Origin of the sequence: Mesorhizobium sp. NPDC059025 (genome assembly GCF_042739655.1) — a bacterium.
Taxonomy (GTDB): domain Bacteria; phylum Pseudomonadota; class Alphaproteobacteria; order Rhizobiales; family Rhizobiaceae; genus Mesorhizobium.
The window spans coordinates 1-57,105 of record NZ_JBHYIM010000020.1 but is presented as its reverse complement, the minus strand read 5'-3'; the positions used below and the strand labels follow the sequence as shown (position 1 = coordinate 57,105).

General features: G+C 61.4%; 59 protein-coding genes (1 of these 59 only partly in view). 45 read left to right on the top strand and 14 right to left on the bottom strand.

Translation table 11 applies throughout. The annotated features are described in order from the left end of the window. The 4 genes from ACFWYE_RS29360 to ACFWYE_RS29345 all read right to left on the bottom strand — a co-directional run. Positions 1-275: the start of an ABC transporter permease gene (locus ACFWYE_RS29360; protein WP_129413561.1), read on the bottom strand. The gene continues 526 nt to the left of window position 1, outside the view; the window shows 275 of its 801 coding nt (coding positions 1-275); it begins with the start codon at positions 273-275; its stop codon lies beyond the left edge, outside the window. Further along, on the bottom strand, positions 268-1,188 hold the full coding sequence (locus tag ACFWYE_RS29355) for an ABC transporter permease (RefSeq protein WP_379115555.1): 921 nt from the start codon (positions 1,186-1,188) through the stop codon (positions 268-270). Before ACFWYE_RS29355 ends, ACFWYE_RS29360 begins: the two co-directional genes overlap by 8 nt. Then, positions 1,188-2,285, bottom strand: coding sequence for an ABC transporter ATP-binding protein (locus ACFWYE_RS29350; protein ID WP_379115554.1), 1,098 nt, complete (start codon positions 2,283-2,285; stop codon positions 1,188-1,190). Before ACFWYE_RS29350 ends, ACFWYE_RS29355 begins: the two co-directional genes overlap by 1 nt. A 135-nt stretch (positions 2,286-2,420) precedes the next feature. After that, entirely contained in the window at positions 2,421-4,100 is a 1,680-nt protein-coding gene (locus ACFWYE_RS29345) for an amidohydrolase (RefSeq protein WP_379115553.1), read from the bottom strand. A gap of 258 nt (positions 4,101-4,358) precedes the next feature. Between ACFWYE_RS29345 and ACFWYE_RS29340 the strand changes: the two genes are divergently transcribed. The 4 genes from ACFWYE_RS29340 to ACFWYE_RS29325 all read left to right on the top strand — a co-directional run bounded on the left by ACFWYE_RS29340 (position 4,359) and on the right by ACFWYE_RS29325 (position 8,003). Further along, positions 4,359-5,012, top strand: coding sequence for a TetR/AcrR family transcriptional regulator (locus tag ACFWYE_RS29340; RefSeq protein ID WP_379115552.1), 654 nt, complete (start codon positions 4,359-4,361; stop codon positions 5,010-5,012). A 21-nt stretch (positions 5,013-5,033) separates the two neighbouring features. Beyond that, positions 5,034-6,065: a histone deacetylase family protein gene (locus ACFWYE_RS29335; protein WP_379115551.1), complete on the top strand. Its 1,032-nt coding sequence runs from the start codon at positions 5,034-5,036 to the stop codon at positions 6,063-6,065. A 463-nt stretch (positions 6,066-6,528) separates the two neighbouring features. After that, entirely contained in the window at positions 6,529-7,239 is a 711-nt protein-coding gene (locus ACFWYE_RS29330) for a LuxR C-terminal-related transcriptional regulator (RefSeq protein WP_379067024.1), read from the top strand. Next, complete coding sequence (locus tag ACFWYE_RS29325; protein WP_379115550.1) at positions 7,236-8,003, top strand: response regulator transcription factor; 768 nt, start codon at positions 7,236-7,238, stop codon at positions 8,001-8,003. Before ACFWYE_RS29330 ends, ACFWYE_RS29325 begins: the two co-directional genes overlap by 4 nt. 7 nt (positions 8,004-8,010) lie before the next feature. On the opposite strand, the gene ACFWYE_RS29320 is transcribed toward ACFWYE_RS29325, so the two are convergent. The 6 genes from ACFWYE_RS29320 to motA are packed head-to-tail and all read right to left on the bottom strand — an operon-like array spanning position 8,011 to position 12,855. Further along, positions 8,011-8,442, bottom strand: a complete 432-nt coding sequence (locus ACFWYE_RS29320; RefSeq protein WP_379115549.1) for a hypothetical protein — start codon at positions 8,440-8,442, stop codon at positions 8,011-8,013. Next, the gene (gene flhB / locus ACFWYE_RS29315; protein WP_379115548.1) at positions 8,439-9,521 is read right to left on the bottom strand and encodes a flagellar biosynthesis protein FlhB; all 1,083 of its coding nucleotides are present in this window, start codon (positions 9,519-9,521) and stop codon (positions 8,439-8,441) included. Before flhB ends, ACFWYE_RS29320 begins: the two co-directional genes overlap by 4 nt. A 25-nt stretch (positions 9,522-9,546) precedes the next feature. Further along, positions 9,547-10,566 carry a flagellar motor switch protein FliG gene (locus ACFWYE_RS29310; protein ID WP_379115547.1) on the bottom strand — a complete coding sequence of 340 codons (1,020 nt, stop codon included), beginning with the start codon at positions 10,564-10,566 and terminating at the stop codon, positions 9,547-9,549. A gap of 37 nt (positions 10,567-10,603) precedes the next feature. Next, positions 10,604-10,990, bottom strand: a complete 387-nt coding sequence (gene fliN / locus ACFWYE_RS29305) for a flagellar motor switch protein FliN (protein WP_379067015.1) — start codon at positions 10,988-10,990, stop codon at positions 10,604-10,606. 25 nt (positions 10,991-11,015) lie between these two features. Beyond that, on the bottom strand, positions 11,016-11,945 hold the full coding sequence (locus ACFWYE_RS29300; protein WP_379115546.1) for a FliM/FliN family flagellar motor switch protein: 930 nt from the start codon (positions 11,943-11,945) through the stop codon (positions 11,016-11,018). 34 nt (positions 11,946-11,979) lie between these two features. Further along, on the bottom strand, positions 11,980-12,855 hold the full coding sequence (gene motA, locus ACFWYE_RS29295) for a flagellar motor stator protein MotA (RefSeq protein WP_129413549.1): 876 nt from the start codon (positions 12,853-12,855) through the stop codon (positions 11,980-11,982). 162 nt (positions 12,856-13,017) lie between these two features. On the opposite strand from motA, the gene ACFWYE_RS29290 reads away from it, so the two are divergent. The 14 genes from ACFWYE_RS29290 (at position 13,018) to fliP (ending at position 24,114) form a co-directional block, all read left to right on the top strand. Further along, complete coding sequence (locus ACFWYE_RS29290) at positions 13,018-14,835, top strand: DUF1217 domain-containing protein (RefSeq protein WP_379115545.1); 1,818 nt, start codon at positions 13,018-13,020, stop codon at positions 14,833-14,835. 7 nt (positions 14,836-14,842) lie between these two features. Beyond that, positions 14,843-15,565, top strand: coding sequence for a flagellar basal-body rod protein FlgF (flgF, locus tag ACFWYE_RS29285; protein ID WP_379067009.1), 723 nt, complete (start codon positions 14,843-14,845; stop codon positions 15,563-15,565). 6 nt (positions 15,566-15,571) lie between these two features. After that, the gene (gene fliI, locus ACFWYE_RS29280; RefSeq protein WP_379115544.1) at positions 15,572-16,975 is read left to right on the top strand and encodes a flagellar protein export ATPase FliI; all 1,404 of its coding nucleotides are present in this window, start codon (positions 15,572-15,574) and stop codon (positions 16,973-16,975) included. 157 nt (positions 16,976-17,132) lie between these two features. Further along, positions 17,133-17,807 carry a hypothetical protein gene (locus ACFWYE_RS29275; protein WP_379067005.1) on the top strand — a complete coding sequence of 225 codons (675 nt, stop codon included), beginning with the start codon at positions 17,133-17,135 and terminating at the stop codon, positions 17,805-17,807. 82 nt (positions 17,808-17,889) lie between these two features. After that, positions 17,890-18,267 carry a flagellar basal body rod protein FlgB gene (flgB, locus tag ACFWYE_RS29270; RefSeq protein ID WP_379067003.1) on the top strand — a complete coding sequence of 126 codons (378 nt, stop codon included), beginning with the start codon at positions 17,890-17,892 and terminating at the stop codon, positions 18,265-18,267. Between the two features lie 4 nt (positions 18,268-18,271). Further along, positions 18,272-18,691, top strand: a complete 420-nt coding sequence (gene flgC / locus ACFWYE_RS29265; RefSeq protein WP_144379177.1) for a flagellar basal body rod protein FlgC — start codon at positions 18,272-18,274, stop codon at positions 18,689-18,691. Beyond that, positions 18,688-19,014: a flagellar hook-basal body complex protein FliE gene (locus tag ACFWYE_RS29260; protein WP_129413542.1), complete on the top strand. Its 327-nt coding sequence runs from the start codon at positions 18,688-18,690 to the stop codon at positions 19,012-19,014. Before flgC ends, ACFWYE_RS29260 begins: the two co-directional genes overlap by 4 nt. Positions 19,015-19,024: 10 nt before the next feature. Further along, on the top strand, positions 19,025-19,813 hold the full coding sequence (gene flgG / locus ACFWYE_RS29255; protein ID WP_379115543.1) for a flagellar basal-body rod protein FlgG: 789 nt from the start codon (positions 19,025-19,027) through the stop codon (positions 19,811-19,813). 5 nt (positions 19,814-19,818) lie between these two features. Further along, on the top strand, positions 19,819-20,292 hold the full coding sequence (flgA, locus tag ACFWYE_RS29250) for a flagellar basal body P-ring formation chaperone FlgA (RefSeq protein WP_379115542.1): 474 nt from the start codon (positions 19,819-19,821) through the stop codon (positions 20,290-20,292). Further along, positions 20,289-21,539 (top strand): flagellar basal body P-ring protein FlgI, encoded by a 1,251-nt coding sequence (locus ACFWYE_RS29245; RefSeq protein WP_379072905.1) that lies wholly within the window; start codon positions 20,289-20,291, stop codon positions 21,537-21,539. The genes flgA and ACFWYE_RS29245 overlap by 4 nt, the downstream gene beginning before the upstream one ends. Before the next feature lie 8 nt (positions 21,540-21,547). Beyond that, complete coding sequence (locus ACFWYE_RS29240) at positions 21,548-22,183, top strand: MotE family protein (RefSeq protein WP_379115541.1); 636 nt, start codon at positions 21,548-21,550, stop codon at positions 22,181-22,183. After that, positions 22,180-22,884: a flagellar basal body L-ring protein FlgH gene (gene flgH / locus ACFWYE_RS29235; protein WP_379115540.1), complete on the top strand. Its 705-nt coding sequence runs from the start codon at positions 22,180-22,182 to the stop codon at positions 22,882-22,884. The genes ACFWYE_RS29240 and flgH overlap by 4 nt, the downstream gene beginning before the upstream one ends. A gap of 13 nt (positions 22,885-22,897) precedes the next feature. Further along, positions 22,898-23,386: a flagellar basal body-associated protein FliL gene (gene fliL, locus ACFWYE_RS29230; RefSeq protein ID WP_379066995.1), complete on the top strand. Its 489-nt coding sequence runs from the start codon at positions 22,898-22,900 to the stop codon at positions 23,384-23,386. Further along, positions 23,383-24,114, top strand: a complete 732-nt coding sequence (gene fliP / locus ACFWYE_RS29225; RefSeq protein ID WP_379115539.1) for a flagellar type III secretion system pore protein FliP — start codon at positions 23,383-23,385, stop codon at positions 24,112-24,114. Before fliL ends, fliP begins: the two co-directional genes overlap by 4 nt. 263 nt (positions 24,115-24,377) lie before the next feature. Here fliP and ACFWYE_RS29220 read toward each other — a convergent pair whose 3' ends face one another. Further along, complete coding sequence (locus ACFWYE_RS29220; RefSeq protein WP_379115538.1) at positions 24,378-26,000, bottom strand: hypothetical protein; 1,623 nt, start codon at positions 25,998-26,000, stop codon at positions 24,378-24,380. Between the two features lie 302 nt (positions 26,001-26,302). Here ACFWYE_RS29220 and ACFWYE_RS29215 point away from each other — a divergent pair, with 302 nt between their 5' ends. The 17 genes from ACFWYE_RS29215 (at position 26,303) to ACFWYE_RS29135 (ending at position 43,535) form a co-directional block, all read left to right on the top strand. Then, positions 26,303-27,232, top strand: coding sequence for a flagellin (locus tag ACFWYE_RS29215; RefSeq protein WP_379115537.1), 930 nt, complete (start codon positions 26,303-26,305; stop codon positions 27,230-27,232). Between the two features lie 237 nt (positions 27,233-27,469). Then, positions 27,470-28,384, top strand: a complete 915-nt coding sequence (locus ACFWYE_RS29210; protein WP_379115536.1) for a flagellin — start codon at positions 27,470-27,472, stop codon at positions 28,382-28,384. A 119-nt stretch (positions 28,385-28,503) separates the two neighbouring features. Then, entirely contained in the window at positions 28,504-30,141 is a 1,638-nt protein-coding gene (gene fliF / locus ACFWYE_RS29205; protein ID WP_379115535.1) for a flagellar basal-body MS-ring/collar protein FliF, read from the top strand. Then, a complete protein-coding gene (locus ACFWYE_RS29200; RefSeq protein ID WP_379115534.1) occupies positions 30,141-30,767 on the top strand; it encodes a hypothetical protein in 627 nt (208 codons plus the stop codon). Before fliF ends, ACFWYE_RS29200 begins: the two co-directional genes overlap by 1 nt. Continuing rightward, positions 30,764-32,062, top strand: a complete 1,299-nt coding sequence (locus ACFWYE_RS29195) for a MotB family protein (protein ID WP_379115533.1) — start codon at positions 30,764-30,766, stop codon at positions 32,060-32,062. Before ACFWYE_RS29200 ends, ACFWYE_RS29195 begins: the two co-directional genes overlap by 4 nt. Continuing rightward, a complete protein-coding gene (locus tag ACFWYE_RS29190; RefSeq protein ID WP_379115532.1) occupies positions 32,059-33,462 on the top strand; it encodes a chemotaxis protein MotC in 1,404 nt (467 codons plus the stop codon). Before ACFWYE_RS29195 ends, ACFWYE_RS29190 begins: the two co-directional genes overlap by 4 nt. Further along, positions 33,459-34,784 (top strand): flagellar hook-length control protein FliK, encoded by a 1,326-nt coding sequence (locus tag ACFWYE_RS29185; protein ID WP_379115531.1) that lies wholly within the window; start codon positions 33,459-33,461, stop codon positions 34,782-34,784. Before ACFWYE_RS29190 ends, ACFWYE_RS29185 begins: the two co-directional genes overlap by 4 nt. Then, complete coding sequence (locus ACFWYE_RS29180; protein WP_379115530.1) at positions 34,714-35,307, top strand: transglycosylase SLT domain-containing protein; 594 nt, start codon at positions 34,714-34,716, stop codon at positions 35,305-35,307. The genes ACFWYE_RS29185 and ACFWYE_RS29180 overlap by 71 nt, the downstream gene beginning before the upstream one ends. 221 nt (positions 35,308-35,528) lie before the next feature. Beyond that, entirely contained in the window at positions 35,529-36,197 is a 669-nt protein-coding gene (locus ACFWYE_RS29175) for a response regulator transcription factor (protein WP_129413524.1), read from the top strand. Positions 36,198-36,279: 82 nt separating this feature from the next. Beyond that, on the top strand, positions 36,280-37,536 hold the full coding sequence (locus ACFWYE_RS29170; protein ID WP_379115529.1) for a flagellar hook protein FlgE: 1,257 nt from the start codon (positions 36,280-36,282) through the stop codon (positions 37,534-37,536). 67 nt (positions 37,537-37,603) lie between these two features. After that, entirely contained in the window at positions 37,604-39,061 is a 1,458-nt protein-coding gene (gene flgK / locus ACFWYE_RS29165; protein WP_379115528.1) for a flagellar hook-associated protein FlgK, read from the top strand. 3 nt (positions 39,062-39,064) lie between these two features. Next, positions 39,065-40,114 (top strand): flagellar hook-associated family protein, encoded by a 1,050-nt coding sequence (locus ACFWYE_RS29160; RefSeq protein WP_379115527.1) that lies wholly within the window; start codon positions 39,065-39,067, stop codon positions 40,112-40,114. Positions 40,115-40,132: 18 nt separating this feature from the next. Then, a complete protein-coding gene (gene flaF / locus ACFWYE_RS29155) occupies positions 40,133-40,480 on the top strand; it encodes a flagellar biosynthesis regulator FlaF (protein WP_129413520.1) in 348 nt (115 codons plus the stop codon). Beyond that, positions 40,477-40,929 carry a flagellar biosynthesis repressor FlbT gene (gene flbT / locus ACFWYE_RS29150; protein WP_379115526.1) on the top strand — a complete coding sequence of 151 codons (453 nt, stop codon included), beginning with the start codon at positions 40,477-40,479 and terminating at the stop codon, positions 40,927-40,929. The genes flaF and flbT overlap by 4 nt, the downstream gene beginning before the upstream one ends. A 2-nt stretch (positions 40,930-40,931) precedes the next feature. Then, positions 40,932-41,351, top strand: coding sequence for a flagellar hook assembly protein FlgD (gene flgD, locus ACFWYE_RS29145; RefSeq protein ID WP_379066972.1), 420 nt, complete (start codon positions 40,932-40,934; stop codon positions 41,349-41,351). A 10-nt stretch (positions 41,352-41,361) separates the two neighbouring features. Further along, positions 41,362-41,628: a flagellar biosynthesis protein FliQ gene (gene fliQ / locus ACFWYE_RS29140; RefSeq protein ID WP_024925799.1), complete on the top strand. Its 267-nt coding sequence runs from the start codon at positions 41,362-41,364 to the stop codon at positions 41,626-41,628. Positions 41,629-41,870: 242 nt separating this feature from the next. Continuing rightward, entirely contained in the window at positions 41,871-43,535 is a 1,665-nt protein-coding gene (locus tag ACFWYE_RS29135) for an MFS transporter (RefSeq protein WP_379115525.1), read from the top strand. 27 nt (positions 43,536-43,562) lie between these two features. On the opposite strand, the gene ACFWYE_RS29130 is transcribed toward ACFWYE_RS29135, so the two are convergent. Further along, positions 43,563-45,275, bottom strand: coding sequence for a chloride channel protein (locus ACFWYE_RS29130; protein WP_379115569.1), 1,713 nt, complete (start codon positions 45,273-45,275; stop codon positions 43,563-43,565). 281 nt (positions 45,276-45,556) lie between these two features. On the opposite strand from ACFWYE_RS29130, the gene flhA reads away from it, so the two are divergent. The 6 genes from flhA to ACFWYE_RS29100 all read left to right on the top strand — a co-directional run bounded on the left by flhA (position 45,557) and on the right by ACFWYE_RS29100 (position 50,411). Continuing rightward, the gene (flhA, locus tag ACFWYE_RS29125) at positions 45,557-47,644 is read left to right on the top strand and encodes a flagellar biosynthesis protein FlhA (protein WP_379066968.1); all 2,088 of its coding nucleotides are present in this window, start codon (positions 45,557-45,559) and stop codon (positions 47,642-47,644) included. A gap of 2 nt (positions 47,645-47,646) precedes the next feature. Further along, entirely contained in the window at positions 47,647-48,405 is a 759-nt protein-coding gene (gene fliR, locus ACFWYE_RS29120; protein ID WP_379066966.1) for a flagellar biosynthetic protein FliR, read from the top strand. Between the two features lie 3 nt (positions 48,406-48,408). Further along, on the top strand, positions 48,409-48,795 hold the full coding sequence (locus ACFWYE_RS29115; RefSeq protein ID WP_379066964.1) for a hypothetical protein: 387 nt from the start codon (positions 48,409-48,411) through the stop codon (positions 48,793-48,795). Between the two features lie 101 nt (positions 48,796-48,896). Next, positions 48,897-49,442 (top strand): rod-binding protein, encoded by a 546-nt coding sequence (locus tag ACFWYE_RS29110; protein ID WP_129413514.1) that lies wholly within the window; start codon positions 48,897-48,899, stop codon positions 49,440-49,442. 8 nt (positions 49,443-49,450) lie between these two features. Further along, positions 49,451-49,858 carry a hypothetical protein gene (locus ACFWYE_RS29105; RefSeq protein WP_129413513.1) on the top strand — a complete coding sequence of 136 codons (408 nt, stop codon included), beginning with the start codon at positions 49,451-49,453 and terminating at the stop codon, positions 49,856-49,858. A gap of 7 nt (positions 49,859-49,865) precedes the next feature. Next, on the top strand, positions 49,866-50,411 hold the full coding sequence (locus tag ACFWYE_RS29100) for a hypothetical protein (protein WP_129413512.1): 546 nt from the start codon (positions 49,866-49,868) through the stop codon (positions 50,409-50,411). Between the two features lie 124 nt (positions 50,412-50,535). Here ACFWYE_RS29100 and ACFWYE_RS29095 read toward each other — a convergent pair whose 3' ends face one another. After that, positions 50,536-51,426: a LysR family transcriptional regulator gene (locus tag ACFWYE_RS29095; protein ID WP_379066961.1), complete on the bottom strand. Its 891-nt coding sequence runs from the start codon at positions 51,424-51,426 to the stop codon at positions 50,536-50,538. A gap of 156 nt (positions 51,427-51,582) precedes the next feature. On the opposite strand from ACFWYE_RS29095, the gene ACFWYE_RS29090 reads away from it, so the two are divergent. After that, on the top strand, positions 51,583-52,743 hold the full coding sequence (locus ACFWYE_RS29090; RefSeq protein WP_379115524.1) for a C39 family peptidase: 1,161 nt from the start codon (positions 51,583-51,585) through the stop codon (positions 52,741-52,743). A gap of 13 nt (positions 52,744-52,756) precedes the next feature. On the opposite strand, the gene ACFWYE_RS29085 is transcribed toward ACFWYE_RS29090, so the two are convergent. Then, positions 52,757-53,689, bottom strand: a complete 933-nt coding sequence (locus ACFWYE_RS29085) for a LysR family transcriptional regulator (RefSeq protein WP_379066957.1) — start codon at positions 53,687-53,689, stop codon at positions 52,757-52,759. Between the two features lie 126 nt (positions 53,690-53,815). Here ACFWYE_RS29085 and ACFWYE_RS29080 point away from each other — a divergent pair, with 126 nt between their 5' ends. From ACFWYE_RS29080 to ACFWYE_RS29070, 3 genes are all read left to right on the top strand, one after another. After that, positions 53,816-55,213, top strand: a complete 1,398-nt coding sequence (locus tag ACFWYE_RS29080) for a VOC family protein (protein ID WP_379115523.1) — start codon at positions 53,816-53,818, stop codon at positions 55,211-55,213. A 2-nt stretch (positions 55,214-55,215) separates the two neighbouring features. Continuing rightward, positions 55,216-56,634, top strand: a complete 1,419-nt coding sequence (locus tag ACFWYE_RS29075) for an FAD-binding oxidoreductase (protein ID WP_379115568.1) — start codon at positions 55,216-55,218, stop codon at positions 56,632-56,634. Between the two features lie 39 nt (positions 56,635-56,673). Beyond that, positions 56,674-57,105: aldehyde dehydrogenase family protein (locus ACFWYE_RS29070; RefSeq protein WP_379115522.1), on the top strand; the 432-nt coding region annotated here is incomplete at its 3' end.

The following is a 57,105-nucleotide window of genomic DNA, read 5'->3' as shown; positions in this document are numbered from 1 at the left end:
GTCGTCGCGAGTGCCGCCATCGTGGCCGCGATCGTGGCCAGCGTCGCCGCGATCGCTGCGATCTGGAAGGAGCGCAGTGTGGCGTCGATGACCTGCGCATTCTGCGAGGCGGACTGGAACCATTTCAGCGAGAAGCCGCCCCACTCCGACGTCGATGGCGCCTCGTTGAAGGCATAGACGACCAGCACGATGATCGGCATGTAGAGCGCGACGAAGCAAACGGCGGCGATCGTCGTGAAGCCTGGCTGATGACGGATCGAGAAGCTTTTAGCCATGCCGCGCCTCCTGCGAACCGGCGTTGCGCACATAGACAAGCAACGCCACCATGACGATGAGCATGACGGTGATCGACAGCGCCGAGCCGAGCGGCCAGTTGCGGCCCTGGCCGAACTGCAGCTCAATCAGGTTGGACAGCATCATGTTCTTGCCGCCGCCAAGCACGCTGGGCGTCACATAGGCGCCGATGGCCGGGATGAAGACCAGGATCGAGCCGGCGATGACACCAGGCTTGACCAGCGGGAAGATAATGCGGCGCAGCACCTGCCAGCGCGAGGCGTAGAGATCATAGCCGGCCTCGACCAGTCGGAAGTCGAGCTTTTCCATCGAGGCATAGACCGGCAGCACCATCAGCGGCAGGTAGACATAGGCCATGCCGATCAGGATCGCGACGTCGGTGTACAGGATCTGGATCGGCGCGGAGACGATGCCGAGCTTCATCAGCACTGTATTGACGATGCCTTCGTTGCGGATGATCTGCAGCACCGCGAAGGTGCGGATGAGCAGGTTCGTCCAGAACGGAATGGTGATCAGGAACAGCCACAGGTCGCGCGTCTTTTCGCTGCGCGTCGCCATGAAGTAGGCGGTCGGAAAGCCAATCGCCAGGGTGATGATCGTCGTGACGATCGCAAGTTTCACCGAGCGCCAGAAGATGCTCATATGGGCACTGGCGAGCGACAGCGTGTCGTCGAAGATGTCGCGCTCGAACAGCACCGAGACCCAGGCCTCGGGCGAGAACTGCCACTTCACGTCGCCATAAGAACCGGGCGTCAGGAAGGAATAGACGAGCACGATCGCCAGCGGACCGACCGCGGCGAAGAAGATGGTGAGCATGGCGGGCGCGGAGAGATACCAGCGGTTGCGAATGTCGCGCCGGTCGGCCGCCCTGGCGATTTCCTCGGCGGTGGCCATCAGTCCCTCAACACCTGTGCAGCGTCATCGCTGATCGCGATTCCAGCCTTGTCACCCGTTTCAAAACCGCAGTCCGCGTTGCGCGCATTCTGCTGGCGCACGATGAAGAGGTCATTGCCGCCGTCGAGCCGCACGTGGATATGCGTGTCGGTGCCGAAATAGACGACGTTCTCGACCGTGCCCGAGAGCTCCGCCTTGCCCTTGACCAGCTTGGCGTGTTCGGGTCGAACAACCACCGTGGCTTCTCCCTTCGGCTGGAAACCGTCGGCGACGCTGGCAGTGATGGTGGCGCCCGATTTCAGCGTCGCGCGTGCCTTGCCATTCTCGACACCGGCGATGGAGGCGGTCAGGAAATTCGTCTCGCCGATGAAGTCGGCGACGAAACGGTCGGCCGGCTTGTCATAGATGTCCCATGGGCTGCCTACCTGCAGGATCTTGCCTGACGACATCACCGCGATGCGGTCGGACATGGTCAGCGCTTCTTCCTGGTCGTGCGTGACGAAGATGAAGGTGATGCCGGTCTGGTTCTGCAGCCGCTTCAATTCGATCTGCATCTCCTTGCGCAGCTTGTAGTCGAGCGCCGACAGCGGCTCGTCGAGCAGGAGCACTTTCGGCTGCGGCGCCAGAGCGCGAGCCAGCGCAACGCGCTGTTGCTGGCCACCGGAAATCTGGCTGGTGCGCCGCGAGGCCAGATGCTCCATGCGCACCAGCTTCAACATCTCGGCGACACGGGCCTTGATCTCGGTCTTGGGCTTGCGCAGCATCTCCAGACCGAAGCCGATGTTCTCGGCCACCGTCATGTGCGGAAACAGCGCATAGCTCTGGAAAACCGTGTTGACCGGTCGCTTGAACGGCGGCAGCAACGCGATATCGTCACCGTAGAGCAGGATCTCGCCCGCACTCGGATAGTCGAAGCCAGCGATCAGCCGGAGCAGTGTCGTCTTCCCGCAGCCGGACGGTCCCAGCAGCGTGAAGAACTCGTTCTCCCGGATCGAAACCGAGACCGTGTCCAATGCGGCAACCGCCGCGTCCCCAGTACCGAAGACCTTCCGCACACCGCGGACTTCGATCGCGTTCTTACCCGGTTGTTCCGGCACTCAAGCCCCTCTTTTTTTCTTGGCCCGTCCTCGAAAACAGGCCTTTTCTTCTGGTTTAGATTGTCACCACAAGCCGCCACGCTTGGCAACAATCGGATCGAATATCAGTTCATCGGGCGAAACGAATGTTCACCATCAGGACTGATAGGTAACCTTGCCACCGCAGATGGTCGTGACAGGGCGCACCTCATGCAGCCGTCGCAGTTCAATCGCCTCAACATCCTGCGACAGCACGACGAGATCGGCCATGAACCCTGGCTTCAGCTTGCCCTTGCGCTGCTCCATGAACTCGGCATACGCACCTTCCACCGTATAGGCCGCAAGCGACTCTCTCAGCGATAAGCTCTGGTCGGGATCGCCCTCCGCCCATGGCTTGCGCAGCACTGCCGCCTGGACACCACGGATCGGATTGATCGGCGAGACCGGCCAGTCGGACGCAAAGACGACGTGTGCGCCCGCATCCTTCAGGGTGCGCCAGGCATAGCTCAGGGGCCAACGCTCCTTGCCGATACGCGACACGGTCGGCTCCAGCGGAAAATCCATCGCACCAGGCGGATGCGGAGGCTGCATCGAGGCAATCACCCCAAGTTCGGCAAATCGCGGAACATCGGAAGCCGCGACCACCTCGATATGCTCGATGCGGTGGCGGCTCTCGCGCTTGCCATTGGCTTTCGCTGCCGCCTCGTAGCCGTTGAGCACAGCCTGCACGGCGCCGTCACCAATGGAATGCACCGCGATCTGCAGGCCGCGCGCATCGATGGCAACCGCAAGAGCCTTGAACTCCTCCGGCGTGAACAGCGGCTCGCCAACCCAGTCCGGGCGATCGGCATAAGGCTCGATCATCACGGCCGTCCACGAGTCCAGCACACCATCGTAGAAAACCTTGACGATGCCTGACGAAAGCCATTCGCTGTCGTAGCGTTCGGCCATCGCCGAGGCCTTCTCCAGAATGTCGAGCTTCATGAAATTCTTGAAGTGGAAGGGTATCTGCACGCGGCAGGAAAGCCCTTCCTCGGCTTCGATCTCGGCCAGCAGTTCTAGCTGGTAGAGATTGCCATCCATGTTCTGGATCGACGTGATGCCATGCTGGGCACACCACGCCAGGCCGCGCCGCATGATATCGCGGTCGGCGGCTCGCTGCTCAGGCGTCGGTGCGGGATCCGGCTCGCCGCCGGTCGACAGGCCGAGCCGCACGCGCTCCTCGCCGGCCAATGCCAGCACAGGCCCAAACGCCTCCCCTTCCCGCAATTCGCCTTCGGCCAGCCCGTCTTCGCCCATGACGATCTCATTGCCCGGACCAAGCGCCCGGCCATGCAGAATTCCGGCGGCTTCGAGCGCCCTGGTGTTGGCCCACATCGTATGATGGTCGGGAGCGGCCATGCAGAACGGTCGGTCAGGAAGGATCGCATCGAGATGATGCCGTGTCACCCGCTCCTCGCCGAGGATGGTGTAGTCGGCGCTCTGCGCGACCAGCATCGGCGCATCCGGCCGGGACGCGGCATAGGCAAGGACTGCCTCCTTGAGCGCGTCGAAGCCGTGAACGCCGGCAAGCTGCAGATGCGCCAGCTCGGCCGCACCAGAGAAGAGATGCATATGTGCTTCGATGAAGCCGGGAAGCACCGAACCGCCCTTGGCATCGATGATTTTGGTGGCAGGGCCCTTCAGGGCTTCGACAACAGAACGGCTTCCGACTGCGAGGATGGACCCGTTCTTGACGGCAACGGCTTCTGCGACGGGACTGTCGTCATCCATGGTCAGCACACGGCCGTTTACGACGATCAGATCGGCTTGATGAACCGCACCAGTGACAGACATCGCGACTCCGCACTTTTGACTGACCAAGACCGCCTCGACTCTGCACTTCACACATGACCATCCCGCAGGGACGGCGTGATCGGACAGAAATTGATGCCAGTCCGCCGCCTCCGGAATTCCCCTTAGTTTCCCTAAAGACAGCGTGGAGAAAAAATGCGACTATTTATTCGCGTTTGTCAATATGTGGATTCTGCGATGCCTTGTGGACAGCACCCCACGCGTATGCTGAGAGCGGATGGGAAACGAGGAATTCAAGCGGTGAAGCGCGAGCTCAAACGCAAAACCAGGATAGCGCTGGAGCCGCGCAAGCAACCGAGGCAGGAACGGTCGAGCAAGGTCGTCGACCGGATTCTCGATGCCGCCCTGATACTGACGCGGGAGCAGGGAACAGGGACACCGACAACGCTCGCCATCGCGCAGCGCGCAGGCCTGTCTGTCGGCTCGGTCTATCAATATTACCCCAACAAGGAAGCCATTCTTCTCGACCTCGCCCGGCGTTGGCTGGGGGCATTCCCCGAAGTGATCGAAAAGCGCACCAAAGTTCCGCGCCCGACGACCCGCGATGCGTTTCAGCGTGAAGTGCGGGAACTCTTCATCGACACATCGAGACTCTATCTCGAAAATGCCAGTCTGATGCCGGTCATCGAAGCCATTACGGGCAACCCGGATCTGAGACCGATCCAGAACGAATATGACGAGCAGATTATCGCACTCTATGCGGCCTGGCTGCGCCATGTGAATCCGGCCCTGCAGGAAGAGGTCGCCAACCGGCTAGGCGTTGTGATGATGGAGGTCGGGCACGTCTGCCGCCTTGTCGGTCTCAAGAAAGATCGCAGGACCTTTGATCTGCTTGAGGACGACGTCGAGACCATGTGGATCGCTCTCGTCACCCCTTATCTCGACCTCAACTAACCATTCCAGGGAAGGAACTTCATGAAGACTGTCTATTCGCCGCTTCATGCCGGCCATGCCGGCACGATGGAGCTGATGTCGGGAGCGATCGTACCCGGCTTCGAAAAGCCGTCGCGCGCCGAAATCATCAAGGCGCGCGTCGAAATCGAAAAGCTCGGCCCGATCATGGCGCCGGAGCTACATGATCTCGCCGCAGCCAAGCGCATCCACAAGGCCGACTACATCGACTTCCTGCCGACGGTCTATCCAGAATGGGAAAAACTTGGCCGCTCCGGTTCGGCCATTCCCTACACCTGGCCGACCCGCGGGCTGCGTGGCGATGTCGTGCCCGATACCATCGACGCCAGGCTGGGTTATTATTCCTTCGATGCCGGCGCGCCTTTCGTCAAAGGTACATGGGAAGCGATCAAGTCGTCCTATGATGTCGCCCTCACCGCCGCCAAACTGGTCAAGAATGGCGAACCAGCGGCCTTCGCGCTTTGCCGTCCGCCTGGACACCACGCCGGCGCCGGCTTCATGGGCGGCTACTGCTACATCAACAACGCTGCTGTCGCCGCACAGTGGTTCCTCGACCAGGGCGCAAGGCGCGTCGCGATCCTCGACGTCGACTATCACCACGGCAACGGCACGCAGGAGATTTTCTACTCCCGGGCCGACGTGCAGGTGCTGAACCTGCACGGCGATCCGATGGTCGAATATCCCTACTTCCTCGGCCATGCCGACGAGCACGGAGAAGGTGCCGGCGAAGGTTACAACGTCAACTACCCTCTCCCCTTCGGAACAAGCTGGGAAGCCTGGAATGCCGCTCTGGATGATGCCTGCTCAAAACTCACGGCTTACGGTCCAGACGTCGTCGTCGTTTCGCTCGGCGTCGACACCTTCGAGAAGGATCCGATCAGCCAGTTCAAACTCAAGAGCAGCGACTATCCCAAGATCGGCGCCCGGATAGCCAGGCTGAACCTGCCCACGCTGTTCGTCATGGAAGGCGGCTATGCCGTCGACGAAATCGGCGTGAACGCGGTCGGCGTTCTGACCGGTTTCGAGGGACGTTAAGACCTCCTTCGCCTCGCCGGCAGGGGCAATTCCAGGAAAGTGTGTGACGGTTTTCCGTGCGGAATTGCGTAGGAACAACGGGTGGGGCGTTTCCGTGAAAAACGGAAACGCTCTACGGCTGGCAAGGTATTTTTCGAGCCTCGAAATGCAGCAAATGCAAGGCCTGAGTCGGGTTTGCGAGTCCCCTGAATCGTAATCTGTCAATTCCTGTTTGAAGTCAGATTCATCAACCGCTAAATTAAACCCGAATCAGCCGTTCCACGGGGGCACGGCAAACCTTCTAAAGTCCTGTTGTACCGGAGTTTTCCGGCGCAAGACGCGATGGGTTTCGCGTTCCCTGCCGGATTCGGCCGATAGGCGCCGTTGTGCGCCAAGAGTGTGTTTTAGGTGAATGTGACGCGTACCCGCGTCCGGCGCTGCTGAACCAGCACCGGGCATAAGAAGTGATTCTGGCCTGAAGACTATGACAGCCTTTGCAGCGCCTATAGCTTCCGACATGATCGGAACACGTCTGGCCACTCGCGCGGACCTGACAGGGTTTCTCACCCAACTCTCCGACGAGATCGGTGCCGATAGCTACATGCTGGTGGCGATCATCCATGACGAGGAACGCAACGATGCCCGTATCGTCGCGTCCAACTGGTTGTATGACGCGATCGAATTGATCGGCAAACACCTGATCGCCGCGCTGGCTCATGGTCCCCTCACCTCCCCCCCAGGCAATCGGCCGCGCGCACTCGTTGCATCTCATGCAGAGACCGCGGCGGGGCTGCTCAGCGGCGAGGAAGCCAAGCTGCTCGATGTGCTGGGGCATGCGGAACTCTATTCGCTACGCCTCGACATCGGCCGGCAGCGCCTTTTCCTGCTGTTTTCCGCGTCCGAGGCCGGCTCCATTCAGCAGGATGTCCTCAACCGGGCTCAACTGAAGTGCTGCTACGCACTTTCGCAAGTGCCACAGCTTCTCGCCACCGCAGCGTTGCAGGACCCACTTTCGGACCGTGAGCGCGAATGCCTGTTCTGGGTTTCGGAAGGCAAGACGACCGAGGAGGTTGCTGTCATCCTCGGCGTCTCCGCCAACACGGTCAACAGTTACATCACCCACGCCATCCAGAAGTTCTCCGCTTCCAACCGGGCAATGGCAATTGCGACCGCGATCAGGAGCGGCATCATTTGACACACGCTCGCGCACACGAGATCAGCGAGGATCCATTCTTCGCACATCGCAATCCGTTCGGCGCTGCCGCGGCGAACTCCGACCTCTTCACCGTCACCATTCCTGATGCCGTGCGGCGCTGTCGCTGGATCGCCATGGACATCAATGCCAGCGCATTCGGACTGTATTTCGTCTCGCCATCGGCTGACCGGCCGCGGTTGGTGCCGTGTTTCGATTCCGACTATCCAGGCATGGCCGGAGCAGCGCGCAACATCTCCACAGCGGCCGGCGAAGACATCATTCAGCATGTGCGCCATTCCACCGGTCCGCGATTCTGGTCGACCGAAAACGACTTGAGCCCCGAAGCCGCGAGCACTTTCCCCTGGATCGAACGCACCGCTGCTCTCGTTCCCGACACGACCGGAATAGCCTTCCCGGTTCACGCAGAGCGCGGCCAGAGCGGCTTGGTGGTTTTCTTCGGCGCAAACGTCACGCCTCGGCTAGGCGATACCATCTACGACATCCACTCTCGCTGCTTCACCTTGTTCGATGCCGTGTCCCGGATCCGACCTGGAGACACCGGCCGGGCAAAAGCCATGTCGAAACGCGAACTGGAATGCCTGAAGCTCACCGCCAATGGCTATACCAGCGAGGAAATCGCACGGCTTTTGAAACTGTCGGTCCACACCGCCAACCAGTATCTCACCCAGTCGGCGCAAAAACTGGATGCGGTGAACCGTACGCAGGCCGTTGCGAAGGCCCTACGTTTGGGCCTTATCGACTGAACCTGTCTTATCCTATCGGCTCGGGACGCCGGATACGGGCGCCTTCCAGCATGGCCTCCAGCAACTCGGTGTTGCGGGTAGGATCTTCGTCCGGTTTCTCGAACGAGATATAGTTCAAGACCACCGAAGCTTCGTTTTCCGTCAGCGTGAGCTGGAAATAGACCGTCACGCCGCGCGGCCTCAGTTCGAGGTCGAGCACGATGCGCGGCGAACCGCTCCAGTCAACATGTGCCTCGCCGCCATTGCCAAGCCGCAGGGTGCCCGGCACGAAGAACAGTTCGGATGCTGAATCCACCAGGTCCGACAGGCAGGCGAAATGCTCGAGCCGGATGAAGGCGATGTAGTCGGCGACATCGATGAGCCTGAGTTCGGCCACCACCTGTTCGATGGCACGGGCTACGATGACTTCGCGCGAAAGTGTGTGCGGCTGTCGATTCATGAGGTCCGTCGGCGCTCTGCCTTTTTCGAGTAAACGATGCGTACCAGCTCGGCCACTGCTTGGTAAAATTGTGACGGGATGACGCTATCAACCGAAACTTGCTTGTACATGGAGCGAGCAAGCGCGACGTCCTCGAAAACGGGAATATTGTGCTCGCGCGCGATTTCGCGAATACGCAACGCCACCAGGTCCTGTCCCTTGGCAAGAACCACCGGCGCCGCATCCTGATCGCGGACATAGCGCAGTGCGATCGAGAAATGGGTTGGGTTGGCAATCACGAGTGTGGCGTTGGGCACCGCAGTCATCATGCGCCGCCTTGCCCTGTCGCGCGCCAGAGAGCGCAACCGCGACTTGACGATCGGGTCACCTTCCGACTGCTTCAGCTCGTCCTTCACTTCCTGCTTGCTCATCCTCAGGTCGCGTCGCCAATGGAACCGCGACCAGACAAAGTCGGCGGCGGCGATGACCGTCATGACGAAAACGATTGCCACAAGGATCTGGATGGCGATCGAGCGTATGACCAGGCCGAACTCGACGGGACCGGTGATCATGCCGTTGAGCAGCCTGCGATGATCCTGCGACAGGGTGAAAATGAGTACCGCGACGACGAAGCCGAGCTTGGCCAGCGATTTCAGGAACTCGACGAAACCCTGCAGGCCGAACAGCCGCTTCCAGCCCTGGGCGAGCGAAATGCGTGACCATTGCGGCCGGATCCGCTCGCCGACGAACTGTGGAACATTTTGGAATACCGAGGCAGCGACGCCTGCAATCACCAGCAGCACCAGCAGTGCGACCACCGCGCGGCCGATTTCGACCATCACCATTCCATAAAGATGGATCACGTCGGTCTCGGTATCGATCGACCAGGATTCCGGCCTCTCGAGAAACGATGCCAGGAAGACGCTGAGGTTTACCGTGGCCTCGCGAGCGTAAAAGACCGCGAAGACCAGGATGGCCACAAAGGAGGTTAACAGCGCCGCCTCTTTGGAGTGAGGCAGCTTGCCCTTCTCCATCGTGTCGCGGATCTTCTTCTCTGTCGGTTCCTCTGTTTTGGAATCCTTGTCGTCGGCTTCCGCCATGCCGCGCCCGCCGGACTAGCGCTGGTCAGGCTGCATCGGCAGCGCTCTGCGCCGCCGGCAGTTCGAACGCGCCTTCTCGTGCAAGGCGCACCGTCGAAGCCGCAACATTCTTGCGTGCCGCCATGATGTCGGCCAGCGGAACGCCTTCCGACCCCTGGCTGAGTTCCGCTTCGATCATGCGGCGCGAGCGCTGGCCGATCGAGGACAGTACGGCTTCGGTGAGCACCGGCGTGGCGCCACGCAGGGCGAGCGTGACCACCTCGCTCGACAAGCCGTCGAAAACCAGAACGCGTGCTTTCTGCGTAAGCAGGGGCAGATCGTCGAAGTTGAAGATACGCGCGCGTACGCCGTCGAGATCGGGCGTGCCGGCCGCCTCCAGATCCTGCATCGTCTCGTCGAGCTGGGTCTTGTCCATTTCATTGAGCAGGCTGGCAACGCGGATCTGGCCTGCCGTCGTATCCTTCGATGATGTTTCGGCCAACACACGTGCACGAAGCTGGCTCTCAACGATCTTCGTTGCCGTTTCCGGGATCACGGTCATCGTCACCATGCGCCGCAGGATCTCGCTGCGCAGTTGTTTGTCCAGTGTGAGCAGCACTGCCGACGCCGGCTGAGGTGCCAGCATTGAAAGGACCGCCGCTGAAGTCTGCGGATGTTCTCCAGCAAGGAAGCTGCCCAACCGCTGCGGTTCCAGCCTCTCCAGTTGCGGCCATATCGACGGGGGGCCGGCCGGCTCCGCTTCCGCCTTCTTGCCACTCATGATGGCGTCGACTTCCTCAGGCGACAGCGACTCGTTCAGAATCGTGTCCATCTTGTCCGCGGAATCGAGCAAGCCTGCCCCTTCCGTGAATTCCGCCTCGAATTCTGCGACGACGCGTTCCAGGTCGGCTTGCGGAATGGTTCGCAGCAGGCGCGCCGCCTCGATCAGCGCCTTGAGTTCTTCCTGCTTGAAGAACTTCAGCAGCTTGCTCGCTGAAGGCTTTCCCATCGCAACCAGGATTGCGGCGGCCTTCTGTGCACGGGTCAGCGTCAGCGGCGTGCTCATCCCCTCATCCTCGCTGCTTGCCTGCCAGGTCGCATGGTCAACCGTTCTTTTTGGCCGCGACGATTTCGGTCAGGCGAATGCCAAACCGCGACGGATCGTTTTCAAGGACCGTGATTTCACCGCGCGCAATGCGACGACCGTTGACGACAACGTCGACCGGTTCGCCGATGCGACGGTTCAGCGCCACCGTCGATCCCTTCTGCAAGCCCATCAGGTCGGATACCTGCATCTCGGCGCTGCCAAGCACGATCTGGACGTCAACCGGGATGTTGAGGATGACACCAGGATTGGTGGCGGTTGCGTCGCGTGCCGGCGTGCCGGCACGCTGCTCTTCCTCCTGCAGCACACCGCGCAATTCCTCGATCGCACGGTTGAGCTGATCGTCCGAGGCTTCGAGGTCGGCTTCCGGGTTGGTCTTGCTCATGCGTCGTCTCCAAATAGTCCCGGCATCAGCCGGGCATCAACCCGTCGATGAAGTCCTGGCCCGCATCAAAGGGTTGCTTGATACGAACCGTATAGTTCTGGCCGAGTTTGCCGAACTCGCAGACAAACAGCGTCTTGTTGCGCGCGGACAGTTGCGCCTGTCCCTGCGCATTTTCCTCGATATCGAGGACCTGCCCGACGCGCAGCCGCGCGAGATCGCCCAAGGTCATCCTTGCCAGCGGCATCGTCGCTTCGAGAGTGACAGCCGAACGCATCACCTCTTCGGAAAAGCGTTCGTGCCACTCGGTCTGCGATGACGTCTCCTCTTCAGTCCCGCCATTGCGCTGCACCAGAAGCACGCGCTGCGGGATCATCACCGTGATCGTGCCGCTCTCCGTCAGCGTCGACAGACCGAAGACAAGACGCACGGCCGCGCCGTCACGCAAGACACGACGCCTGGCTTCCTGGCCAGACATGGCGCGTGGAACCGGGAAACGCAGATCGAGCGAACGCTTGCCCGATCCGTTCAGCGCCTGCGCGATCTCTTCGAAAACCAGGGTAGCCACTTCGGCTTCCAACGGCGACAGGTCGCGCTCGATCGGCGAGATCGCGGCTTCCGGATCTCCACCGAAGAGAGCAGAGACCATCACGGCGACGGCCTGCGCATCCATCACCATCGTCAGCGCGTCGGACGAAACGGTCGAGGGCGCGACTGTCATGGCGAAATTGTCACCGGCATGCGACCGCGCCTGGGTGGTACGGGAAACCTCGACTGCACGCAGGTCGATTGTCACCTGTGCGCCGATCTCGCCGGAAAGACGCTTCTGCAATGGGGAGACAATGCGTTCGCCCATCGAGCGGCCGGCACCGATCACATGCGACGCTTCCCCGCTGTCGCCGACCAGACGCTCGATTACCAGCGCACGGCTGTCATCCATCGTGGCAAGGCCGCTCATGACGCCATCACATCGTTGCTCTTACAGGCCATGCTTACGCCGCCTTCTTGTCCGCGGCACCGGTGCTCAGCGTGCTCTGTTCAACGGCGTCGATGGACGGGCGATCATAAGACGAGATCGTCTTGCGGCCAAACTCGATGGCAACCTGGGGCAGCGACCCGTTCATGTAGGCAAGCAGCGTCTGCTTTACGATGATGTAAAGCCGGTTCTTCTTCTCGCGCACCATCTTGATCTTGGTGGCGATCGGGCCAACCACGGCATAGGAGAGGAAGATGCCCAGGAAGGTGCCGACAAGCGCCGCACCGATGAGCCCCCCCAGGATTTCAGGCGACTGGTCGAGTGCACCCATCGCCTTCACCACGCCCAGCACCGCCGCGACGATGCCGAGTGCCGGCAGGCCGTCACCAACGGCAACCATCGCGTGATAGGGCTTCAGCTTGTCGGCCTTGATGGTCTGGATCTCTTCATCCATCAGCGCCTCGATCTCGAACGGACGCGCATTGCCGATGATGATGATGCGGCAATAGTCGCAGATGAAATGCGTGAGGTCGTGGTTCTTGAGGACCGTCGGAAATGCCTGGAAGATCGGCGACTCTTCCGGATTGTCGATATGGGCTTCGACCTCGGAACGAGACTTGGAGCGCAGTTCGCGCATCAGCGAGTGCAGGACACCCAGTGTCTCGAGATAGTCCTGCTCCTTCGGTACCGACTGTTTGAAGGCTTCCAGGATGGCTTTGCCCGTATCCTTAACCGTCTTCATCGGGTTGGCGACGAGGAAGCACCCCAACGCCGCGCCGCAGATGATGACGGCTTCCCATGGCTGGATCAGCACCTGCACGTGCCCGCCCATGGCCATGAAGCCGCCGAGGACGCAACCGAGCGTCACCACCAAGCCGATCAAAATGCCCACTGCCGGTCCTTCCGAGATTCAACTGTAGACGGAATAGACGTCGTGCCTTGTGTGAGGCTTGAATCCTGGAGCCGCATCCGCCTCGCTTTTGACAGATGCGATTCAGCCTCGCGCAAGGAAGTTGACCTACTTTAGCACGAACTGCTGCAGCGGGAGGCGTGCGTGAGCACCTATCTGGACTATCAGTTGATCACCAGAGACCTTACCCGGTCGCTTGACCGGACCAGCAAGCAGGTCACGGTCTCGCGCGATACGAAGTACTATCTCGACAACATCGGCAAGGTGAAGTCGATCGATGAATTCCTGAAAAATGACCGCCTTTTCAAATATGCCATGAAGGCCTTCGGCCTCGAAGACATGGCATATGCCAAGGCCTTCATGAAGAAGGCACTCACAGAGGGCATCGACAAGCCGGACTCATTCGCCAACAAGCTGACCGACAAGCGCTACGCCGAATTCGTCAAAGCCTTCAATTTCAAGCGATACGGCGAGTTGGCCACCTCCTACAACGGCGCACAGCACGACGTCCCGAAGAATTTCTCCCTGCAGGTCGGCATCACCTATACGCAGCAGGGCAGCGGCTTTCTCGAAGGCGAAATCCGTAATTACATCGGCAAGATTTCGAGCGTGAAGTCGATCGACGACCTGATGGGCGATTCCAGGTTGCTGACCATCGCCCTTGGCGCCTTCGGACTGGACGCCAAGAAGGAGACGCCGGAGCGTATCCGCGAAATGCTGGAGGGCGGGGTCAGCAATCCCGACAGTCCGGCCAACAAGCTCGCCGCGGCAGGCGACAAGCGTTACGCGAATTTCGTCACCGCCTTTGATTTCACCCAGTTCGGCGCCAACACCACGTCCAAGGACGCTGTTCAGTTTGCCGTGCCCAAGCAGTACATCGCAAACGCCGGGTTTTCCACGATCATGCAGCGGCCGGAATATACCAAGGCCGAGAGCGAGTATTACAAACTCAATATCGGCAAGGTGACGTCGGCCTACGATCTGGTCAATGACAAGCGCCTGCTGAGGGTGGCCATGTCCGCTTTCGGGCTGGACATGGATGCGGAAGACCCGACAGCCATCCGCAAGATGCTGGATGGCGGCATCACGGATCCGAAAAGCCCGGCGAATGTAGCAGGCAAAGCCTATGTCGACTTTGTCACGGCCTTCAATTTCGCCGAGTATGGTCGTGATACGGCCACGCGCGATGCAGTTCAGAAGGACACGCTCAAACTATATACCACGAAAAGTCAGATCGGCCTGATCAAGCCCGGTGCCGACTATATCGCCGCCGAAACCGCCTACTACAACGCCAATGTCGTCAAGCTGCGCTCCGTGGACGGCCTGCTGGCCGACAAGCGTCTGCTGAATTACGCGCTGACGGCCTATGGCCTCGACCCCAACAAGGAAACGCCAGCGCGCATCCGCCAGATGCTGGAAGGCGGCATCACCGATCCGAACAGCCCGGCCAACAAGTCGGGCAGCAAGAACTATGTTGCCTTCGTCACCGCCTTCAATTTCGCCCAGTATGGCGAGAAGGCAGTAACCCGTTCGTTGGCGCAACAGCCGGCGACCGACAAATATGTACGCCAGACACTCGAAGAAGATGCCGGCAAGACCAATGAAGGCGTGCGGCTGGCGCTCTATTTCCAGCGCAAGGCGCCGACACTGACAAACTGGTACGAAGTTCTGGCCGACAAGGCGCTTTCCCAGGTGGTGCGCACGGCATTTGGTTTGCCGGAAGCCTTTGCCAAGGCCGATATCGACAAGCAGGTGAAGCTGTTCGAAAGCAAGTTCAACATCAAGGATTTCGCCGATCCCGTGAAGCTCGGCAAGTTCATCACCCGCTACACCACCATGTACGAGCTCGACAATCCGTCATCGCCGCAGATGTCGGCGGCCACGATCCTGTTTGCCCAGCCGACCGCCGCCGGAGTTTCCACCGATCTCCTCTTTGCCATGCAGCGGCTGAAGAAATTCTAGGACCATCATGCAAGATAGCCTTTACGTCTCCCTGTCCTCCCAGATCGCGCTGGAGAAGCGCCTCAACACGATCGCCGACAACGTCGCAAACGCCTCGACCATCGGCTTTCGCGCAACGGGTGTGAAGTTCGAGGATGTCGTCTCCGGTACGGGGCAGCGGTCTGTCGCCTTTGCCTCGACCGGCGATACTTTCCTTTCCGGTGCCAACGGCGGCATGCAGGAGACAGGCAATCCGTTCGATTTTGCCGTGAAAGGAAACGCCTGGTTTGGCATCCAGACACCGTCGGGCACCATCATGACGCGCGACGGCCGCTTCTCCATGAACCAGAATGGCGAGTTGCTTTCGATCGAAGGGCATCCTGTACTCGACGCAGGCGGCGCCCCGATCCAGCTCGATCCGCGCGGCGGACCACCCAAGGTCGGTGCTGACGGTGCCTTGCGTCAAGGCGACCGCCAGGTCGGCGCCATTGGCCTGTTCACCTTCGACCCTGGCGTGAATTTCACCCGCTACGGCAATTCCGGCATCGTGCCCCCGCGGGCGCCGGAGCCGGTCACCGACCGCTCCGACGTCGGCGTGGCACAAGGTTTCCTCGAAAACTCCAACGTCAATCCGGTCATGGAAATGATGCGGCTGATCCAGGTGCAGCGCGCCTTCGAGAATGTCGCGGCGATGGTCCGGCAGGCGGGCAGTTCGACCGACGAGGCGATCAAGACACTCGGTTCGAAGTAATCCACTATGGCTGCCGCCGACCGGTCCCTGATCCGCACCATTGAACGCGACGCAAGGCCTGAGAACCGACTCGCGGTGCTGGAGCATGTCTGGCGTCGTTTCGACAATGACGATGCGATGCTGAAGCGTGGTGGCCTTGTCGCCGAGGTATCGGCGACACACTACAAGGTGCGTGGACTCTCGGATATCGCAAGGCTGGGTGACATTGTCGAACACCGGAGCCGCAGTGGCAATCGCCGCGGCGAAATCGTCCATATCGGCCGCGACGACATTGTTGTCGCGCCCTTCGAACGCAGCCCGGATGCGGGCATAGGCGATACGGTTTTCCGGCGCGGTCCGCTTGCGGTGACGCCGCATGCCTCATGGCGTGGCCGCACCATCGACGCACTCGCGCGTGCCATCGACGGTGGCCCGCCGCTGCTGCGCAAGTCCGAGATCGAATTTCCACACGATGCCACTCCCGGCGCCTTGGCACGTCAACGCGTCGGCACATCCTTCATGACCGGTGTTCGCGTCATCGACATCTTCACCCCGCTCTGCTTCGGCCAGCGCATGGGAGTCTTCGCCGGCTCGGGCGTCGGCAAATCGACGCTGCTCGCGATGCTCGCCGGCGCCGGTGCCTTTGATACGGTGGTCGTGGCGCTCGTCGGTGAACGTGGTCGCGAGGTGCGCGAGTTCCTCGAGGACACGATCGGCGCGACGGCAATGGCAAAGACCGTAGCCGTGGTCGCAACCAGCGACGAAAGCGCCATGATGCGGCGGCGCGCCCCCGATACCGCCATGCGCGTCGCCGAACACTTCCGCGACCAGGGCCATCGCGTCCTGCTGGTCCTGGACTCGATCACGCGTTTCGCACATGCCTTGCGTGAAGTGGCGACAGGTACCGGCGAGCCTCCGGTGGCACGCGGCTATCCGGCATCGGTGTTCACCGATCTGCCAAAACTGCTTGAGCGTGCCGGTCCCGGGCTTGAAGGAACCGGCTCGATCACCGCCATCATCTCGGTGCTCGTCGACGGCGATGATCACAACGACCCCGTCGCCGATTCCGTGCGCGGCATTCTCGACGGTCACGTCGTGCTTGATCGTTCGATCGCCGAACAGGGCCGTTATCCACCGGTCAATCCGCTTGCCTCCATTTCGCGTCTCGCCTCGAAAGCCTGGACGCCTGATCAACAAACATTGGTGACAAGGCTGAAGGCGATGATCTCGCGGTTCGAAGACACCCGCGACATCCGCCTGCTCGGTGCCTATCAGGGCGGAGCAGACCCTGAACTCGACATGGCGGTGCGTCAGGTGCCGCTTATTTACGAAGCCCTGACGCAATCACCGAAGGACGGCGCCTCGGCCGATCCCTTCTCGGATCTCGCCCATCATCTGAGAGGCAGGCACAATGCCGATCCGACAGACTGACCTGGAACAGACCGAGGCGCTGCTGCACGAGATGCTTGCGCAGGCAACGGCAGCGGAGAACCGCGCGCGCCCGCGAAACCGCCTGCTGTCCAGGCTGATGAGCCCGCTTTCAAGGCAGGAACGCAAGCGGGCTTCGACGGGCAGATCGAAAAAGACAGTGAAGGCAGAACAGGTAGGCAGCGGCGACGCCCTGGCCGAACTGTTTGCGCCGCCGGATATTACGCCGGAACCCAAGGCTCATTTACCAAATCTAAGCCGACGACCCGCTAGAACCTCCAGAACCGATTTCCCTGATCGGCCCCTGCAATCGAGCGAGCCGTTCCAGAGGATGAAGAAAGATACCCGGCGCAGCGACTTCATCATGGCCGCTTCGGGCGTCATGCTCGGTCTCGTTTGCGCGCTGTTCCCCTGGTACATCTTCTTCAATCCGGAACAGTTTGGCGTACAAGGCATCAAGTTCGGCGGCCGCGGCCAGAACGCTGGACGCATGGTGGTAACGCCGGACGGCAGCGGAACCAATCCGATGCAGGGTCAAGTCGAGGCGCTGGAACCGAACCTCGACATGTCCTTCACCGCCACGCTGCAAAGCCGCCCCCTGGCGCCGGAACAAGTGCCAGGCGTTGAGGAACAGCCTTATCCGGTGGAGGCCGTGGCTTTCCGGCTGGTTCACATAGCCAACGGCCGCGCGATGATTGAGGACAATTCGGGACTGTGGGTCGTGCAAACCGGTTCGACACTGCCGGATTCTTCGCGCGTGAAATCGATTGAACAGCGCGCAGGCAAGTGGGTTCTGGTTACCAACACCGACCGCGTACTCGAAATCTCCAACTAGCGTACCTTCGGGCCTTGCCGCCACGCGCAAGGCCCGCGCAAGACTGGTGTCCTAATTTCCGGTTAACGATCCGGAGATTCCCATGGAGCCCGTCAACCTTTTCAACCTTGCAACCAGACAGTCGCAATGGCTGTCGGTTCGCCAGTCGTCCGTCGCCGGCAACATCGCCAACGCGAATACGCCAGGCTACACCGCCAAAGACGTCGAACCCTTCGAAAAGGTTCTCGACCGCACGGCCGTTCGCCTGAGCGCCACGCAGAGCGGCCATCTTGGCGGTGTCACGGAAGCAGCCTTCGCCGTCAAGCCGCAGGAGCCCACAGGCCCGGCGATGCCGTCCAAGAACACGGTGGTGATGGAAAATGAGCTCATGAAGGCTGGCGAAATTCGCCGTTCGTTCGAGCTCAACACCGCCATCGTGAAAGCCTTCCACACCATGATGATGACCACGATAAAGGGCTGACGCGATGGACGCTCTCACCGCCGCTCTCAAGGTTGCAGCTTCAGGCCTTGGCGCCCAGTCCGAACGCATGCGCGTCGTTTCCGAAAATCTCGCCAACGCACAGTCGACGGGAACCACGCCGGGTGCCGATCCCTATCGTCGCAAGACGATCTCCTTCGTCTCGGAACTTGACCGCGCCTCCGGCGGCTCGACGGTGGAGATCAATTCCATCGCTCAGGACCCATCCGATTTTCCGGTCGAGTTCCAGCCCGGCAACCAGGCTGCTGACGCAAAGGGCTACGTGAAGATGCCCAACGTCAATGTGCTGATTGAAATGGCCGACATGACCGAGGCGAACCGCTCCTACGAAGCGAACCTGCAGGTCGTGAAACAGGCCCGCGATCTTATCTCGATGACCATTGACCTTATGAGGAACCAGTCATGATTGGCGGTATCGGCGCAGTCCAGTTGAAACCCGCCACCGGCGGCTCGGAGACCTCGACAGATCTGTTCGGCGCGACGAGCGCCGCCCCCACCGGCACGCAGGTCGCGTCCACCTTCGCCGAAGCGCTTAACCAGGCGGCGACGAAGACGGTCAACACGCTGCAGAACGCTGAACAGGTTTCCATCCAGGCGCTGAAGGGCGACGTCGATACCCGGCAGGTCGTCGACGCCGTCATGGGTGCGCAGCAGGCGCTCCAGACGACCATCGCCATCCGCGACAAGATCGTCACGGCCTATCTCGAAGTCAGCCGCATGAGCATTTGAGGACGCGCCCGTGAAAGCCCTTGCCATCGCCGCCACCGGCATGAACGCCCAGCAGACCAACCTGGAAGTCATCGCCAACAACATCGCCAACATCAACACGACCGGCTACAAGCGCGCCCGTGCCGAGTTCTCCGACCTGCTTTACCAGGTCGACCGCACGCAGGGCGTACCCGATCGCGGCAACACGTCGATCGTGCCGGAAGGCGTATCGGTCGGCCTTGGCGTGAAGACGAGTGCGGTGCGCAACGTCCACATCCAGGGCAGCTTCACCAGCACCGGCAACTCCTATGACCTCGCTCTCGACGGCAAGGGCTGGTTCCAGATTGCAGGTGCGAACGGCCAGACGTTCTACACCCGCGCCGGCACCTTCAACACCAACGCCACCGGGCAGATGGTGACGGTCGACGGCGCACCGATCGTTCCCGCGATCACCGTGCCGCTCGACACCAAGGAACTCATCATCAACAAGTCGGGTCAGGTCTTTGCCCGGGTCGATGGCCAGCTGGAACTACAGAACCTGGGCCAGTTGACCATCGCGACCTTCGCCAATGAGGCCGGCCTGGCGCCGCTGGGCGACAACCTGTTCCAGGAAACGGAAGCATCGGGTCCAGCCAATGTCGGCGTTCCGGGCGATCCCGGTTTCGCGACCATCCGCCAGAACTATGTCGAAAACTCCAACGTCGACCCGGTCAAGGAAATCACCGATCTGATTTCCGCGCAGCGCGCCTATGAAATGAATTCCAAGGTCATTCAGGCGGCTGACGAGATGGCCGCGGTTGTCTCCAAGAACATCCGGTAACGAAGATGATCCGGCACGCCCTCCGTTCCGCCGCATACGGTCTGACACTCGCCCTGGCCGTGGCCATCGGCGCGCTGCCGGCGTTCGCCGACGAGGTCGTGCTCATCCCCAACCGGGTCATCTACCCGGGCGAGACAATCGGTCTCCCCGCCCTGAAGGAAGTCACCCTCGCGCCGGGGCGTCGTAAACCGGCCGGCATGATCACAATCGCCTCCGAACTCGACGGCAAGGTTGCAAAGCGCACATTGCTGCCCGGCCGCTACATCCCGGCCAACTCGGTTCGCGAAGCCTGGCTGGTCGAACAGGGAGCGACGGTACAGGTCTTCTTCATCGCTGGCGTGCTCACCATCTCGGCCTCCGCGGTGTCCTTGCAGCCGGGCTCGGCCGGCGACCTGATCAAGGTCCGCAATGTCGACAGCGGCAAGGTGCTTTCCGGGACGGTGATGGCCGATGGTTCCATCCAGGTTTCCGCTACATGAAGCGTGCATTTTCCATCGTTCTTGCGTCACTGCTCTGTGCACAGCCCGTTCTGGCCGATGGCCTGAACGCCAAGGCCAAGCGCGAGCTTGCTGCCAAGGCCTCGCGTGAGGGTGGCCAGTTCGACGATCCCAATTACGATGCGGATACTGCCAGTCGCATGTTCCAGGTTTCGCCGGGCCCCAGTTCGCTGCCGCCCGGTCAGGTTGCCTCGCGCATCAAGGATGTCGCGCGTCTGCAGAGCGCGCGCGACAACCAGCTTGTGGGCTACGGCCTCGTCATTGGCCTGCAGGGCACCGGTGACTCGTTGCGCAACTCGCCGTTCACCGAGCAGTCGATCCGCGCCATGCTGGAAAACCTCGGCATCGCTTCACAAGGCACCAACGCGCGCGCCAAGAATGTCGCGGCAGTCATCGTCACCGCCAACATGCCACCCTTCGTGCAATCCGGTGCCCGCATCGACATCAGTGTGTCGTCGATGGGCGATGCCACCTCGCTGCAAGGCGGCACTCTCATCATGACCCCGCTGAAAGCCGCTGACGGCGAAATCTACGCAGTCGGCCAGGGTTCGGTCGTGGTTTCCGGCTTCACCGCGCAAGGGCAGGCACAGCAGGTGACACAGGGCGTCCCGACAGCCGGCCGCGTGCCGAACGGCGCCATCGTCGAACGCGCGGTTCAGGCCGAATTCGGCGATCAGTCGATGCTGACGCTGCAGCTCTACAATGCGGATTTTTCGACGGCGGTCCGTATCGCGGACGCCGTCAACGACTATACGCGCCAGCGTTTCGGCGTGCGTGTCGCCGCAGAGCGCGACAGCCGGACCGTTTCCATCAAGAAGCCGAAGGGCATAGCGGCAGCACGCTTCTACGCGGAAATCGAGAATCTCGTCATCGAGACCGATACTCCTGCCCGCGTCGTCATCGACGAACGCACCGGCACGATCGTCATCGGCAACAAGGTCAAGATCTCGCGTGTTGCCATCAGCCACGGCACACTCACCGTTCGCATCACCGAAGCGCCGACCGTCGTGCAGCCGGAACCATTCTCGCGCGGCGTGACAGCGGTCGAGCCGAACACCGCCATCGATATCAGCCAGCCCAATGCCCGTGTCGCTGTTCTCGATGGCCCGGATCTGCAGACGCTGGTCTCCGGTCTTAACCGCCTCGGCGTCAAGCCCGACGGCATCATCGCCATTCTGCAAGGCATCAAGTCTGCCGGCGCGCTGCAGGCCGACCTCGTGCTCCAATAGGCTGTTCGATGAAAAGCACACGCCGCATCCACGCATCGACCATCAAGGCAGGCGCACTGATCGCCCTTCTGGGCACGCTTGGATCCGCCCATGCCGAAGAAGTACGGCAGGTGCTGCCGGGCGGACAGGGTGCCGTCGCTGCGCAGAACCTGACCCGCGAAGCGCCGAGGACCGAGCTGGCCGAACCCGCCCCGCACTTGGCCGCACAGGCTGCCCTCACCACGGGAACGATCGCCCCGCCAAGTGACGAAAGCGAGGTCCAGCGCTTCTGCTCCAACATCGCCGATGCCGCGCGCGACCGCCGCTATTCGCTTCAGGCAGCCGAACTCAAGCAGTTGCAGACCGAAGTCGACAAACGCATCGGTGCGCTCGAGGAAAAGCGCGCCGAATACGAGGAGTGGCTGAAACGGCGTGAGGTCTTCCTTGCCCGCGCGGAGGACAGCCTGGTCAAGATCTATTCCGGCATGAAACCCGACGCAGCCGCCGAGCGGTTGGCCGGCACCAATGTCGAACTCGCCGCCGCCATCCTGATGAAACTCGATGCGCGCAAGGCAAGCGTCATACTCAACGAAATGGACACCAAGGCGGCTGCCGCGCTCACCGGCATCATGGGCAGTGCCGCCCGCAGGGTAGACCCGACATGATCCGCAAGGCATTGATCCTCATCGCCACCGCCAGCCTCGCCGGCTGCGCTTCTGACCTCCGCGATGTCAACAAGGAGCCGCGAATGTCGCCGGTTGGCTCAGGTATCCGCAGCCAGGCAGAACCGGTCTATCAGTATCCTGAACCACCGGCGACGCAACGGCGCCGTTTCTCGCTGTGGGATGACCGCCAGAGCCGACTGTTTACCGATCCACGCGCCCTGCGCGCCGGTGACATCCTCACCGTCATGATCAAGATCAACGATCGGGCCAAGTTCAAGAACCAGAATGATCGCAGCCGTACGGCAAGCCGTTCACTGGGCTTGAAGGCCGATGCTCAATGGGACAGCGCCAAGACCGGCGGCAAACTCGATGGCAGCATGGAATCGAAGACCAAGACCAATGCCGACGGCGCCGTCGAACGTTCGGAAACCATCGAGCTCAATGTCGCCGCCGTTGTTACCAACGTGCTGCCGAATGGCAATCTCATGATCACCGGCTCTCAGGAAGTGCGCGTCAACTACGAAATGCGGGTCCTGACCATCGCTGGCATCGTGCGCCCTGCCGATATCGGGCCGGAAAACACCATTGCTTACGACCGCATCGCCGAGGCGCGCATTTCTTATGGCGGCCGTGGCCGCGTCTCCGAGGTCCAGCAGCCCGGATACGGCCAGCAGGTTCTCGACCAGGTACTGCCGTTCTAGCGGATAGAAGAGCGTGGCCAACACCGAGCAAATAGCACCGCCGAAAGGCCCCTCTCTCATCATCCAGATAGCGATGCTGCTTGCCATGACCGGCGCGGCATTGGGTGTCGGCTGGTTCGCCGGCACTTACCTCAAGAACTCCGAGAAACCGGCTCCGCCGGCCAAGGAAAGCCACGAGAAAAAAGCGACCCACGAGGCCAAGAAGGAAGGCGACGCAGGTCCAGCCCTGGTTGATCTCGCACCGATGACCACCAATCTGGCGGCACCCGCCGAGATCTGGGCTCGTGTGCAGCTTTCCCTGGTTTTCGACGGACCGCCGCCGGCCGGCATGGCCGAAGATGTGCATCAGGATCTGCTTGCCTTCCTGCGCACCGTGAAGATGCATCAGGTCGAAGGCGCCAGCGGCTATCAGCACCTGCGTGCGGATCTGCAGGAACGCGCCGCCATCCGCAGCGGTGGCAAGGTCAAGGAAGTACTGGTCAGGACGTTGTTGTTCGAATGAAAAAACTTCTCGTCTTCCTGACCGTTTTCGCCGCAACGGTAACGGCCGCAAGCGCCCAGCAGATCGATCTCGGCGGCATCGGCCAGGCAAGCGGTACCACGGTTGCGACCATCATCCAGATGTTCGGCCTGCTCACCGTGCTGTCGGTGGCGCCCGGCCTGCTCATCATGGTGACGAGCTTCACCCGCTTCATCATCGCTTTTTCTATTCTGCGTGCCGGCATCGGCCTGCAGTCCACCCCAGCCAACCTGATCCTGATCTCGCTGTCGCTGTTCATGACCTTCTATGTCATGGCGCCAACCTTTGACCGTGCCTGGGCCAACGGCGTGAAGCCGCTCATGGACAACCAGATCAGCCAGCAGGTGGCGCTGGAGCGCATTTCCGACCCGTTCCGCACCTTCATGCTGAACAATGTGCGCGACAAGGATTTCGACCTGTTTGCCGACCTCGCCCGCGAGCGCGGCCAGACCGTGGATAGAGGCACGGTCGACCTGCGTATCCTGGTGCCGGCATTCATGATCTCCGAAATCCGCCGCGGCTTCGAGATCGGCTTCCTGATCGTACTGCCTTTCCTGGTCATCGACCTGATCGTGGCCACCATCACCATGGCGATGGGCATGATGATGCTGCCGCCCACGGTGGTGTCGCTGCCGTTCAAGATCATGTTCTTCGTGCTGATCGACGGCTGGAACCTGCTGGTCGGCAGTCTTGTGCGTTCGTTTACCTAAGCAGGGTCAGACAACGAAGTTTGCCACAGGCGACTTCTCCTGGTCTCGGGGAAGCAAACACCGTCAAACACGACCGTCGAATACGCGTCGGATAACAACCCGGCCGCAGCCTGCGAAAGGCTTTCGACTGAACCGCGCCAGATTGATCGCGAGCCGTACCCACGATCGAATTTTTGGGCAGTATAATAAGCTGAGGTCAGAACGAGTGAAGGCTGCCTTGCGACAGCCTTCACTCTGTCCAGCAGTATCTATCGGCAGCGTTCTCAGGCTGCCCCGGGAAATGACAGCCGCCAGTCGATTTGCCGCCCAGAGACACTCGCTTGCTCGGCCCAACTGGCGATGTTGTTCCAGTCGAAAAGAATCGACCTCGGCACGCCGATTGGCTCATCCGGATCCAACGAAACGAACCGGGTCGCCGGGTGCCACGGCACGTCATCCGTTCCGAGTTGGGTCTGGCAGTGCTTGAGTCCAAACAAAACTGTGGGAATACCAAGCCCCGCGCAGAGTTCCGCGGTGGCGGTGCCAGCCGAGATCACGATATCGCATGCGCCAGCGAGATAGGCGGCCGATACAAGATCATTCATCTGGTCTATCGCAGGGAAATCATAGAGGGGCAGGCCCAGCTCGCGCATCAGGCCAACCTCCTCACTGCACTCATCGTACTGCAGACAGATGAACTTGGCCGCGCCAAGCATCTTCAACGGTGAAAGATACTCGCCTTTCACATAGTGCTGGTTTCTATGCACATTCTGGTTGGAGGATCGCCAGCATAGGCCAATGACCGGCTGATGCGGTGCTGCACCGATGTCCGCCCGTATCTGCGCCTCGATTTCGGTATCGCGCTTGAGCCAGGGGCGACACTTGGCCCGCATCGCCGCAACGGTCGGTCGAAAATGCCTTGCCAGTGAGCCGATAGGGACTTCGAAATTGAAGTCTTTGTAATCTTCCCGCTTGCGCCTCTCGGCAGACGTCTCTGGCTTCACCTCGATTTTCGGAAATGACTTTACAAACAGCGGAACAAGTTTTGCAGCGCTTTCGAAAGTTATGTTGCCACCAGTCCCGATAAGATCGGGCAATACACCCGCGAAACGAATCTCGTCACCCACTCCCTGTTCACGCCAGACAAGTATGCGCTTTCCCTCGAGGTTTTCGCCATTCCAGCGCGGTACGTTGAAGGTTCGGCGCTCCGACGGAAAATCTTGCCAATCCCATCGAGCCTCATAATTGTCGAACGCTTCAGGCAGTTCGCCCGCCTCCAACTGATGAATTGAGAGATTCCAGCGCGCCAGCACATACGATGGTTCCTTGGCAAGAACCTCCTTCTGAATAGCAATGGCCTTGTCGAGATTTCCGAGCCGGGCATGAATTACCCCGAGAACAGTTGAGATCGAAGCCCACCCGCTCGCATTGCGAACTGCCAGAGTCTCGGCCTCCTGCAGCGCCTCATGGAGAAAACCGGCCGAGACGAGACAGTCGATCCATGAACGGTCGACAACAACTCTTTGTTCATCGAGCGTCGCGAGAGCCCGGATACGTTGGTAGTTGTCGACGACATACTCGTAGTTCGCTGCCTTGGATGCCGCAACGAGGCGATAGCACCACAGTTGAGAAGGTGGGGTGTCCAGCATCGCGATAGCTTCATCGAGGAGCGCTTCCGCTGCTTTGTAGCGGCGGGCGTCAAGCGCTTCCTCGGCCTGTCTTACCAGCTTGGCAGCTTTCTTTGCATTCTTCCGGTCTCGATCCGAAACTCCCGCTGGGATACTCGTCAGAGCAGGTGCGGAGTTCGCTGCGCGAACGAGAGAAGCTGCGCCGCGGACTTTTCCGCTATCCTTCGATCCATGGTCGCTCGCGAGTTCAGCAGTGCGGAAATTTTTTGCGGATGTCATTCGTGCTTCCCCACCTACGTTTGTTCGCGCCACTGCAGGCACCTCGCGTACCGTCATCCTGGCAAATGTAGGTTGCGCGAAACTTTCCCCTCGCCGACCGCCCCCTTCCGATCCGGATCATCGTGCCAAATTGAATGAATTGCGTGCAGGACGTTAGCGGTTTGGTAGGACCTCTGCGCCATAAAAGCGACCTAGAGGACGGGTGGCTGAAACGGCCACAGGCATGATGCCGCTCCGCTCTGGCCGATAGTTTCTACGGCATGTTCCTTAGTAGTGTTTGATGTGTAAAAGGAACAGGACTCATGTCCAGCATTCTGACCAACGCAGCCGCCTTGACCGCTCTGCAGAGCCTCAATGCGACCAACAAGGACCTCGACGTAGCCCAGGGCCGCATCGCTACCGGCATGCGCGTCGCCGAAGCTTCCGACAACGCCGCCTACTGGTCGATCGCCACCACCATGCGCTCGGACAACAAGGCCAACTCGGTCGTGCAGGACGCACTCGGCCTCGGCGCCGGCAAAGTCGACACCGCCTACACTGCGATGAACAAGGCGATCAACGTCGTCGACCAGATCAAGCAGAAGGTGTTGCTGGCCAAGACCTCCAGCCCCGCCGACCGTGAGCGTATCCAGACGGAAATCGGCAACCTGCAGGCCCAGCTCAAGGACAACGTCGCCGGCGCCAACTATGCCGGCTCGAATCTGCTGAATAACGACTCGACCTCGACGACTGACACCAAGCTCACGGTGATGACTTCCTATAACCGCGATGCAGCTGGTAAGGTGACAACCGGCACAATCGATGTCGCTTACACCAATATTCGTTTGATCGACGTGAACGGTACCGCGGGTGCCGGCATCCTCGACAAGAAGTTCGATGGTGCTGTCACGGCCGATTCCTCGATCCTGACCCTGAAAGTCTCGGGCACGGGTGGCGTCAGCACAGCGACGGCCTTCGACAACTTGCTGACCGGTATCGAAGCAGCACTGAAGGGCATGGCAAGCGGCGCTGCCGAGCTCGGTGCTGCCAAGGCTCGCATCGACATGCAGAAGGACTTCGTTTCGAAGCTCTCCGACTCGATCGATCGTGGCGTCGGCCAGCTCGTTGACGCCGACATGAACAAGGAATCGACCCGACTGAAGGCCCTTCAAGTCCAGCAGCAGCTCGGTATCCAGGCTCTGTCGATCGCCAACGGCTCCTCGCAGCAGATCCTGTCGCTCTTCCGTGGCTGATCCCGAACCTTCTCAGGCAACACAACTCTTCATCAGGCCGCGCCAAAAGCGCGGCCTGATTTATTTTTATTAACGCTCGTCACTTGCATTAGCTTTCCCTTTAATGAGCTGTTAACCATGACTGGTTAGCTATTGTTAACCACGTTGCTTCGCCCGTCCGAAGGAGGCCAACGCGGCGGTCTGTCATCGCGCGGGGAATGCGCGGCCATTTGAAGGGGAGTTACCTTGGCGAGCATCATGACCAACGCCTCGGCGCTGACCGCGCTGCAGAGCCTGAACGCCACCAACAAGGCGCTCGAAGAGACCCAATCACGCATTTCTACCGGCTATCGCGTTGCGACTGCTTCCGACAATGCCGCCTACTGGTCGATCGCCACCACCATGCGTTCCGACAACAAGGCCAACTCGGTCGTGCAGGACGCGCTCGGCCTCGGCGCCGGCAAGGTCGACACCGCCTACACTGCCATGAACAAGGCAATCGAAGTCGTCGACGCCATCAAGCAGAAGATCCTGCTCGCAAAGGCATCCGGCCCCGAACAGCGTGGCAAGATCCAGGGCGATATCGACTCCTTGCAGAAGCAGCTCAAAGACAATATTGCCGGCGCCAGCTATGCTGGCACGAACATGTTGAAGACCGATTCTGGCATAACGAATGCCAGCCTCGGCATCATTTCTTCCTACAATCGCGACTCCGCCGGCAATGTCACCACCGGCATGATTGACATTCCGCTGAGCAATGTCCGGCTCATCGACGCGAGTGCCGGGGCGAAAGCGGGCATTCTGGATTCGACAGGCAGCGCCTCTACCAAAGCGCTTCTCGATTTGTCGGTAGCCGATCTCACTGGCATAACCGGCACAACCGAAGCAGAAAAATTCGACAAGCTGCTCACCGATGTCGAAAAAGTCCTCGCCAAGATGGCCAGCGCCGCTTCCGAGCTGGGTGCCGCGAAATCACGCGTCGATATGCAGAAGGACTTCGTCTCGAAGCTTTCCGATTCGATCGACAGAGGCGTCGGACAACTCGTCGACGCCGATATGGATCGAGAATCCACCAAGCTCAAGGCACTCCAAGTCCAGCAGCAGCTCGGCATCCAGGCTCTGTCGATCGCCAATTCCAGCGCCCAGAACATTCTGTCGCTGTTCAAGAGCTGATCGGTCGCCAATTCCTCGTTTCTTCATCGGGCCGCGCCACAAGCGCGGCCCGATACCATTTTCGCACAAGCTTCGACGTCTAGTGTTCCAGCGGGCAATCATGCAGGGACCCTCGACCCGTGCCGGAACAACTTAGAAGCATCGTCATCAATCTTCAGGATTTTGGCACCAAGCGGTTGGCCATTATGGCCGGCATCGCGCTTTTGACGCTTGCCGTCATCGGTATCGGCTCGGTTTACCTGAACCGCCCTTCCTACGAGACGCTCTATGTCGGCCTCGAACGTTCCGACGTGAACCAGATCGGCATGGTGCTTTCCGAAGCCGGCTTCAATTTCGACGTCGGTTCGGACGGCACCAGCGTGTCGGTACCTGTGGGCACCACCGCCAAGGCGCGCATGCTGTTGGCCGAAAAGGGCCTGCCGACCAGCGCCAACGCCGGATACGAACTGTTCGACAAGGTCGGCTCGCTTGGCCTTACCTCTTTCATGCAGCAGGTCACTCGCGTGCGAGCGCTGGAAGGCGAGATCGCTCGCACCATCCAGTCTCTGGCCGGCGTCAAGGCCGCTCGCGTTCACATCGTGATGTCCGAGCGCGCCAATTTCCGCCGCGAGGAGCAGCAGCCGTCCGCATCCGTGGTCATCCGCTATGCCGGTATCGACGGTGGCAAGGCTGCCATGTCGATCCGCCATCTGGTCGCCGCAGCCGTGCCCGGCCTGTCGGCGGAGAAAGTGACGGTGCTTGATTCGGCCGGCAACCTGCTGGCTGCCGGCGACGAACCGTCCAACACCAGCGCAGCCCGTTCGCTCGGCGTCGAACGCACCGTCGAAAGCCAGATCGAGGACAATATCCGTCGCGCGCTGACACCCTATCTCGGCCCGGACAACTTCCGCGCCAGCGTCAAGGCCGACGTCAACACCGACACACGCCAGACCGAAGAAACCATCTTCGATCCGGAATCGCGGGTCGAGCGCTCCGTCCAGACAGTCAAGGCAAACGAGAACAGCAAACAGCGCCAGGCGGCGACGCCGGCCACGGTCGAACAGAATCTGCCGGAAACGCAGGCGGCCGCAACGGACGGTCCGCAGTCGAGCTCGCAGAACGACCGCAAGGAAGAGATCACCAACTACGAGATCAATTCCAAGAAGATCGCCACGGTTTCCAACGGCTACACGGTCACCAAGATGTCGATCGCCGTCGTCGTCAATCAGCTGCGATTGCTGTCGGTCCTGGGCAAGGACGCCAAGCCGGAGCAGATCGCCCAGCGCGTCGCCGACATCAAGAAGATGGTGGCCTCGGCTACCGGCCTTGACGAAAAGCGCGGCGACATCATCGATGTCTCGGCTGTCGAATTCATTGACGGGCTGGATGGCCAGGAACTTGCTTCGCCCGGCATCCTCGACGCAGTCGCGAGTTATACCGGCAGCCTGATCAATGCCGCTGCCTTCATCGTTGTCGTATTCCTCGTCGCCTTCTTCGGGCTGCGTCCGATGGCTGCCGCCCTGACCAACAAGCCGGCAGCACTGGCCGGTCCGAGCTTCAATGACGTACAGCGCTCGCTGCCCAATCCGGGCGCAGGCTCCGAAGTGGAAACACCCACTCCCGCCCTGACCGACAACAGTCGCCCGGCACCTCTCGACGACCTGCGCAGGAAGCTGCGGCCGGCGCCACAGGACAGGCTCGCCCGCATGGTCGACATCAATGAAGAGCGTACGGCCAACATCCTGCGCAAATGGACGGCCCAGGAAGCCGTGGGCTGATGCGACAGGCATCCCTTTCCGACCTGCTGCCGGATTTCGGCACGCCGGCCCACCATGGCGGCGTGCCGGCTCATACACCCGTTGAGCCGCCCCCCTTTGGCGACGGCCCCCCTGCTATCGATATCGACAAGCTGATCGCAATGGCGGTCGCCAAGGCCGAGGACGCGCTCGAGGCCAGGTTGACGGCAGCCTTCAACGAACAGCTCGAGACAGAGCGCCATGCCGCTGCCGAGCAGGCCAAGGCGCTGGTCGACGGCCTGGGCGGTGATGTCGGAAAGGCGATCGCTCAACGAACGGAGCAACTGGAACACCATCTGCATGATCTGATGGGCGATACGGTCGCCCGTATCATTGGCGGCATGTTGAGTGATGAGTTGCAGAAACGCTCGCTCGTCGCGCTGGAAAAGGTCATTCGCGATACACTCGCCGACAGCGAATCCGTTCGCGTTTCTGTCCGTGGACCGCTCTCCCTGTACGAGCCATTGAAGGCCGCTCTCGGCAAACGGGCAGCGAGCCTGGATTTCACCGAAGCGTCCGCGCTCGACCTGACCCTCGTCGTCAATGACACCGTCGTCGAAACACGCATGTCGGAATGGTCGACAGCTCTGTCTGAGGTCCTTTCATGAGTACGACTGAAGGCGCTGATCACAGGCAGGAAATCATCATCGTCCGTCGCAATCACGACGACCATGATGACGGTCATCATGGTGGTGTCTGGAAAATCGCCTTCGCGGATTTCATGACCGCGATGATGTGCTTTTTCCTTGTCATGTGGCTGATCAACGCAGCGAATGAACAGACCAGGGCGGCGGTAGCATCTTACTTCAACCCGGTTCCGCTGATCGATCGCAGTGCCAGCCGCAAGGGCTTGCAGGATATCGGCGACGGACCCGACGAACCGGGCTACACCTCCAACGACCCCGTGGAAGGCACCGCCAAGCAGGGTCACAACGGCAAAGGCAATCCCGGCAGCGCGCAGGAACAACAGAGCGGCCAGAACGCCAAGCAGGACAGAGCCGAAGAGGCGAAGAACGCTGACGAGAAATTGTTCGCCGATCCCTACGCCGTTCTCGCCGAAATCGCTGCCGAAACCGGTACGAGACAGAACGTCAGCACCAAGGGTGAAGGCGGGGCGCAGATTGCTGGCCCAGCCACCGGCGCATCGGGCGGTGATTCCTATCGCGATCCGTTCGCTCCGGATTTCTGGTCACAGCAGATATCAACTCCTCTGCCCGAGGCCAGTGCCGAAGCGGCCAAGCCGGAAGAGCAGTCACAACAGCTGACAAAGACAGCGGCCAAGGATCAGCAAGCCGTCGCGTCGCAAGCCAAGGGACAGCCTGTCGGCAAAGACCAGCAGGCGCGCACGGATCAGAGCGCGGCAAAAGATCCTTCCATGGCCAGGCTGGAGGCTGCCAAGGAAAACGCCGAGGCAGCCAAGCAGGACAAGGCTCCGACGCCCGCAACGGAAAAAGCGGCCGAAGACGTGAAGAAGAAGATCGCCGAGGCCTTCAAGCCAGGTGAGGCAATTGCCGATGGCGTCAGCGTCGAGGCTACCGACAAAGGTGTCGTCATCTCGGTCACCGACAGCTTCAACTTCGGCATGTTCGAAATCGGCTCGGCAGTGCCGCGTCGCGACCTCGTGCTTGCGATGGAAAAGATCGGTCGCATCGTCAAGGACCAGAAGGGCACGGTTGCCATCCAGGGCCATACCGACGCCCGTCCCTTCAAGGGCGGTTATGACAACTGGCGGCTTTCCACCGCCCGTGCGCATTCGGCCTACTACATGCTGGTGCGTGGTGGCCTGGACGAAAGCCGCATCAAGGAAGTCGCCGGTTTCGCCGATCGCGAGCCGAAGAACAAGGCGGACCCTCTCGCCGCCGTGAACCGACGCATCGAAATCCTGCTGGAGACGGGGGGATGACCCGCGCGGCGCGCATCCTTGGGTTCGCTTTGCTTGGGTTGGGCGTAACCACGCCCGCCCTCGCCCAGGATCCGTTGCAGCCCTATCAGATGGTGCGCTCGCTCCAGCTCGTGCAGGACAGGCTGGCGTCGGGCGATCACGCAGCGCTGCCAATGCAGAACAAGCTGCTCGAAATGGCCGACGCCCGTTTTCGTGCGTCGAAACCCGACGATTTCAAGGAACCCAAGAACCTGCGCGCGTTGCTCGTCTACAGCATGAGCGGCGGCAACCCGGCAACGGTCAGAGGTGCAGCCGGTCGCATCCAGCTCGATGAGACCAACCAGGCGATCGTCGATGGCATTCTGGACTACCTGGGCGGCCAGCCGGGGCCAGCCATTGCGGCATTGCAGCCGACCGATCCGATGACACTGTCGCCGGATGTCGGTGCGTTCGTCGCCCTCATCAAGGGTTCTCTGTTGGCGATCGACGATCCTGTTCAGGCGCTGAAGCTGCTCGATCAAGCCAGGTTGCTCAGTCCCGGCACGCTGGTGGAGGAAGCCGCATTGCGCCGTTCGGTGGCGATTGCCACGAACAACGGCGACGCGGCCCGGTTTGCACAAGCTTCCACCCAATATGTCGAACGCTACCTTCTCTCTCCTTATGCCAGCCAGTTCGCCGACAGTTTTGTCGCCGGCGTGGTGACACTGCATATGGCGCTGAGCCAGGACAAGCTGGCTGACATCACCTCGATGATGGACACGGAGCGAGAGCGGGTCATCTATCTGCGTATAGCGCGCCGCGCTGCCATCGACGGATTGAATGAACTGTCTGCCTTTGCATCCACGAAGGCCATCCCCGAGGACAAGGGCGCGACGCAAGCGGATGATCCGCGCGCCGAACTCTATGCCAGCCTGTCCAGCATCACCTCGGCGACGGTCGATGACATTCGCGCCAAGCTGAAGACGATCGACCGCAGTCGATTGTCACCGAGTGACCGTTCGCTGCTCGATGCGGCTCAGCAGATTACCCAGGAGGTCGTTGCGCCACCAATACCGGCGGTCTTCGATCCGCCGCCTTCCGCGACCGCCAGATCGCAGCCGAAGCCTAACGTCGCTGCACGGGAAAAGTCTGGGGCAGCAAGCGATCAGGCCGGCAAAGCGCAGGCAGAAGCCGCTCCAGACGACGGTTCCGATCTTCCTCCGGTCGAGGACGCCATATCGGAGCGGCCTGCAACCGAAACGGCAGCAAAACCGCCGGAGACGCCCGCTTCTGCAACTCAGGATGCAGCGATCCAGCCGCCACCCGCAACCATCCTGCCTGCATCCGCGAATGGTGGCTCGGACACGACCGATGCCGCCATCGCGGATACCAAACGCAAACTCGACAAGATCGACCTTCTGCTGGGAGCCTCGCCTCAATGACTGCAAGTGTAGGCCAGAATTTCCCGGGCATCGCGTTGCCGCGGTCAGGCAACCAGCAGTCGGCTGGCAAGACCGGCGAAGATGGTCCTGCCTTCGACGATCTGGTCGCTCATCGCGAGCCGACAGGCAAGGAAAAGGTGATCCAGCGCGGATCAGACAGCTCGCATCGGGAAAACATCCGCGGCGATTTCAACTTCAATAGCCGCGATCGTATCGCTGCGCCCGGAGACGATCCCGCAGCGGAGATCGACGACGAAGCTGGCAACGAAGAGCCAGGCGACGACACGTCGTCCAACACCCAGGAGCAGGCGGCAGGCACCCGCATACCGTTGTTCCTGAGCCTTCACAGTCTGGGCCGACAGCAATCGGACAATTCGGAGAAGCGGTCCGAACCGGACACAGCCGATGCCGAAGCCGATCTCCTGTCCGCGGACAAGGCAAGGCGCCCGGCGATTCTGCAGGGAACACGAGACACTGGAACAAGTCTTGGCGATGACAAGCCATCGCCGAAGATCCACATCGACCAATCGGCTGCAACTCGCGCTGCAAGCGGGGCGACGGCGCCGGCCAATACGCCAAGCGTTGTCGCGGGAACGTCCGCCCAGGACGCAGCCATATCGCTCGGCTCTACGACCGAGGAAGCCGCGTCGGGGGACAGTTCGGCGATCTCGACCGAACCGTCGAAAGGCGAGAGCAGCGGTAGGGCTTCGAACGATGTTCTGAAGCAGTCCGGAGCCTCACGCGCGACAGTCTCGGCCGAGCAGAATTTTCCGGCACCGGCTCTTCAAAACGTCAGCCAGGCTGCGCGCGAGGTCATCGATGCGATTGCCAGCAACGCCGCACCAGCAAGGGCCGCGCCAGCGACCGCAACAGGCATTCAAAACGGCTCGGCTGTTGCAGTTCCAACACACGTATTGAAGATCGAATTGCACCCTGCGGAGCTAGGGACAGTCACCGCCAATCTTCGCCTCGCTGGCGAGCAACTGTCGATTGAGTTGAAGCCCGATACCTACGAAGCACATCGTCGATTGAGCTCCGATAGCGAGGCGATTGTGAAGTCGCTGAAGTCGCTCGGATTCGACATCGACAAGGTGACCATCCTGCAACCTTCGATAGCATCGACACCAGCCGCGCGGGCGGATGCACCGCAAACGGCAACGTCACCCGGACGCGATCAATCGTCCTTCCAGCCAGGCAATTCCAGCGGGAACGGCGATGGCACAAACGGGCAGTCAGGAAGGAACCGTGGTGATGACAGGCAACCGGACCAGCGCTCAGCGCCGCCTTCTCAGGACCGTCCTGGCCGCGGCCTGTTTATCTAGCGCGCCCGTCGCCCAGACGGCGGCGGCAGCGACCAATCCCTGCGAAGCCGAGATCCTGCGCGCCGCGGACCGCTATCGGATACCTGCCGGCATTCTCTATGCGGTCGGATTGACGGAGACCGGAAACAAGGGCAGCCTTCAACCCAACACTTTGAATATAGAAGGAAAAGCTGTCTTCCCGCGCTCCCGTTCAGAGGCGCTGCTTGCCTTCGAGTCTGCACGGCGCGAAGGCAAGTCCCTGATCGATCTCGGCTGCATGCAGATCAATCATCGCTATCATGGCGACCAGTTCCGCAGCGTCGAGGACATGCTCGATCCGCGTCGCAACGTAGACTACGCTGCGCGCTTCCTCACGCAACTGCACGCGAGGCACGAGACCTGGTCCATGGCCGTCGCGCGCTACCACGCCGGCCCCAACAATGACCCCGCCCAGAAGCGTTATGTCTGTCGGGTGATCGCCAACATGGTCGCCGTCGGCTTTGGCAAGTGGACGGCCAACGCGCGCAGTTTCTGCACACCATAGGTTGTAGCCAGAACAGGACATCGGCCACGCTCTTGCAGTGCGGACGTACGCCGTTTTCGTCGCTGAATTCGGCCTGCATCACCGCCAGATTGTACGCGGTACAACCATCGCGATTCCCGACTCCCAAGAATGCAGTCACAAGAAATGACGGTTGGTCAGGATTCGTGACGGGGACTACGCCTTTCCGCACGGGGCAGATGAACTGATTCGGGGGCTGGGCGATGATCGTAATCGTGGACGAACGCGAACTTGTAACTGACGGTTACAGCTCGATGTTCGATCGGGAAGGTGTGGCGAGCGCCGGTTTTGCGCCGAGCGAATTCGACGCCTGGGTTTCCAGCGCCGCCGACGACGACCTGAAATCGGTTCGAGCCTTTCTGATCGGTGATTGCCGCGAGGGCGCCGTCTCTCCCCGGCAGATCAGGGACCGCACCGGCGCTCCCGTCATCGCGCTGAGCGACCACAACTCCCTCGAAAACACCTTGCGCCTTTTCGAATCCGGCGTCGATGACGTCGTACGCAAGCCGGTCCACATCCGCGAGATCCTGGCGCGCATCACCGCGATCCGCCGCCGCGCCCATGAAGACGCCTCCTTCACCGAGATCGGCGCGATGCGCATCTTCATGGATGGCCGCGATCCGGAAATCGATGGCCAACCCATGCCGTTGCCGCGTCGCGAACGGCGTATCCTTGAATACCTGGCCAGCAATCGGGGTCGACGGGTCACCAAGACCCAGGTCTTCAACGCCATCTACGGCATCTTCGACGAAGAGGTCGAGGAAAACGTCGTGGAGAGCCACATTTCCAAACTGCGCAAGAAACTGCGCGAGCGGCTCGGCCATGACCCGATCGATTCGAAACGCTTCCTCGGCTACCGGCTGGTCGCCTGATGCGCCCGGTCCGCGCCAGCCTCGCGCAAGACAACATGTTTAGTTTGGCCGGCGACACCATGCGCATAACGGAGACGTTGCGATGAGCCTTTATGGAATGATGCGGACCGGCGTTTCCGGCATGAATGCCCAGGCCAACCGCCTGTCCACCGTCGCCGACAACATCGCCAATTCCGACACCGCCGGCTACAAGCGCTCGTCGATCGAGTTCTCCAGCCTGGTGATGCCAGGTTCCGGCAGTTCCTATGAATCGGGTGGCGTCAATTCGACGATCCGCACCGCCATCTCCGACCGAGGCGTGCTGAAAGGCACCACGTCGGTCTCCGATCTCGCCATCCGCGGCGACGGCTTCTTCGTGGTACGTGATGCTTCCAATACGCCTTTCATGACCCGCGCGGGTTCCTTCGTTCCGGACGCGCAAGGCAGGCTGGTCAACGCCGCAGGCTACCAGTTGATGGCCTACAGCTACGCCAATGGCGTGCCGGCCGCGACGGTCAACGGTTTCCAGGGTCTGGTGCCAGTCCAGATTTCCGACGGGAAGATGACGGCAACACCTTCGAGCTCGGGCACTTTCAGCGGCAACCTGCCCTCCGGCGCCACGGCCATCGCACTGCCCGCGACACCGCCGTCTGGCAATGCGGCAACGGCTCAATACACCAACAAGTCGTCGATGGTCGCCTATGACAACCTCGGCAACAAGGTGATGGTCGACATCTACTTCACCAAGACCGCCGCGGGCACTTGGGATGTTGCCGTTTTCGATCAATCGAAGGCGGCAGCCGGCGGACCATTCCCTTACGGCGCGGGCGGCCTGTTGGCGAATACCTCGATCTCCTTCGACGGCACCGGCAAGCTGACGGGCGCGACCGACAGCATCACCTTCACCCCTCCGGGCGGCGTGCCACTGAAACTCGACCTCAAGGGCCTCAGCCAGATCGGCACCGGCTACACCGCCACCGGTCAGATGAATGGCAATGGACCAAGTGCTATCCAAAAGGTGCAGATCGGCAAGGACGGCACCATCTATGCGCAGTATCAGGACGGCTCGACCAAGCCGCTCTACAAGATCCCGCTGGCGCAGGTGCCGAGCCCCGACCGGCTGATCCAGCAGTCCGGCAATGTCTTCACGCAGAGCCCGGATTCAGGCGACGTCCAGATCGGTTTTGCCAGCGAAGGCAAGCGCGGCGAGATCATCTCCGGCGCACTCGAAAACTCCAACGTCGATATCGCCGAAGAGCTCACCAACATGATCTCCTCGCAGCGCAGCTATACGGCCAACTCGAAGGTGTTCCAGACCGGTTCCGAACTGATGGACATCCTCGTCAACCTGAAGAGATGAGGCGCGGCTCCGCGGCCCGGTCGATGGTCGACCGGGCCGCGGCCGCATCACTGCCTGAAAGACCCGCATGTCGTTGTCATCCGCACTCAGCATCGCCCAGTCATCACTCAAGGCAACGTCGCGGCAGACAAGCATCGTCTCGCGCAACGTCGCGGATGCCTCCTATCCGGACTATTCCCGCCGCATCGCGGTCCTTTCCTATACCGATCCCGGCGTCAGCGCGGTCAAGATCCATCGCGCGGCCAATGACCTTCTGTTTCGACAGAACCTGAGCGCTCTTTCGTCGTGGAGCGGACAGGCGACCCTTGCCCAGGGCATGGACCGGCTCGAGCTGCAGGTGAACGGCGTCGACAACGCCGCGTCGGCTTCCTCCGCAATCGGCGCCATGCAGAAGGCGCTCCAGCTCTATGCCACAACGCCGTCGAACCAGAACCTCGGCACCAGCCTGATCGAGTCGGCGCGCCAGGTTATCCGTTCCCTGAACGACGGCACCAAGGCCATCCAGGACTTCCGCACCAAGACCGACGGCGAGATTTCGACCGCCGTCAACGACATGAACGACCTGCTCAAGCAGTTCGAAGTCGCCAACCAGGCTGTCATCAATGGCACGCGCTCCGGAGAGGACGTCTCCGATGCGCTCGACCAGCGCAATGCGGTGCTGAAGAAGCTTTCGGAATTTGTTCCGATCTCCACCTACACCCGTGGCGACAATGACATGGTCATTACCACCGGCGACGGGACCACGCTGTTCGAAACCATTCCGCGCTCCGTGACCTTCACGCCTTCGCCCGGCTACACACCCGGTGCGGTCGGTGGTCAGATCTACATCGACAAGGTCCCGTTGAAGGTTTCCGGCACGGCCGAAGCATCCGGCAAACTGGCCGGCATGCTCCAGTTGCGCGACAATGTCACCGTCACCATGCAGCGTCAGTTGGATGAGACAGCGCGAGGCCTCATCACCGCCTTTGCAGAGACGGCCCCCGGCCAGCCTGATGCCGTCGGCCTCTTCACATGGCCAGGCGCGCCAGGAATCCCACCGGCCGGCACGCTGATCGACGGGCTAGCGGGAACGATCAAGATCAATGCCGCGGTCGATCCGGCGGCCGGTGGCAACCCGGTCCTGTTGCGTGATGGCGGCATCAACGGTGCGGTCTATCGCACCAACCCCGCTGCAGCCGGCGGTGGCGCGTCTTATGCGGACAGGCTGATCGCCTACGGTGAAAAACTCGCCAAGCCGATGGCTTTCGATCCGGGTGCGGGCATCACCGCCAACTCCAGCGTCGTCTCCTATGCCGCCAGCTCCATCGGCTGGTTCGAAGGGGTGCGCCAGCAGGCCTCCAATCTCGCCGACACAAAGGAAGCGCTTGCACAGCGCACGGGTGAGGCGTTGTCGAATGCCACCGGCGTCAATGTCGACAACGAGATGTCGCTGATGCTGGATCTCGAACACACCTATCAGGCCTCAGCCCGCATCCTGACCACCGTCAACCAGATGCTCGATGCCCTCCTCGCAGCGGTGAAATAAGTCATGAAGACCACCTCCGTTTCATCCTCGGCCATGTCCAATGCGATGCGTTATTCGCAGTCGCGCATGCAGGTCGAACTGATAAAGCGTCAGAAGGAAATGGACACGCTGCGCGTCGCCGACCTCGGCCTGGCGCTCGGCGCGCGCACCTCGCAGTCGGTCACTTTCGCACGCGACCTCGAACGGCTGAACACGATCGTCGATTCCAACAAGCTGATTTCGTCCCGGCTCTCGACCACGCAGGACGCACTCGGCAAGCTCGGCGATGCGGCACAGAAGCTGCTCACCGCCGTCAGCACCGCCATCAGCGGCGATCCGGGCTCGAATGTCACGCGCGATGCCGGCAAGGCTGCCCTGCAGTCGATGACATCGATCCTCAATTCGAGCATCAATGGCGAATATCTGTTCGCCGGCACCAACACCGACGTGAAGCCGATCAACGACTTCACCGCAGCTGGCTCGCCTGCCAAGGCAGCGCTCGACGCCGCCTTCGTCACGCGTTTCGGCTTCGCTTCAACGGACCCCGCGGCGGCCAACCTGACCGCCGCGCAACTGGACAATTTCATCACCACGGACGTGATGCCCCAGTTCTTCGGACCAGCCTGGAAGACGAACTGGTCGAATGCCACCGATCAGCAGATCGTCAGCCGCATCTCGTTGAACGAAACCACGGAGTCTTCGGTCAGCGCCAACACCGACGGCGTGAAGAAATTCGCAATGGCGGCAGCCATCGTGACAACGCTGTTCTCCGGCAACCTGAATGCGGATGCCAAGAAGGCCGTTGCCCAGAAGGCGTTAACCCTGACAGGCGAAGCCCTCGGCAGCATCGCGCAAACACAATCGCAAGCTGGTATCATCGAACAGCGCGTGAGCGATGCGAGCGCCCGCATGAAAGCGCAGATCAACCTGTTCGAAAAGCATGTGATCGACCTGGAAGGCGTCGATCCCTATAAAGCTGCCACGCGCGTCAATGACCTGATGTCCCATATCCAGACCTCATTCGCGCTCACCGCGCGCCTTCAACAGCTCAGCCTGATCAACTTCCTGAAGTAACCGGCGATCGGACAAGCGATGTATCAATTCTCCTACGCCGACATCCAGACGGACTCTGTAGCAGACGCCAAGGAACGCGAGCGGCATCTGCTGACCCGGTCGATCGATCTGCTGATCGATGCAGCCAACGCCGGCACCCAATCCATGCAGGCGGTGGAAGCCCTGCACTTCACCAACCGTGTCTGGACAGCGCTGCTCGAGGATCTCTCCTCCGATGAAAACGCCCTGCCGAAGGAACTGCGCGCCAACCTGATCTCGATCGGCTTGTGGCTGCTGCGTGAAACCGAAGATATCCGCCAGGGTCGTTCCAACAACTTCGACGGGCTGATCGAAGTCTCGCAGATCATCCGGGACGGCATTCAATGACACCCTCCAAGAGCACGCTGAAGCTCTCGCTGAAGCCTGGTGAACGCATCTATCTCAACGGCGCGGTCATCCGCGTTGACCGCAAGGTCACGCTGGAACTCCTGAACGACGTACAATTCCTGCTGGAAGGCCATGTCCTTCAGGCCGAAGATGCGTCAACGCCACTCCGGCAGCTCTATTTCGTGGCGCAGATCATGCTGATCAATCCGCAGGGTGCTGAAGAAGCACGCGAGATGTTCCGTCATTCGCTGCCGCTGATGCTCGCTTCCTTCCACAACGAGCGTATCCGCTCGACGCTGAAGGACGTCGACCGGATGGTTTCGGAAGGCCACGTCTATGAAGCGCTGCGGGCCATCCGCTCGCTCTATCCGCTGGAAAAGCCGGCGCTCGACGCAAACGAGAATGAACTCCAGGACGCTCCGCGTCCGCTGGCAATGGGAGCACGCTGATCATGGCTGTCGACATGAACGTCAACAACAACGTCGGCAATGGCACGCCGCAGACACAGCAGAAATCCAAGACCTCGGTCGACTACCAGTCCTTCCTGAAGCTCCTGATGGCGCAGATGAAGAACCAGGATCCGACCAAGCCGATGGACTCCACCCAGTACGTCGCGCAGCTCGCTCAGTTCTCGCAGGTCGAGCAGTCGGTGCAGATGAACACCAAGCTGGAATACATTCTCCAGTCTTCGGCGTTGTCGCAGGCGGATTCGCTGATCGGCCGCCAGCTGACCTCCGCGGACGGCAAGACCACGGGTGTGGTCAAGGAAGTACGCCTGGCCAGCGACGGCCTTATTGCGGTGCTCAATGACGGCAAGGAAGTGCCGGTTCTCCCCGGCGTCGTCGTCAAGCAGGCCCCAGCGGCAGCCTGAGGCACGAACGATGAATGAGGCCGACGCACTTGATATCGTCCAGTTCGCCGTCTGGACGGTACTGACAGCCTCGGCCCCCGTCGTGCTGGTTGCCATGGTCGTCGGCATCGGTATCGCACTTATCCAGGCCCTGACGCAGATCCAGGAAATCACGCTGACCTTCGTGCCGAAGATCGTTGCCATCATGCTGGTGGTGGCGCTGACGGGACCATTTGTCGGCGGTCAGATCTCGGCCTTCACCAACGTCGTCTTCGAGCGAATCCAACACGGCTTCTGATCCCGCGGACGACGAATTCGGCCGGTGGCGGAGTCTAGCGCGTTTCTCCCGGAAACGCGCAAACGCGCCGGTTCCTTGTTTTAAAGCAATTCCGGACGGAAAACCGTCGCACCCCTTTCCTGGAATTGCCCTATCTTCCGACTGGACCAGTCGGATCACGAAAACTCGTTCGCCTTTTCCGCAGTCTCGTCTAACTTTGTCGGCAAACGCCGCCAGCAGAGCAGCGATTCACGAGACGAGATATGCCCCAAGACAGCGGTCCGGCTATCGAGGACGAGCCGAACAGTCAGCGTGTTTCCGCGCTGGCACCCTTCCAGCATGGCATCTTCCGCGCAGTCTGGAGCGCCAGCCTGGTCTCCAATCTCGGCGGCCTGATCCAGGGCGTTGGCGCTGCCTGGATGATGACGCAGATCGCCACCTCTCCATACCAGGTGGCGCTGGTGCAGGCCTCGACGACATTGCCGATCATGCTGTTCGCGCTGGTCGCCGGCGCGATCGCCGACAGCTACAACCGTCGCAAGGTGATGCTGATTGCGCAGAGCTTCATGCTCGTGGTGTCGTTGCTGCTGATGGTTTTCACCCAACTGGACCTGCTCACGCCATGGCTGCTTCTGGCCTTTACTTTCCTGATCGACTGCGGCACCGCACTGAACAGCCCGTCCTGGCAGGCTTCCGTCGGCGATATGGTTCCGCGCAACAAGGTGCCTGCGGCGGTGGCGCTGAACTCGATGGGCTTCAACCTGACCCGCAGCGTCGGGCCGGCGCTCGGCGGCATCATCGTCGCCACGCTCGGTGCCGCGGCCGCCTTCGCCGCCAACGCCTTCAGCTATGTCGGGCTGATGATCGTCTTGGCGCGATGGAAGCCGAACCTGCCGACATCCAACCTGCCACGTGAATCGCTCGGCGCGGCGATGGGTGCCGGCCTTCGCTACGTCGCGATGTCGCCCAATATCGGCAAGGTACTGGTGCGCGGCTTCACCTTCGGCTTCAGCGCCGGTGCCGTGCTGGCCCTGCTGCCACTGGTGACGCGCGATCTCGTCAAGGGTGGTGCCCTGACCTATGGTATCATGCTGGGCGCCTTCGGCATCGGCGCTGTCATCGGCGCACTGACCAGCGCACGATTGAGGCAGGTCCTGCCCAGCGAGACCATGGTGCGCTCGGCTTTCCTCGGCTTTGCGCTTTGCGCGACCGTCGCCGCCATCAGCCCCCATGCCTGGCAGGTGGCGCTTGGCCTGCTTGTCGGAGGCGCATGCTGGGTCACGGCACTTTCGCATTTCAACATCACCGTACAGATGTCCACCCCGCGCTGGGTGGTTGGACGGGTGCTTTCCATCTACCAGATGGCGACCTTCGGCGGCATCGCCCTGGGCAGCTGGATCTGGGGCGTGACCGCCGACAACCATGGTGCCAGCGTGGCTCTGCTGGCGGCTGCGGAGACAATGTTGGTCGGCGCAGCAATCGGCTTCATACTCCCGCTGCCGCAGCACATTGCGCCCAATCTCGATCCGCTCGACCGCTGGCGCGAGCCCATGCTGGCGCTCGACCTCAGACCCCGTTCGGGGCCGATCGAGATCACCATCGAATATGTCATCAGGGAAGAGGATGTGCCGGAGTTCCTGAAAGTGATGACTGATCGGGCGCGCGTGCGCCGACGCGACGGGGCACGCAACTGGGTGCTTGCCCGCGACCTCGAACATCCCGAAATCTGGATGGAAAGTTATCACACGCCGACCTGGCTGGATTACATCCGCCACAACACGCGCGCCACGCATGCCGATGCGGAAATCACCGAGCGCATACGAGCGCTGCATTCCGGCATCGAACGACCCAGGGTACGGCGAATGATCGAGCGCCCGACCAATCCAGTCGGCTACTACGGCACTCCGAAGCCGCATGAAGAACACTGACCCGCGAACCGTGACCGGACGCGCGCGTCAGCCTTCGCCGGAAAGATCGCGCCGCGCCTTGTCGAGTTCCTCGGCGTAGCGGCGCAACAGATGCCCCTCGGTGAGCAGGCCGACGACCTTGCGGCTCTCGAAGTCTTCGACCACCGCCAGTTCCTCTGCCCCGGCGCGATGGAAGGTCTCCGCCGCCGATTGCACATTCATCGACGGCACCAGCACGGAGTCACCAAAGCGTGTGAGGGTCAGAACCGTGCTAGCGGGATCGGGCTGGTCGCCATAGGCGTCCGACACGATGATCATGCCGATGTAGCGCTGCTCGCCATCCACCGCGATGACACGCTGTGCCGATCCGAGCGGGACCTGCTGGCGGAACTCGGTGATGGTCGTCATGGCTGCAATGGTGCGGACATCCTTGCGCATCATCAGGCCGACCGTAAGGCTGCGCATCCAGCCGACATCCTGCGCCGAACGGATGGTTTCGCCGCGCAGGTGGAAGCGCCAGGTCGAGAACGAGTAACCAAAGGTCTCGCGCACCAGGATCGAGGTGATGATCGCAGCAGCGAGCACCACACCCGTCAATGTCAGGTCGCCCGTCGACTCCAGTGCCAGGAAAGCCATGGTCAGCGGCCCGCCAATGATGCCGACCGCCATTGAACTCATGCCGACGACGGCCGCAACGGCCGGGTCGATACCTGCCGCAGGCGCGATCACCAGCATGATCGCCGCAAAGATCTTGCCCAGCAGCGCACCAAGCAGCAGTGAAGCGAAGAACAGGCCGCCGCGGAAACCGGAGCCGAGCGAAATCACGGAAGCTGCGATCTTGAGCAGGAACACCGTGACGATCACGGTGAGACCGTAGTTCATCGCGAATTCACGGTGCAACGCACCGTGCCCGCTGGACAGCACCTGCGGTGTGACCAACCCGAGCAGCCCGACAGCGCAACCGCCCAGGAATGGCCGGAGCGAAGAATCGATCGACAGCCGCGTCAGACCGCGTTCGACGGCTGCGACCATATACATGATCGCGACCGAAATGCCGCCGGCGATCAATCCGAGCGCCAGGAACGGCAGATATTGGCTGGCGGTCAGCTGCGGCACCGCGCCGAGCTCCAGCGGAAACGGCGCCCCACCCAGCCAGCCCGTCACCAGCGTGGCACAGATCGCCGCCGTCATGACCGGGGCGACATTGGCGATGGAATAGATGCCGATGATCAGCTCGAAGCCATAGAAGGCACCGGTCAAAGGCGCATCGAAGGCGGCGGCGATGGCACCGGCCGCACCAGCCCCGACAAGGATGCGGACGTCATTGCGCTTCATGCGGAAGAACCGCGCCAGACGCGAACCGAAGCCGCCACCGACCTGCGTGTACCCTGCCTCGAGACCGACCGATGCGCCAAAACCGGAAGACAGCATCGTCTGGCCGGCGATGATGAAGGTGTCGGTCAGCGACATGCGCCCGCCATAGAGTGCATTCGCCTCGATCGGATCGACCGGGGTGCGGAATTTGCGCTTGCGCAGCCAGATGATGGAGAGGCCGAGCAGCAACCCGCCGACCGCCGGCATCGCCGCCTGCAACGGATGGCTGAGTGAAAACATCGACGACAGCCTGCCGCCTTCCGGCACATCGAACAGCAGCCAATGCATGCCTTGAACGAAGGCGCTCATCGCGGTCACCGCCACGCCTGAAAACGCACCGACCACTGCCGCGATCAGCACGATGATGATGCCGCGCGCCTCCAGCATGGGAACCGAACGGACCAGAAGGGCTCGCACGCGACGGGCATGGACGGACAGGGAGTGGGTCGAAGACAACGAACGGCTCGCGAATGTCTTTATGGGCAGTGCCCTTGATCGCCTGATACGCCCCACACTGTGGCATGGCAACCGCGCAGGCCGACGCATCCCGGCTGCAGTGCCGCAATTCTCGCAATTGCATCCTTCGAGGCTCGCGCAAGCTTGGCCGGTTACGGTGCATGGCCCGGACTGCCGTTTCAGGACCGGCGAGCACTGGATTCGAGGTAGACATGGCCATCAGCGAGAGCATTTCGGCGGAAACGACGCCGCGCAACAGTCGCGATGTCTTCTTCGCGCTGGGCATTGTCGTCATCCTGGCTGTGCTGTTCCTGCCGATTCCGGCCTTCCTGATCGACGTTGGCCTTGCCTTCTCCATCGCGCTTTCGGTGCTGATCCTCATGGTCGCATTGTGGATTCCGCGACCGCTCGACTTTTCGTCATTTCCGACCGTTCTGCTCATCGCCACAATGCTGCGCCTGTCGCTGAACATCGCGACGACACGCATGATCCTGTCGCATGGCAATGAGGGCACCCACGCCGCCGGTTATGTGATTTCCGGGTTTTCGAAGCTGGTCATGTCGAGTGACTTCGTCATCGGTCTGATCGTGTTCCTGATCCTGATCGTGGTGAACTTCATCGTCATCACCAAGGGCGCCACCCGTATCGCCGAAGTCGGCGCCCGCTTCACGCTGGACGCAATCCCCGGAAAGCAGATGTCGATTGATGCCGACCTTTCTGCCGGCATGATCGACGAAAAGACCGCGCAGTTGCGTCGCCGTGAACTGGAAGAGGAATCCTCCTTCTTCGGCTCCATGGACGGTGCTTCGAAATTCGTGCGTGGCGACGCCATCGCCGGCCTGATCATCACGGCCATCAACATCGTCGGCGGCATCGCCATCGGCTACCTGCGCCACAACATGGGCCTGGGTGAAGCTGCCGATGTCTTCATCAAGCTTTCGGTCGGCGACGGCCTTGTCACCCAGATACCCGCCCTCATCGTCTCGCTGGCCGCCGGCCTGCTCGTCTCCAAGGGCGGCACGCGCGGTTCCGCCGAAAAGGCGGTGTTCGGCCAGCTCGGCGCGCATCCGCGCGCGCTTTATGTTGCGGCCGCCCTGCTTGGTCTGCTTGCCCTGATGCCTGGCCTGCCGATGTTCCCCTTCGTGACGCTTGCAGCCGCCATGGCCGGGATGGGCTACGTCATTCCGCTGCGCCAGAACCGCCGGATGGCCGAGCAGGAAGAGGCACGCAGCCGCGAGGCCGCCGCCAAGGTCGAGGAAGAGAAGAACTCAGTGAAATCGTCGCTGGCGACAGCCGAGATCGAATTGCTGATCGGCAAGCAGCTTTCGACCAAGCTTCTCACCTCGCATCAGGAACTCGCGTTCCGCATGGGCAAGATGCGCAAGAAGTTCGCCACGCAATACGGCTTCGTCGTACCCGAGGTGAAACTCACCGACGATTTCGGCATCCCGCCGAAAAGCTACCAGATCAAGATTCACGGCACCGTCGTGGCCGAGCACCAGATGCGGGTTGGTGAGCTCATGGTGCTGCTTGGTACCCGCGACCTGCCGGATATCCCGGGTGAGGAAGTGCGCGAGCCGGCTTTCGGCATGCGCGCCTACTCGGTGATGGAAGCTTTCGCCGAAGACCTGAAGCGCGAACAGTACACCTTCGCCGACAACATGTCCGTGTTGCTCACCCATCTCTCCGAGGTGATCCGCAACAACCTGCCGCAGTTGCTGTCCTACAAGGACATGAAGGCGCTGCTGGACAGCCAGGATCCGGAATATCGCAAGCTGGCCGACGAAGTCTGCTCCTCGCATATTTCCTATCCGGGCTTGCAGGCAGTTCTCAAGCTGCTGCTCGCCGAGCGTGTCTCGATCCGCAACCTGCACCTCATCATCGAGGCGATCGCCGAGATCGCCCCGCATGTGCGACGCACGGAGCAGATCGTCGAGCATGTACGCATCCGCATGGCGCAGCAGATTTGCGGCGACCTGTCCGAGGGCGGCGTGCTCAAGGTGCTGAGACTCGGCAACCGCTGGGACCTCGCCTTCCATCAAAGCCTCAAACGCGACGCCAAAGGCGAGATCCGCGAATTCGACATCGACCCGCGTCAGCTGGAAGAATTCGGCCAGGAAGCATCGAAGGCGGTGCGCCAGCACATGGAGGCCGGCGAACGCTTCGTACTGGTCACCGCACCGGATGCCCGCCCCTATGTGCGCATGATCATCGAACGGCTGTTCACCACCTTGCCGGTGCTCAGCCATGTCGAGATCGCCAAGGGGGTCGAGATCAGGGTGCTCGGGACCATTTCCTGACCATGGATCTGACGACGGTCACGCAAGGCTTCGTGCTGGCGGCGTTCCTCGCCTTCTGTCGAGTCGGCGCCTGTTTCATGCTGATGCCGGGCCTGTCCTCGATTCGCCTGCCGCTGCAGATCCGCCTGTTCACGGCTGTCGCCGCCACAGTCGGATTGCTCGCCTTCATGTGGGACAAGATCTATCCCTATGTCGACACCAGGCCCGCCATCTTCGTGCCGATGATCGTTTCGGAGCTGCTGGTGGGTGGCCTGATCGGCGCCCTGACGCGGCTCTACATGGAGGCACTGCGCTTCATCGGCGCCGGGATCGCCATGCTGATCGGCTACGGCGGCGCCGGGGGACCAGCCATCGAAGAGCCCGAGCCACAGGCGGCGATTGCCGCGCTGATCTCGTTTTCGGCATTGATGCTGCTCTTCGCACTCAATTTCCACCACGAGGTCATCCGCGCACTGATCGCATCATACAACGTGGCGCCGGTGAACGTCTTCTTCAGCGCACAGGCGTCGCTGGTCAATGTCACCGACACGCTCTCGGAATCGTTCCTTCTGGTGCTCAGGCTGGGCAGCCCGTTCGTTGCCTATGCCATCCTGATCAACCTGGCGATCGGCTTCGTCAACAAGCTGACCCCGCAGATCCCGATCTACTTCATCTCCCTTCCGTTCGTCATCGCCGGCGGCTTGATCCTGTTCTATTTTGCCATTCCGACGCTGCTGTCGCTGTTCGGCGACGGCTTCATCGAAACCACGCTGGCCAGGTGAGCGATGACAAACCGCAAGGATCGCCTGAAGAAGCTCGTCGAGGTGCAGGAGCAGTTGAAGGCGCTGCATGAGATGCGCCGGGCCGGCTATCTGGCCAAGGCCGTTGCCGCCGAGCAGGAAGCTGCGGAAATCGCCGCGCGTTTCGATGCGCCGGATTCCCTGTCTTCGCTGTTTCCGGAGATCTACCAGCAGCGGATCGCCGCCGCACGCGCCGAACGTGACCGCAACCTCGACAATGCGCGTCGCGAAGCAGGCAGCCTCGCCACCGCGACGGCACGCACCAACATGGTCGAGCGCGCCTATCGTGATGCGCGCCGCGACGATGAACGCCAGCGCTCCGATCGCGAGCGGCTCGACCTGATCGAGCAGAAGCGCGGTGTTGAAAAGTGACGATGACAAGGAGACGACAACCAGCGTAGCTCCCGCAAGCCTGCGGCAAGCTTGTTCGGCCATCATCACTCAACGCAGAATAGAAAAGAAGGTACAGCTTTTTGGCGATCTCCCCTCCCAGCGACATCGTCCTGGACGTGGCCCGCGCCGCCGAGCCGATGGACGTCGAGGCCGCCCGCGCAGCGCTCACCAAGCGCGCAGGCGGTGCCTCGGTCGCTTTTGCGGTCGATGCCGACATGGGATCGCGTCCAGCGGGACCGCCGGCCGGAACGGATCGCGGTCAGGAATTCAAGCGCTTTGAAGCCATGGTGCTGCAGACCTTCATCCAGAACATGCTGCCGAAGGACACGGAAAGCGTCTACGGCAAGGGTCTGGCGGGAGACATGTGGAAGTCGCAGCTTGCCGAGCACATGGCCGACGTGATGGCCGAGCGCGGCGGCATCGGCATCGCCCGCTCGATGCTGGCCGACCGCTATCGCGACGGCGAACGCACAGTGCCTGTCGGCCCCGTCGCGGGCGGACCAGAGAAAGCGACAATCGACGAGCAGAACCGACTGTCGGATTCGCTCGTGCAGGAAATTCAGCGCCGGATGGTACGCTCGCTGGACGGCGATGCGGCGCCGATTGAAACGAAGACGAGGGTTTAGGAACGACCATGGATCAGTTGGAGCACAATTCGGGCCTCGTGGCGCATTCCGACCTCACCATCTCGCGGGTGGGCAGCCTGACCGCCATCATCAATCGCATAGAGGAAGCGGTCGAGACGGAGACGGCAGCCATCCGCACCGACATGAACTTCGATCTCAGGGCTTCAAACGCGCGCAAAAGCCGCTGCCTCTATGAGCTCAACCGCGCCATCAAGAACATCACCGCCGAAGATCTCGTCGATGAGCACAAGGAAGGCCTTCTGCGTCTGCGCGGCAAGCTGGAACGCAACGAAGCCGCACTGCTCGCCCATCTCAGCGCCGTCAGCGAAGTGGCGAACCTGATGAAGAACGCGATCCAGCACGCAGAGGCTGACGGAACCTATTCCGCCGGCGAATTCGGCTGGGCCAAGTCGTAACAAGGCCATGATCAAGTTCATCGTCGCAGCGCTTTGGATCGTCGCCGCCACCGTCGGTGCAACGTTCTATGCCTTTCAGGCAGCAGGCGCGCGCGGCGATGACCCGGCGCCGAAGCCATTGCTCGGCGGGCTTGACTATGTCTCGACCGAGATCATCTCGGTGCCGATCATCCGCGGCTCCGCAGTGCAAGGTTATTTCCTGACCAAGCTGGTCTACACGGTAGAGCCAAAGGAAATGGCCAAGCTGTCGGTGCCCGCGATGGCGCTGATCACCGACCAGGTTTATTCCTACCTCTACGCCAATCCACAGATCGATTTCTCCAAGCAGGACACGGTCGACCTCGACAAGTTCCGCAACTCGATCCGCGAGAGCGTCAATGCCCGCGTCGGCATCGAGCTGATCCACGATGTGCTGGTCAACCAGGTCAACTATCTCAGCAAGGACGATATCCGCGACAACGCCATCAAGCGGCGCGGCAACGGGCTGATGGAACCGATCATGAAGCCGCTGCAACCGAAGGCGGAAGCACCTGCCGAGCCGGCCGCTCATTAGAGCGTTTCCGTTTTTCACGGAAACGCGGAGACGCTCTAAGTTTTGTTTTCGCCGCATTTTTGTAACGCCAAAGGCGCAATCGCGCAGACGATGTTCCCCAAGTCCGCGGCTGACAGGCGGCTGCTCACAGGCAGGTTTCACCACTCAGATATGAAGCCGCCGTCGCAAGGAACCGGACGACTGCCGGCCGCGTCGGCTCTCCGGCCGTTGCGATCGACGTGTGCAGTTTCACGTCGAGATCCTCGATCGGCCTGAAGACCAGCTGGGGATGGGTGCCGGCAAGCGAAGCAGGCACGAACGCCACGCCAAGCCCCGAAGCGGCTTGGTCAAGCATGGAATGCCACCTGAACATTTCTTCGCGCAGCCTGGGTTGGAAGCCGGCTTTCCCGCAAGCCGCCAGTATCGAATTGTACATGATCGGGCCGAGCTCTTCGGCGCAGACGATCAAGCGCTCCGACATCAGTTGCGCCAGTTTGAGGACAGGCTGCGCGGCCAAGGCATGGTCGGCGCGCAGCGCCGCCACGATCCATTCCTCGCCGGCCGGCCGCATCATCAGTTGCGGCGCGTTCAGGGGTGGATGAAGGAAGGCCACATCGATCGATCCGGCCGTCAAGGCATCGGCCTGCTCGATGGTCGGCAGGTTCAACAGGGTGACGTCAACCCCGGGATACAACTCCGTGTAACGACGGATGATGGCTGTCATGTTCCCCGCCTCGGGCAGCTCGCAATAGCCGATCGCCAATGCGCCGGCGTCGCCGCGGGCCGCGTCCTGGGCCATCTGCACGGCCCGGTTGACGTGGCTCAACGCAACGCTCAGTTCCCGGGCCAAAACAATGCCGGCTTCGGTGAGGATGACCTTGTGTGGCGACCGTCGCAGCAGCGCGCAGCCGACCTGTTCTTCGAGCTTCTTGATCTGATAGGTCAGCGCCGGTTGGGTCAGATGCAGGCGCGCCGCAGCTTTGCTGTAGTGCAGTTCCTCGGCCAGGAGACAGAAGCTTTGAGCGTATTTAAGCACGCTTCACAATAAAATTTTTCGATCAATTCGTGCAACAAAATAAATTTCCCATTCGCCATCGAGCGACCTAACCTGTCCATTCGCGCTTGCTCGAGGGCGAAATTTCTGCCGTGCCAATCCGCTGCCGGCCGGCCGCTCTACCCAAGGAGATGGCATTTGCCTGAACTCATGAAACACCGAAACGACGGGGTGACGCGCTTGCCGGACGAAAGCAGTTCCACACGTCGGCGGCCAGGAACGTCAATTCCAATGGCCGGCATTGCATCGCTCTTTCTGGGGTGGGCTTTCACGCTATGCCTTCCAGTGCCGGATGCCATCTCAGCAGATGCGAACACCAAGATGTCCACGAACGCTGCAAAATCGTATCGAAAGACGAACGACATCCCGCCACGGCACCAGTGGGAGGCCAACTACGGTTATTGCGGTGAAGTCTCCCTGATCAGTGCTGGGCTCTATTACGGGCAGTACGTGTCCCAATACGATGCCCGAGCGATCGCCAGCAGGAATACCGACCAATCGAAGGAAAGCAGCCAGCTGCTGCTGGGCGTGAACGACTCCTACGCGGCAGCGCAGATGCACCTGAAGGCGACGCAATGGAAAGGCGCCGCCAACCCAGAGAGCTTCCTCAGCTGGGTCAAGGAAAAGGTCGCTTCCGGCTATCCCGTCGTCATCGGCGTCTATTACAATCAGCGCTCTTTCGAAGCGTCCAACGACCCTGATGCAGGCGACAATGAGTACGACCATATCGTCCCGGTCATCGGCGTTTCGTCGAAACATCCTTTCATGCCGTCCGCCTATCATGGCGATGACGTGATAACGTTCAGCGATAACGGGCTATGGTCCCCCGACGGCGAGCCGGATTTTATCTACAAGTCGTCGTTCGAATCCTTCCAGGCCAACCGCAGGCAAGCAAACTCCAAGGTCCATCCGATATACTCCCTGCCCAGGGACGCCAGAAATTATGGCGTGGCGATAACCGGCATCATCGATCGGGATGGTCAGGCGCTGCCAGTTCGTCTGTCGACGAATGTGAACCATGAAAAACCCATCATGAAAGAAGGGGCGAATGACCGGCCAGCCTCCCAGGATCTGACCCTGACGGTCACGGTATCCGGACTCACGCCCGGCGTATCCTATAATCTTTATCGCTATGACGACTTTCGGTCGGTTCCGGATGCGGGCTTCAATGCGGCAGCTGAAAAAGCTGAAAAGAAGTGGGAGATAAACATCAAGTCCGGATCATCGTTCTCCACGACGGAAAAGATCAAATCGGATCAGACTGTCGTTTACCGGGCCGTTCCAGCGACGGCTCCGTGACTGGAACCGCCGATCAAATCCCAGTGGTTCGACCGCCGGATCGATCTACGCCCTGTGCCCCGACTTGCGACACGATCCAGCGATAGAGCTCATTGGCGACGGGATGATCGAGTTTGCTGTTCGGCATGACGAAATGATACCCGTTCTCCGTCGGCAGTGGCAGGTCGATCACCACCCGTAGCCGAGCCCCGGCAAGTTCCTGTTCGATCAGGTAGAGCGGCAGCAGTGCCACGCCGAGGCCGGCATGCGCGGCCTGGATCACCATGGTGAACTGGTCGAAACGATGTCCCTGGAAGGCCGCCTGCGTTTCCACGCCGGCCTGATGGAACCAGTCGACCCAAGCCTTTGGTCTTGTCGCGAGATGCAGCAGCGGCAGGAGGGTGAGTTCGTCAGGCGTGCGCGGTGGCTCGGTCCCAACCAGTTCCGGACTTGCCACCGGCACGATCACCTCCTGGCAGATGTAGCGGCAGGTGGCATTCGCCCAGATCGGCTGGCCATAATGGATCGCCGCATCGAAACCCTGGTCCTCGAGGTCGAACGGCGCCGAGCGCGAGGCGATGTCGAGCGCCACGCCCTGATGTGCCCGCAGGAAGTCCGGCAGTCGCGGGACCAGCCAGCGCGAGCCAAAGGTCGGCAAGGTGGCGAGGCGCAAGAGCGCGGCCTTTGAGCCCGCCATGGCACGCAACATCGCCGCTTCGCCCTGCTCCAGCAGCTTGCGCGCATCAGGCAGGAATTTTCGGCCCGCTTCCGACAGCACCACGCGCTGACGCACCCGCTCGAAAAGCGCGATGCCGAGCTGGGCTTCCAATTCACGGATCTGGCGGCTGACCGTGCTCTGGGTAAGATTCAGTTCCCGTCCCGCCTGCGTGACGCTGCCATGGCGCGCGGCACTCTCGAAGGCCTGCAGCCTGCCGAGGTCAGGGATCAGGCTACGGGATAACGTCATGCAATTTTCGCATCAAGTCAGATTGATTCAGACTGTTTCAGGCTTTCCAGCTCGCGATATAACACCGATTGCGCATCAAGTCGCCATTTCATCGAACTTTTGTCCTTGCAATGATTGGAAAGCCGCATGCCAGTCTCGCCCGTCCTATCAAGCGATGCTATCCGTGCCGCCTTCTCGGCTGCCATGTCTGCCATGTACCGGAATGAAGTCCCCGCCTATGGCACGCTGATGGAACTGGTCGCCGACATCAACGCGGCGACCCTCGAGCAGCAGCCTGGATTGCGGGCCAGCCTTGAGACCACAGAGACGCTGGACCGTATCTCGGAGGAGCGTCACGGCGCCATCCGCCTCGGCACCGAAGCCGAGCTCGCCATGATGCGGCGCGTGTTTGCCGTCATGGGCATGTTTCCGGTCGGCTACTATGATCTCAGCGAGGCCGGTGTGCCGGTCCACTCCACGGCCTTCCGCCCGATCGGCGAGGAAGCACTCAAGGCCAATCCGTTCCGCGTGTTCACCTCGCTGCTTCGGCTCGATCTCATCACCGACCCGGAACTACGCGAAGCCGCTCGGGAAATCCTTGAGCGCCGCCGCATCTTCTCGGAAGGTGCCGTTGCGCTGGTGGAAAAGGCCGAACGCGATGGCGGCCTTTCGCCGGAAGATGGCGAGCGCTTTGTCGCCGAGGTGCTTGGCACTTTCCGCTGGCACGAGCAGGCCAGTGTCGACCATGCGCTTTACGAACGCCTGCACGTCGCCCATCGGCTGATCGCCGACGTGGTCTCCTTCAAGGGACCGCATATCAACCACCTCACGCCACGCACGCTCGACATAGATGCCGTGCAGGACGACATGCCAGGACGCGGCATCATTCCCAAGGCCGTCGTTGAAGGGCCGCCCAGCCGGGCCTGCCCGATCCTGCTGAGACAGACCTCGTTCAAGGCGATCGAGGAGCGCGTCCTGTTCCCCGACGCGAGCGGTGCGCTCGCCGGCGGTTCGCACACTGCCCGCTTCGGCGAGATCGAACAGCGTGGCGTGGCGCTGACCCCGAAGGGCCGTGGCCTCTATGACCGGCTGCTCAACAAGGCACGCGCCAAGGTACGTCCGGCCGCCGATGGCTCGAATGCACAGGACTATGACGCAGCACTGCTGGAAAGTTTCGCCGCCTTCCCGGACGACTGGAGCGCCATCCGCAGGGCGGGACTTGGCTACTTCCTCTATTCGGTGGTGCCGGGAGCCGATCTCTCCGGTCACGCAGGCGCCGGCATCGAGCGCCTGATTGAGGCCGGCTTGGTGCGTTTCGACCCGATCGTCTATGAAGACTTCCTGCCGGTATCGGCAGCCGGCATCTTCCAGTCCAATCTGGGCGACGATGCCGTCCAGGATTTCGCGGCCAGTCCGAACCAGAAATTGTTCGAGACCGCCCTGGGGGCGAGCGTGCTCAACGAGTTCGAACACTATGCCGGCATCGAGCGCGCCTCGTCCGAACAGTGCCTGGCCGCTGTCCGGACCCTGTCGGCGGCCGCCTGATGCTGCTTGCTGCCGATCACCTAGACCGGCTCGGCGCCATTCTCGGTCCGCAGGGCCTGCTCACCTTGCCAAGCGATATGGTGTCTTACGAAAACGCTGCCCGCTATGCGGGTGGTCGTGCTGCCTTCGTCGCACGCCCGGCCTCGACCGAGGTTGTATCGCAAGTGGTCGGTTATTGTGTCCGTCACGACATCCCGCTGGTGCCGCAGTCCGGCAACACCGGCCTGGTCGGCGGCTCGACCCCGGACGACAGCGGCAAGCAGGGTGTTCTCAGCCTCGAGCGTCTGCACTCGACCTTCGAGCTCGACATCGACAACCGCAGCCTGCGCGTCGACGCGGGTTTCCGGCTGTCGGAACTCAACGCGCGGCTCGAACCGCACGGCCTTTTCTTTCCCATCGATCTCGGTGCCGATCCCATGGCGGGCGGCATGGTCGCCGCCAACACGGGCGGCGCACGCTTTCTGCGCTTCGGCGACGTACGCCGCAACACGCTGGGATTGAAGCTGGTGCTGGCCGACGGAGACGGCACGATCCTCCACTGCGGCAAGGGTCTGCGTAAGGACAACACCGGCCCCGACTGGAAACAGCTTTTCATCGGCACGGGCGGCGCCTTCGGAATCGTCACCGAATGCACCTTCAATCTGGAGCGGCTGCCCAGACAGACCGCCACAGCCTATCTCGTGCCGGCCACGGATGCAGCCGCGCTCACCTTGCTCAACGAACTGGAAGAGCGCGCCGGCACCTTGCTCAGCGCCTTCGAGGGCATGTCGGGCGCAGCGATCGGCCACGCGCTCGCCCACGTGCCGTCACTGCGCAATCCGTTTCCCGGCGGCACGACGCCCGCCTACGTCATCCTCGTCGAGCTGTCGCGTTCATGGGCCCCGCGCGCCGGCGAACAGACGCTGGACGCCATGCTCGAAGAGATCCTGGCCGAAATCTGGGAACTGCCCGGCGGTCCGCTGGCCGATGCCTTCATCGGCGCGCCCGCTGAGATGTGGTCGCTACGGCACACCCTGTCGGAAGGTACAAAAGCCGCAGGCTATGTCGTCGGGCTCGACCTCTCCTTCCGGCGCGGCGAGGTCATGCGCTTTCGCGAGCGCATGACGGGACTGCTGGCGCAGGAGTTCCCGCAAGTCCAAATCTGCGATTTCGGCCATATCGGCGACGGCGGCGTGCATTTCAATCTGGTGCTGCCGCGCGACCGCAATGGCGCTGCGGACATGACTGTGGCGGCACGCTTGCGCAGCTTCGTAACGGAGGCCGCGGTCGAAGAGCATGGCGGCAGCTTCAGCGCCGAACACGGGCTTGGCCGCAGCAACCAGCATTTCTACGACCGCTATACGCCTGAGAAACTGAAACGGATGGCTGCGCAGCTGCGGCAGGCGACGTCGCCCGGTGTCACCGGCGTGGTGCGGCTTTGAACAACGGGCGATGCCCTGCAAAATGGAAAGGTGAATGTCATGACGCTGTCGAATGAAACTGCGGAGTTGCTTGGAAAACTCGGCGTTGCGCGGGACGTGCTTTCGGGCGGTGATCTTGTTGTGCGCAGCCCGGTGACGGGTGAGCAACTGGCGGCGCTGAAGACGGTGTCGGCGGCCGAGGCCGGCAAGGCGATCGATGCCGCCCATGAAGCCTTCAAGGCCTGGCGCCTGGTGCCGGGTCCCAGGCGTGGCGAACTGGTGCGCCTGCTGGGCGAGGAACTGCGCGCCCACAAGGCCGAGCTCGGCCGCCTGGTGTCGATCGAGGTCGGCAAGATCCCGTCCGAAGGGCTCGGCGAAGTCCAGGAGATGATCGACATCTGCGATTTCGCCGTCGGTCTGTCGCGTCAGTTGTATGGCCTGACCATCGCCACCGAGCGTCCCGGCCACCGCATGATGGAAACCTGGCATCCA

Bases quoted from the DNA above. Each gene is read 5' to 3' on its own strand.
- ACFWYE_RS29175 (WP_129413524.1), top strand. From the start codon at position 35,529: ATGATCGTAATCGTGGACGAACGCGAACTTGTAACTGACGGTTACAGC.
- ACFWYE_RS29180 (WP_379115530.1), top strand. From the start codon at position 34,714: ATGACAGGCAACCGGACCAGCGCTCAGCGCCGCCTTCTCAGGACCGTC.
- ACFWYE_RS29195 (WP_379115533.1), top strand. From the start codon at position 30,764: ATGAGTACGACTGAAGGCGCTGATCACAGGCAGGAAATCATCATCGTC.
- flgC (WP_144379177.1), top strand. From the start codon at position 18,272: ATGGACGCTCTCACCGCCGCTCTCAAGGTTGCAGCTTCAGGCCTTGGC.
- fliP (WP_379115539.1), top strand. From the start codon at position 23,383: ATGAAAAAACTTCTCGTCTTCCTGACCGTTTTCGCCGCAACGGTAACG.
- ACFWYE_RS29185 (WP_379115531.1), top strand. From the start codon at position 33,459: ATGACTGCAAGTGTAGGCCAGAATTTCCCGGGCATCGCGTTGCCGCGG.
- flgH (WP_379115540.1), top strand. From the start codon at position 22,180: ATGATCCGCAAGGCATTGATCCTCATCGCCACCGCCAGCCTCGCCGGC.
- ACFWYE_RS29310 (WP_379115547.1), bottom strand. From the start codon at position 10,566: ATGAGCACGCCGCTGACGCTGACCCGTGCACAGAAGGCCGCCGCAATC.
- ACFWYE_RS29335 (WP_379115551.1), top strand. From the start codon at position 5,034: ATGAAGACTGTCTATTCGCCGCTTCATGCCGGCCATGCCGGCACGATG.
- ACFWYE_RS29210 (WP_379115536.1), top strand. From the start codon at position 27,470: ATGACCAACGCCTCGGCGCTGACCGCGCTGCAGAGCCTGAACGCCACC.
- ACFWYE_RS29355 (WP_379115555.1), bottom strand. From the start codon at position 1,188: ATGGCCACCGCCGAGGAAATCGCCAGGGCGGCCGACCGGCGCGACATT.
- ACFWYE_RS29300 (WP_379115546.1), bottom strand. From the start codon at position 11,945: ATGAGCGGCCTTGCCACGATGGATGACAGCCGTGCGCTGGTAATCGAG.
- ACFWYE_RS29100 (WP_129413512.1), top strand. From the start codon at position 49,866: ATGATCAAGTTCATCGTCGCAGCGCTTTGGATCGTCGCCGCCACCGTC.
- ACFWYE_RS29190 (WP_379115532.1), top strand. From the start codon at position 32,059: ATGACCCGCGCGGCGCGCATCCTTGGGTTCGCTTTGCTTGGGTTGGGC.
- ACFWYE_RS29215 (WP_379115537.1), top strand. From the start codon at position 26,303: ATGTCCAGCATTCTGACCAACGCAGCCGCCTTGACCGCTCTGCAGAGC.
- ACFWYE_RS29160 (WP_379115527.1), top strand. From the start codon at position 39,065: ATGAAGACCACCTCCGTTTCATCCTCGGCCATGTCCAATGCGATGCGT.
- fliI (WP_379115544.1), top strand. From the start codon at position 15,572: ATGGCTGCCGCCGACCGGTCCCTGATCCGCACCATTGAACGCGACGCA.
- ACFWYE_RS29330 (WP_379067024.1), top strand. From the start codon at position 6,529: ATGACAGCCTTTGCAGCGCCTATAGCTTCCGACATGATCGGAACACGT.
- ACFWYE_RS29085 (WP_379066957.1), bottom strand. From the start codon at position 53,689: ATGACGTTATCCCGTAGCCTGATCCCTGACCTCGGCAGGCTGCAGGCC.
- ACFWYE_RS29105 (WP_129413513.1), top strand. From the start codon at position 49,451: ATGGATCAGTTGGAGCACAATTCGGGCCTCGTGGCGCATTCCGACCTC.
- flgA (WP_379115542.1), top strand. From the start codon at position 19,819: ATGATCCGGCACGCCCTCCGTTCCGCCGCATACGGTCTGACACTCGCC.
- ACFWYE_RS29200 (WP_379115534.1), top strand. From the start codon at position 30,141: ATGCGACAGGCATCCCTTTCCGACCTGCTGCCGGATTTCGGCACGCCG.
- flhB (WP_379115548.1), bottom strand. From the start codon at position 9,521: ATGGCGGAAGCCGACGACAAGGATTCCAAAACAGAGGAACCGACAGAG.
- flgB (WP_379067003.1), top strand. From the start codon at position 17,890: ATGGAGCCCGTCAACCTTTTCAACCTTGCAACCAGACAGTCGCAATGG.
- flaF (WP_129413520.1), top strand. From the start codon at position 40,133: ATGTATCAATTCTCCTACGCCGACATCCAGACGGACTCTGTAGCAGAC.
- ACFWYE_RS29320 (WP_379115549.1), bottom strand. From the start codon at position 8,442: ATGAATCGACAGCCGCACACACTTTCGCGCGAAGTCATCGTAGCCCGT.
- ACFWYE_RS29260 (WP_129413542.1), top strand. From the start codon at position 18,688: ATGATTGGCGGTATCGGCGCAGTCCAGTTGAAACCCGCCACCGGCGGC.
- fliR (WP_379066966.1), top strand. From the start codon at position 47,647: ATGGATCTGACGACGGTCACGCAAGGCTTCGTGCTGGCGGCGTTCCTC.
- flgK (WP_379115528.1), top strand. From the start codon at position 37,604: ATGTCGTTGTCATCCGCACTCAGCATCGCCCAGTCATCACTCAAGGCA.
- fliN (WP_379067015.1), bottom strand. From the start codon at position 10,990: ATGAGCAAGACCAACCCGGAAGCCGACCTCGAAGCCTCGGACGATCAG.
- ACFWYE_RS29130 (WP_379115569.1), bottom strand. From the start codon at position 45,275: ATGCTGGAGGCGCGCGGCATCATCATCGTGCTGATCGCGGCAGTGGTC.
- flgD (WP_379066972.1), top strand. From the start codon at position 40,932: ATGGCTGTCGACATGAACGTCAACAACAACGTCGGCAATGGCACGCCG.
- ACFWYE_RS29135 (WP_379115525.1), top strand. From the start codon at position 41,871: ATGCCCCAAGACAGCGGTCCGGCTATCGAGGACGAGCCGAACAGTCAG.
- flbT (WP_379115526.1), top strand. From the start codon at position 40,477: ATGACACCCTCCAAGAGCACGCTGAAGCTCTCGCTGAAGCCTGGTGAA.
- ACFWYE_RS29345 (WP_379115553.1), bottom strand. From the start codon at position 4,100: ATGTCTGTCACTGGTGCGGTTCATCAAGCCGATCTGATCGTCGTAAAC.
- flgF (WP_379067009.1), top strand. From the start codon at position 14,843: ATGCAAGATAGCCTTTACGTCTCCCTGTCCTCCCAGATCGCGCTGGAG.
- ACFWYE_RS29080 (WP_379115523.1), top strand. From the start codon at position 53,816: ATGCCAGTCTCGCCCGTCCTATCAAGCGATGCTATCCGTGCCGCCTTC.
- flhA (WP_379066968.1), top strand. From the start codon at position 45,557: ATGGCCATCAGCGAGAGCATTTCGGCGGAAACGACGCCGCGCAACAGT.
- ACFWYE_RS29220 (WP_379115538.1), bottom strand. From the start codon at position 26,000: ATGACATCCGCAAAAAATTTCCGCACTGCTGAACTCGCGAGCGACCAT.
- fliQ (WP_024925799.1), top strand. From the start codon at position 41,362: ATGAATGAGGCCGACGCACTTGATATCGTCCAGTTCGCCGTCTGGACG.
- ACFWYE_RS29240 (WP_379115541.1), top strand. From the start codon at position 21,548: ATGAAAAGCACACGCCGCATCCACGCATCGACCATCAAGGCAGGCGCA.
- ACFWYE_RS29170 (WP_379115529.1), top strand. From the start codon at position 36,280: ATGAGCCTTTATGGAATGATGCGGACCGGCGTTTCCGGCATGAATGCC.
- ACFWYE_RS29245 (WP_379072905.1), top strand. From the start codon at position 20,289: ATGAAGCGTGCATTTTCCATCGTTCTTGCGTCACTGCTCTGTGCACAG.
- ACFWYE_RS29115 (WP_379066964.1), top strand. From the start codon at position 48,409: ATGACAAACCGCAAGGATCGCCTGAAGAAGCTCGTCGAGGTGCAGGAG.